Consider the following 57,671-nt stretch of genomic DNA (forward strand, 5'->3'; position numbering starts at 1 on the left):
ACAAGTTGACTGTGGTCGTCGTTGTACTCTCATTGCTCAAGGTAACGTCGAAGCTGGCATTCTGACCTTCATCAACCGTCGTATCAGAAATATCACTAACTTCAGGTCGATCGTCATTACCACCATTTGCACCTTCGTCGGCGATGGTTCCTGTGCCCACTACCGGGGTTGTTTGTACGGAAGTTGAGCCTGATAATGTAAACGACTCATTACCTTCATACACATCGTCATTAAGGGTTGGAACGATCACGCTGAAATCCGTGTGACCAGCAGGAACCTTGACGCTGAAGTTACCGTTTTCATCGACCGTCACTTCTTGCGTTGTATCATCCGCAAACTTAATCGTGACCGTCTCGCTGAAGTCCACGCCCGATGCCGCACTGTCACCTGCCAATGACAAGTTGACTGTGGTCGTCGTTGTACTTTCATTGCTCAAGATAACGTCGAAGCTTGCATTCTGACCTTCATCAACCGTCGTATCAGAAATAGCGCTAACTTCAGGTCGATCGTCATTGCCACCACTTGCACCTTCGTCGGCGATGGTTCCTGTGCCCACTGCCGGGGTTGTTTGTACTGAAGTTGAGCCTGATAATGTAAACGACTCATTACCTTCATACACATCATCATTGAGAGTTGGAACGATCACGCTGAAATCCGTATGACCAGCAGGAACCGTGACGCTGAAGTTACCGTTTTCATCGACCGTCACTTCTTGCGTTGTATCATCCGCAAACATAATCGTGACCGTCTCGCTGAAGTCCACGCCCGATGCCGCACTGTCACCTGCCAATGACAAGTTGACTGTGGTCGTCGTTGTACTCTCATTGCTCAAGGTAACGTCGAAGCTGGCATTCTGACCTTCATCAACCGTCGTATCAGAAATATCACTAACTTCAGGTCGGTCGTCATTGCCACCGTTTACCCCAGAGTCCAGAATTGTTGTTTGGTCCCAAGCAACTCCGTTCGATGTAATGCCGCCAGATTCGGTCACAACCAAGCCAAAAGACTCTGCGCCTTCGTAAACATCGTCTTGTGTCGTTGTTATCGTTACAGTGATATCCGTAACACCGGAAGGAATAGTAACGTCTCCACTTGGACTTACATCCAGAGTCTGCTCTTGGCCTTCTCCGTCAATATAAGTCACCGTCATGTTACCAAGATCTTCATCTTCAGCAGTGTAGTTGCCATCTGTCTTTAGACTTAGATTGACAACAACAGGACTTTGAACTTCATTAGACAGCGACACCGTGAATACTGCGTCAGAACCTTCGCTCACGTCGCCAGCGTTACTCACTGAAAGTGACGTACTATCATTATCTAAAATTGTTGATGAGCCCGACTCGCTACCGATTTCCACTTTCATCTTCTCGTCATTTTCAACAACAAGATCATCAATCGTCGGCACAATGATTTCGAAGCTACTAACACCTGCAGGAACAATCAGGTAGCCCCCTGCAAAAACAACACCGTTCGTGTAGGTCGCATTAGGTAGGTTGACGTCTAAGTCATCTGCCGATGAGCCAGGGGCCAATGTATTTATTGGATACTTAACTGCCGTTTCTGTCGTCTCATCCAATACCACAGAAAACGTAACGTCCTCTCCTTCTGTAACTGTATTACCAGTTAAAGATAGATCTGGACCGTTTTCAGACACGTTGCCGTCTAGAACCTGATTGGCAATTGTAACCGTTGCAGGGTCACTTTCAGCGTTACCAGAATCCACTACAACGTAGTCAAAACTATCTTCAGGTGGGAAGCCCTCTACATAGCGTAACTCCCAATTCCCAGATATTTTTGTCGAGAAGTCTAATTGAGTAATTACCGCCCCTTCAGGTAGAGGGTAATCCTTACCGAAGCCAATACTGGTCTCTTGGAATAGCATGTTGTTGCCTTCTGGCTTCAAGAACTCAATAACTTGAGTTTGCTCTGTGCCGTTAGCATCAAGGTATGTCACCGTGATAAGAGCAGCATTGTTGTCGCCGTGCTCAAACAAACCTCCTAGACCATCCAGACCAAGATTCACGCTGCCTACAGGGTTCTCAGACAAATCAATGCTGATGGTTTCGCCGCGCTGAATGCCTTGGCCATCGTTATCAGCAATACCATGGCCAATATGTGAAACTTCTCGGTTGTATTGAGCTAGCACACCACTATCAGAGGAGATATCAATAGACGCTCCATTTACTAGATATTCGGTTCGACTATGTGACTCACCACCGTCTGCACTTAAACCCCAGTTGTAGAAATCCGTCGTTGACTCTTCTCCATTTGGAGAATTAGGTCTGTCTTTAATACCTAGCAAGAACCCAACATTATCCGCTTCATAGTAGATGCTGTCTTTGTTGTACAACGAGCCATCGGCCGATGTGATTTCTTGAAGATCGCCATTTTCATCTCTGAAATACAAGGTGCCAGATGTAGGTAGCTCTGTTATTAGGATCTGAAGATCATCGCCATTTAAGTCATCCTCAACGTCAGAAATATGATCGCTTTCTGAGCCCTGGTCCAAAGGCTTATCATCAGTATCAAAAATTACGTTAGTAATAAGTTCGTCAGCGCTATGGTCAAAGTCTTCGTTAAGTGGCTTGTCGTTAACTGGTGTGACGTTCAGCGTAACTGTTGTGGTTTCAGTGACGCCGCCAGAGGTGACTGTGTAAGTGAACTCATCCGCACCGTTGTAATCTTGGTTCGGCGTATAAGTGATCGTACCGTCGTTGTTCACAACCACACTACCATTTGCTGGGCCATCACCTGCATCTACTGACACAACTGGTGATTGGCCTTCGAAGCTGTCGTTATCCAACACATCCAAAATTGTTGGTGTGTCTTCAACGATATCTGCACTATCAGCGACAATATCGGCAACGGCGTTAACCGTGAAATCAACCGTCTGACTCACTTCCAAACCACTTAGATCTGTCGCGGTAAACGTTAACTCTTCTGAACCGTTCCAGTCTGCTGTTGGTGTGATCGTCGCAATACCATCAACAATCGAAACTTGAATGTTGCTGTTACCAGAAACAGTAAACGTCAGCTCGCTGTCTGCGTCGTCAACATCGCTAAATGCGTCATTTAAATCGATGGTATAAGGCGTAAAGTCCTCAGATAGAACTTGGTCAGCAATGGTATTCTCAACCACCGGTTTGTCGTTGACTGGCGTTACGTTTAGAGAGACTGTCGTAGTCTCAGTGACGCCGCCAGAGGTGACCGTGTAAGTGAACTCATCCGCACCGTTGTAATCTTGGTTTGGTGTGTAGGTGATTGTTCCGTCGTTGTTAACAACCACACTGCCATTTGCAGGGCCATTGCCCGCTTCTACTGATACAACTGGTGCTTGACCTTCAAAGCTATCGTTGCCCAACACATTCAAAATAGTCGGCGTATCTTCAACGATATCTGCACTATCTGCGACAATATCGGCAACGGCATTAACCGTGAAATCGACCGTCTGGCTCACTTCCAAACCACTTTGATCTGTCGCAGTAAACGTTAGTTCTTCTGAGCCATTCCAGTCTGCTGTTGGGGTGATAGTTGCGATACCATCGACAATCGACACTTGAATATTGCTGTTACCAGAAACAGTAAACGTCAGCTCGCTGTCTGCGTCGTCAACATCGCTAAATGCATCATTTAAGTTAATCGTGTACTCAGCAAAATCTTCCGGTAGAACTTGGGGTGGGATAACATTTTCGGTTGTTGGAGCATCATTAAGTGGATTAACTGTTACCGAGACTTCCGCTTGATCCTCTAACGCACCATCAGAAACTGTGTAGCTAATGGTAGCGTCGCCGTTGAAGTTTTCTGCTGGAGTAAATACAAGCTTACCGTCTACGATCTCAACCGTACCTTGCTCTGCAGGAACAGACGCATTCACTATGGTCAGTGTGTCACCGTCAACATCGATATCGTTTGGTAGCACATCAATGGTGACTGGAGTATCTTCGTCCGTCGTAGTGCTGTCATCATTTGCTACTGGTGCATCATTTACAGGGTTAACAGTAACCGAAGCCGTTGCTTCATCTGTTAGTTCACCATCGGTAACAACATAAGTGATGGTTGCTTCACCGTTGAAATCTTCAGCAGGTGTAAAAACTAACTCACCATCAACGATTACAACGGTTCCCTGTTCTTCAGGTACTGTGGCTGAGTCAATTGTAAGAGAGCCGCTATCTTCATCATCATCATTGGCTAGGACATCAATGGTAATCGAAACGTCTTCGTCTGTTTGAATGTTGTCATCTTCAGCGACCGGAGCAATTGGCGTGACGGCCCGAGAGGTGTTAGGAAGGTTTAAATACAGCTCAGCAAGAGTAAGGCTTTGAGTCTCAGAGAAGCCAAGCGCAGCTAACCCCGTTGTTTCAAACACAGTATCGGCTAGCAATTCTGCTGCCGTTCGCTCTACAGTGCCGCTAGCCTGCAAACTGGAACCATTACTCTCGCCTGCAGCTGGTGCGAATTCTTCGTTGAGCAACGTTGGATCTTGCCCGTCTTGAAGTGCGTCAATAATTTGAGCGACATCGTCAGTGACGTCTAGCCCCCCTTCTTCTCTTGCGACCTGAACTTGAAGCTTTTCTGGTTCAGCTTCAGTTCTAGCAACAATAAGTTCACCCAGTAACGGTTGTTCGTTTTGAGCTAATGTCTTTAACTGCCCATCCAAACCTATTACTACGATCTGACCACCAAGTGAAACTAAGGATGTACGATCCATATAAACCCCTGACCTTTAAATACTGTCAACATTTTGACCAATGATACCAATTCGTTATATATTGCCCGAATATATATCGCAATAACAGCTCATTAACACTAAATTACAACTTCTAAGTCACATATTACTTATACAAATGTATATAACGGCTCAAAGTGATGAGAATCACAAACATATGGGCAACCATACCAAACAAGCGATGAAAAACATGATATTAGTTCAAACTATAATAAGAACGCCATACCAATAGAAAACACATAGTTACACATCACCGAGTATAGCAATCAGTTACATAGTTGATTATTAATAGCTTTGTGCGTTAAATTATTGACGCCAATGAAGGCCAATTAATTTATAAGAACAATTTCTCGCCTCTAAAATTACTTAATTAGGAGAATCACAGTGAAGTGGACTCGTGCCAACGCCTTTTGCTTAGGTGTGCTCGCGACTAGCCCTGCAATTGGGCAAACGCTAGAGCAAGCAGTCGAAAATGCACTTAAGACTAATCCCGATATAAAAAGCGCGTTTAATGAATTCGTAAGTAAGCAGTACGTGAATGAAGCCTCGAGCGGCGCTTACCTCCCTTCGGTAGATCTTGATGCAGGAATTGGATATGAAGGTATCGACCCTGCAGAATCCGGAAGAGAGTCTACAGATCTCACTAGAAAAGAAGCGACCGTCACACTCACTCAGTTGATTTGGGATGGCTCAGCTACGCTCAATGACATAGACAGAACCGCAGCTGACGCTGAGTCTGTTCGATTTCAATTACTTGCAGATGCGCAAGACACCGCACTTGAAGTATCAAAAGTATATCTAGATGCTGTAAAGGCATACGAAATCTTAACGCTTTCAGAAAACAACCTGAAAGTGCATAAGAAAATCTATCAAGACATCAAAAAGCGAGTTGATTCTGGTATTGGCTCAACGGCTGATTTAACACAAGTAGAAGCACGTCTAGCCAAAGCTCATGGAAATCTAGCCGCTGCACAAAACAACTTATTCGACAGCCATACCATGTTTACTCGAATTGTTGGCCAATCACCTCAAGGACTAATATTTCCTCGTGCAGATCAAAACTTCATCCCTTACACGATAGATGATGCGATCGACTTGGCATTTCAAGCCCACCCAGTAATTCAGATTTCAATGGCAGATGTCGATTCAGCGAAGTTCCAGTATAAACAGTCGAAAGGGACTTACTACCCCACACTATCTGTTGAAGCCGCGCAAACCTGGCGAGATGATGCAGGTGGTATTGAGGGGCGTGGTGACGAAACCACTGCGATGCTACGTATGCGTTACAACCTTTTCAATGGTGGTAGTGACGTAGCCAACGCAGAGAGCTTTGCGTACCAGTTAAACAAAGCAAAAGATCTGCGCGAGAGAGCGTATCGAAACGTTGAAGAAGGATTAAGACTCTCTTGGAGTGCTTTAGATCTCACACAGCAGCAAAAACAGTTCTTATCTGATCACGTTGATTCAGCCTCTCAAACCGTCATCGCTTATGAGAAGCAGTATCGAATTGGTAAACGTACTCTACTCGACTTATTGAACACTGAAAACGAGTTGTTTGAAGCTCGTAAAGATTATTTAGATGCGAAATACGCTGAGCAATACGCGAAGTACCGTGTAATGAACGCGACAGGTCAGTTACTCAACGCACTCCGTGTTGACGTTCCAGTCGAGTGGAATCAGAAGGTGGAGTACTAGACCATGAGAGCAACAAAAATTCTTTTCGCGCTAGGTGTATTGTTTACTACCCATTTTGCAGTAGCTGAGGATGAATACGAGTATGTAGAAACGCCTAACGCCGAGCAAATTGCAGACCTTCTGGACGATGATAATGATGGCGTAATCAATGCACGAGATCTGTGTCCTGGAACGCCCGCGACTTCAGAGATCGACAACGACGGTTGTGGTGAGTACATAAAATCGTCTGAAAAAATGCAAGTAAGAGTACTATTCGCAAATGACTCTGATGAAATTAACTCAGTGTTCCGTCGCCAAATTCGTGAATTATCAGAATTCTTAAAAGAGTACCCTAATACATCCATTGAATTGCAAGGTTACGCTAGCAAAGTCGGTGGTTCAGAACATAACTTAGACTTATCAAAGCGCAGAGCGAACAACGTTCGTACAGCGCTGGTTGAGTATGGTATCGATTCAGATAGAGTTCGCATTGTTGGATTTGGTGATACGCACCTAGCTCAACAAGGTACCGATGAAGTGAGCCACGCTCTTAACCGTCGAGTGACTGCTTCAGTCATTGGTTACAAAGGTGAAATCAAGAAAGAATGGACCATTTTCACCACACTTCCAAAAAGTTAATTTAAGGAGCTTCGGCTCCTTTTCTTTTTCAACCTTGCTAAACCGTATTATGCTTTAGGAATCGGCACTTTAGTGGTAATCTACTCGCGTCATAACAATGAGAGTTTTGAAATGAGCAAACTTACATCAGATATCCAAGCAAACCTTGACCTTTTCGTTGCTGAAACCAAAGAAAACCAGTTGGTTTGGGGTCTACGCAATGAAGAAGGTTGGCTATCTTGTGAATCAACTGAATTCGAAAACAGCGAGGTTATGCCTTTCTGGTCTGCTAAGGAAGATGCACAAACACACAACGTTGAAGAATGGGCAGATTTCGAAGTACTAGAAATCCCTCTAGATATCTTTGTTGAAGATTGGCTTCTAACTCTTGCAGAAGATGGCGTGCTTGTTGGTACAAACTGGAACGCTCAGCTAGAAGGTAAAGAGGTTGAACCTCAAGATCTAGCTAAACTGTATGTAGGCTAATTCCTAAAGACCTCAGTCTCGTGCTGGGGTCTGCTTTATTGTTACTTACCTTTTCGATGTAAAGCTCGACCGAGCGCATAATTTTCTTCATTCTATTATCTATACCCTTCGGCTTTTGTCACAATGAACTGTACCTAATTGGTATATCATTCTGAGCAAACAATATAAAAATAACATAAGGTTACATCACTATGCGTACCCTGCTTTCTTTGCTTGCGTCACTCCTAATCGGCGGTCAGGCAAACGCAAGTGACACTCAAAATATCACCCAATGGCATGCTGTCTATCAAGCTACGATGAAAACAAACGCTAAGTCTGCGCTCAGCATGCTGCAAGATCGGTATCATAGCGCCGATTCTAATAGCGAAAAGTTGTACGTTAGCGGCTTGATTTACGAATACATGTCTAACATTGATCAACCGTATTATGGAAGCAGTCAAATATTAGAAAACCGCTTTGCCAAGCTTGAGTCCAAGTACATTCTTGCACTGACAGAACGAAAAAATGGCAACTACGATACGTCGGTAAACGTTTTTACTTCCTTACTACAAAGTGCAAAACAGCGAAGTGATGAAGAGACTAAAGCATTGATGAACTATCAGCTTTGTTACACGTTGAATCAACAGGGCCAGTACCACAAAGCAAGCTTCTTTTGTTCATCATTAAACAATCATTTATCGGGCGATCATCAACAAAATATCCCTTCGGATCTTGCTTTACGTGTTATCGCGAACAACTTTGACTTTCGCGGTGAGTATGAAATTGCACTGAATTTGTACCGTCGATTGCTGACAGAAATGCCGACTCAGAGTGACCCAACTGGTGTCTACAATGACGTTGGTAACTTACTGAGCGAGTTAGGTCAGTTCGAGCAATCCGAACAGTACTTAATACAGGCCTTGTTGGCACGCCAACTTGAATCAACACCGCTAGAAGTCGCACAGGTCGAACATAGCTTGGCGGCGATGTATAGCAAATCTATGGATTATGAAAAAGCCGTCAGCCACTACAAGAACGCATTGACGCTTCTTGAGGATCTTAACTATCCCTACGGTCAAGGGTTAACTTATCTTGGGCTTGGTTCCGCTTATGTTGATTCTGGCGATTTGAAAAGTGCAGTACCTTACATTAAAAGTGCACTTGCATTAGGTGAGCAATACGAAAATAAGCGTTTGCAAACTGAAAGCCATCTTACCGCGGGCTTTGCTTATTTGAAGCACGATTCTCTACGCGAAGCTCTGGAACACGCGCAAGCGGCGTTAGAACTCGCCAATAAAAATTCCACATCAGCGCTACAAGCCAAAGCTCAACTGTTGTTATCGCAGATTTATCAAAAGCAAAATGATTTTTCTAACGCCCTCTCACACTATCAAAAATACGCAAAGCTCGAACTTGCTAGCCGTGATGCCAACAACGTAAAAGCAATTGAGGCGTTGGATCTAACAAAAAGCGAGTACGAATATGAACTGCAGCTGGTCAAAATAGACAACGAGCGAAACCTTAAGCTCTTGGAACTTGAGAAGTTAGGTGAACAGCAACGTGCTTATAACTTTGTGATTTTCTGTTTGCTTACTATTTTACTAGTCGTGCTGTTCGTATTACGCAATACCAAGATCAAATCACGCTTAGATAGACTTACTGGTTCGTTAAACCGAAGCACAATCATAGAAAAAATAAGAAATCAGACCGTCAGCGCCCCAGAAGACATGCGCTATGTATTAGCCCTGATCGACTTGGATAACTTTAAACTGCTCAATGACAAGCACGGACACCCAACTGGCGACTTGGTGTTAAAGCACGTGTGCAAAGCGATTCAAGTTAAATTGAATAAAGGCGAGTACCTTGGGCGCTTGGGGGGAGAAGAGTTTATCTTGCTGTTGAAGAACGTGGATGAGATTGATGTGCCATTCCGTATCCAGAGCCTACACAAAACCATCTCTGAAAAACAAATTAAGAGCACTAACGACGAAACTCTCAATGTGACAGCAAGCTTGGCCTACCTCTCAACGTCTAAGCCACTCAGTAACTTCGATGAGTTGTATTCGATACTAGACCAAGCTTTGTATCAATCTAAAAAGAACGGACATAATGCCGTGATTGATGCGTATAACGAACCTATTGATCTTCCGTCTTCTGCTTTTGAATCAACGACTGCATAACGGCGTCTTTGTTGTTTAGATAGTCATCTAAGCCCGCTTTGCGCAGGTCGCAAGACGGGCAATCACCACAACCATCACCGATGATGCCGTTGTAACACGTTAGCGTGTTTTCACGAACTAGTTGCAGCGCATCATATTGATCAGCCAGTGCCCACGTTTCTGCTTTGTTCAACCACATTAGCGGGGTTTTGATGTCAAACTGACGATCCATACCCTTAACCAAGGCACTGTTCATCGCTTTCACAAAATCATCACGACAATCTGGATAGCCACTAAAGTCTGTTTCACAAACACCGGTAATTACTGTTTCTGCGCCAATTTGGTAAGCGTAGATGCCAGCAAGCGTTAGGAACAAAATGTTGCGACCTGGAACGAATGAATTCGGCAAACCGTTTTCTTGAAGTTCATGAGAAACTGGAATGTCGTCACGCGTCAGAGAGCTAATGGCCAGTTCATTCAGTAGGCCAACATCCATCACTTTGTGTGCAGTGACGCCAAGATCTTTTGCGACTTTCTCAGCCACTTCAATCTCCAACTTATGACGCTGACCGTAATCGAATGTGATGGCATGTACTTCGTCAAACTCTTTTAAAGCTTGAACCAAACATGTTGTAGAGTCCTGTCCACCACTGAAAACAACGACTGCTTTTTTCATCTTTCTCTCCGAGCTTAAGCAATACTTAGGTATTTATGAGTTTGAACCGACAAACGCCAGTTGCGAGCAACACAGGTATCAATACACAGTTGCGTAGCGCGAGGCTTCTGACTGATAGGCTGAAGTGCGATTACTGTCTTCTCAGCGATTTCTGCAGAGGCCAACAATGCATCAAGCTGATCGATGTCTTTTTGGGTGCCCACCGGATGTTTGATCTCATTTGCGCGTTCTAATGCACTTTTGAGTACTGGTAGCTTCCCTTTCATTGCGACCTTAGGTGACACTGTCACCCATGTACTTTCTGAAGTTACAACCTCTGAAGTACCACTGGTTTCGATTTGGCATTGGCAACCCATTTCTTCAAATGCAGCCGTCAACGCACGTAAATCATAGATGCATGGTTCGCCACCAGTGATCACAATATGCTTCGCATTGAAGCCCTGCTTTTTGTATTCAGCTACGATGTCTTCCGCCGATGCGAAACACCACGTTGGAGAATCTTCTGTTTTCACCAAGATATCACCGATCTGGCGCTGGCCTTCCTCTTCTGCGTACCAAGTCTGTTTCGTATCGCACCAAGAACACCCAACCGGACATACTTGTAAACGCACAAAAACCGCTGGCACACCAGTGAAAACCCCTTCCCCTTGGATGGTTTCAAACATCTCATTTAGCTTATACAACGTAGAACTCACTCAACTCATTATACTTCGAGGCGAAGACCTTAATGGAGAGGCGCACTCAGGTCAATTTAAACCAAAAATAAATTGTTAAAATAGGTTGTTTTGTAGTTTCATACGCAGGTTCCCCATTTTTTAAGGTAAGTAAAGATGTACAAGCTGATCGCCCTAGACATGGACGGCACGTTGCTAAACAGCGACAAAGTAATTTCTGAAGAGAACAAGCAAGCCATTGCAAAAGCACGTGAAGCGGGTGTTACCGTTGTCCTTGCTTCTGGCCGCCCTCTTGAGGGAATGCAAGACAAGCTAGACGAGTTAAACATCAACTCTGACAAAGACTTTGTTTTGTACTACAACGGCTCTATGGTGAAAAACATTGGCACCAATGAAATCATCCATCAGCAGATCATTGATGGCAAAGCTGCGAAGAAAATTGCACGTAAAGCACGCGAGCTTGGTGCTTATGTTCACGCGTTCAGCCAAGAGCATGGTCTGATCACAGAAGAAAACAACCCTTACACTGACATCGAAGCAAAAATCAATGGCGTAGCAGTCACTGAGATGAACTTTGATGCTCTAGAAGATGATCACGCGATCATTAAAGCAATGATGGTTGCAGAGCCAAGTAAACTAACTGAAGTTATCTCAGCCCTACCAGCAGAGCTAAAACAAGAGTTTACAGTTGTGCAAAGTGCGCCTTTCTTCTTAGAGTTTTTGAATCCTTCAAGCAACAAAGGCGTCGGTGTTTCGGCAATCGCAGAATACTTAGGCATCAAAGCTGAAGAAGTGATTTGTATGGGTGATGCCGAGAACGACCACCACATGCTTGAATACGCAGGTCTTGGTATCGCAATGGCGAACGCAATGGAAGAAACCAAGCAAATCGCAGACTACATCACGGTAAGCAACGACGAGCACGGTGTAGCAAAATCGATCGAGAAATTTGTGCTTAACGCGTAATCCCCTGAATCGATCTGAATTGATGTAAAAAAGCCTCGCATTTGAGCGAGGCTTTTTGTTATCCATTTTCTAGCTAAGCGCTCTGTTTCGCACGCTTTCCACACGTCAGCTTTCTAGCTAACATAATAAAAGTCAGCATTAGCAACGGATAATGGAACGTATTAAAGACCAGAGACCAGAACCCACTGAACGAAACCGTTGTTCCCAAGTAGAGATAGAGTTGATCAACCAACAACAAGGCCAAAATAACGAACAACATCTGCTGGCGCTCAAATCGAATATCCGACTCTTTAAATGTCATAACCAGTGCAGACGCTGTAATTAAAATCGCTAACCAACTGGTGAACACAGGCAATGGCCAGATAACAGAGATCACTGCCGTAATTGCTGTCATGGTGAACCAAACCCCTTTCGAGGTGAGCAGTCTATCGACATCTATTTCTGGGTTATCTTCCAAACGCAAAACATGCCATGCCACAAGAACGCCCAACAACGCACCTACAGACATATCCAGAATAAACGCAGTCCCTAAGAAGAACTTGCAGAACATTACGGTTAAAGTGACTAAGCCCGTCAACAAAGTGATTCGATTTAAACCAAAGCTCTTCGTCCTTTGGAATAAGAAGGTCATCACACAAAACCAAATCGCGATCGGCAAGCTTGGGAAACTAAAGCCAAAGCTATGGGTTAACTCTGTGATCGGCATATAAACGTGCGGTCTTGGTAGCGAGAACCCCTGCTGCGCAACCAATACCATCAGAGAAGTCGCAGTGATAGAGAAAAATAGACGGTACACGAAACGGCTATCAAACTTCATCATGACAAACGGGAACAAGAACAGCAGGAACGTTGGGTTGCTGATGCTGGTTACCAATTTTGCAACTTCGCAGGTTGTTTCACGGCTTGCTGACGAAAATGACGCAATCGAGCTTTGTAGGTCAACCATCCAAGAAAGCTCAAGTTGACGAAACCCCGGCGCGGAATCTATCAACTGATCAACATAGACGACTGATTGATTTGTCGCTCGTGAATAAAATTCAGCCACCTCTTTCCACTGCGCAGGATAACGGTAAAGAGACGCTGACATGTTGCTCGGGCTTGCAATCATTGCAGAGGCGACTTCTACGCCATAATGCGGCGCAAACCAAATTGGAAGCTCGTACCCATTTAAAGTGTTGGTCATCGAAAACGCAATCACTTCTGAATCAGAGACACAATCATAGAATACGGCTCTATCTGTTCTACCTAGCTCCTCGCCGACAGTGACAACTAAGCCAGTTTCTTCCCAAGTTTCTCGTTGAGCCGCGAGTCTTGGTGACTCACCCTCAATAACAGTGCCACCAGGAAGAGAAATCTTATTGGTTAATATTTCATGGATTAAAACCAGTTTGTCATCTGCGCGCACAATACAAAGCGCCCCTTTTACGTCTTCAGGAAGAGGATTCGCGGCAGATGTAGGAGATACAAACAAAGAAATGGAATACAGGATGAGAAAAAACAGCTGTCTCAGCACAAAATACGACCTTTAACAAAAAAGAAGAATCACTCAGCTATGATGGCAGGATTACCAATATTTTTCGACATAAATTAAGTAACCAGTTGTACATTTAGCACACATGTCAAAAAACGCTTTGCGACACTCTTCAAAATAGTTCTGACAAAAATCAGACATAACTAGAAATATTGGCTGCGATTTTGCCAGTTATATTAAGTTAACGTCAGAGGAATTTACGTGGATTTTGCGCCTTCTCAGAATTGAAACAAGAAAGAGAGCTTATTGTCGACAACAAATAAACTCTCTTTATGGTTCACTTATACTTTTACAGCTTTAACCATGCGTCTGTCCAAGCCGAGCCCAAACCCGGCTCATAAGCACTTGGAGTTGAGCCACACCACAAACTGTTTGGCCAAGGCTTACATTGGTAACTTGCACCGTTATTCGTCACCACGTCCCCTGCAGAATAATTCGTACCCGCTTGGTAAGCATCACCCGAAGTTGGCGGCGTTGGTGGTGTAGGCTCTGTTGGTGGCTCTACCGGAGGATTAGTCCCAGAACAATCTGAGCTGCCAATTGGCTGCCATACTCCCCATGGCCCCGAATCGGAGGGGTTATCACCTTGGGTCCACCATTGTGCTTGCCATAACTGACCAGCCCAAGAAACAGTTTCACCCGTGTTGTATACGCCACTCGCTTGCCATTCATTGTCACAACTTCCTGATGGCGGTGTCGTTGCGCTAGTAGCGGAAGCTGTTGCCACCGCTTGGTATGTAGTACTGGTTTTATCGATGCCAAAAGCCAAGGCGACTCTCGCATCACCTGCTTGAGATGCGCCAAATTCCACATCGACACGACACGAACTCCCTGCATTGAGTGTCGATTGTGCACATTGGTCTCTGGTGATCATCGCAGATTTCGTGACACCAGAGCTCTGCAGTCCCACATTTTCTATAGTAAACGCAACATTACCGGTATTTTGAATGCTGAAACTGTGTTGCTTCAGCTCACCCACTTTAAAAGAACTCAAAGCCTGATTGGCGGTATAACCGACAGAAACATTATCTGTTGGCGGTGTCGTCGTACCTAAAACGCCATCGACAAAACTGCGCAATGCTGCAATGTCGCTGTACACACCGTACTTACCCGGTCGAGCACAACCTATCCCCCAACTGACGATACCTAACTGGGTGACGAGACCGTTATTATTAACGACGATGGGACCGCCGCTGTCTCCCTGGCAAGAGTCTATACCACCTTGCGGCACACCCGCACAGAATGATACTGAGCCAACCGTGGTGTAATTACCGCCAGCTTGTCGACAAGTCGCATCAGAGACCAGCGGAACATCCACTTCTTGTAAAGCGGCTGGCGAGCTGCCCCCCTCCGAAGTTCGGCCCAAACCAGCGACAGTTAACCAATCACCTACACCTGCATATTGCGAAACACTGCCTGCTGCGATATCCACTTTTGCAACACCTTGAGGGATCGAAGTTAGCTTGAGAAGGGCTATGTCATTTGAAAGCGTAGAAGCATTATAAGAAGGATGAACATAGATCTGGCTGACATTGGAGCGTACGCCATCAGTACCGTTATAAATCACGCCACCAATTTTTACCGCGATCTGATTTGGTGCGTCACCGTCCACACAGTGAGCAGCAGTAAGTACAAAACCATCCCCTATATAACTCGCCCCACAAAAAGAACGATTACCATTGCGGCTGACTATCTGTGTATAAAATGTCCAGTCGTTGGGGTTTGCCGTGATGCCACCCACGATATCCGGCTGAATCTCATTGTTTTGTGTTTGCGTGACTTGATCTGCACTTGCCAACATTGGCAATAACGCCGTTGCAAGTAAGGTTTTTGATAGATTCAATGTTATTTTCCTCTTGTTTTATGAGGCACTATTCATGTGCCACTTACAAAACAAGCAAACAAAAACAACATCACCAATTGGAATGAGCATGAGCCTCAAGACGCTGCGACAAAACTATTATTAAAGACCTACTGTCAAACTTATCACTTTCATCCATAGTAAGTACGAATCACTTACTTACCGTCATAATGACGTATTAATTAACGATTGGATAACGACTTTCTTAACCAATGAATATGATGACCAAACCCTTGGCTTTCATAAATAGAGACAGCGGTTTGATTGAAATCCCATACCTCAACGAACATCTGCTTCACACCGTAATCAACGAATGTCGCTTCAATTTTTTCAATCAAGGCTTTTGCAATGCCCTGTTTACGATATTCAGGTAAGACGTAAAGCTCATCAACACTTCCCATCATTACAGGTTTGCTAACCGTAGAAATAAGCTCGCAGAAATGCCCAGACACAAAGCCGATAATCTCATCGCCTACTCTAGCGACATAAACCAAGCATTCCGGGTTATCGAGATAACGAGCGATGCTCTTCTCTTGTTCGATTTCTTCTGCGGTTTTAAAAAACTCCGGAGACTGAATGTGGTGCTCATCATGCAACTCGAACATCAAATCATTGAGTTGTTCAAGATCGTCAAAAAGCGCTGGTTTGATTAAAAAAGTAGACATAAGAAAAGAAGCCAAAAACGGGAATCCATATAGTGTGTGTTTAAACATGCATTTAGGCAAGCAGGAATGCAAAAGCCTCTTGCCGACAAAGCAAGAGGCTTGGATGTTTATGATTGCTCGTAGCTAATCTAAGATCGTGCTTAATTAAAATCGTACTTAACTAGCCACGTTTAAGCACTCGTTCGATTTCGCCAAGACTGGATGGATCATCAATAGTGGATGGCACCACGTATTGCTCGCCATCGGCTATTTGACGAATGGTTCTGCGTAAGATTTTACCTGAGCGAGTCTTTGGCAAACGGTCAACAACCAGCGCATGTTTAAAGCAAGCCACAGCACCAATCTCGTTGCGTACTTTACCCACCAACTCACCCTCTAGCGTTAGGTCATCAATCTTCACACCATCTTTAAGAACCACGAACCCAAGTGGAAGCTGCCCCTTTAACTCATCGTGGATACCAACTACCGCACATTCCGCAATCGCTGGGTGACCACCAACGATTTCTTCCATTTCGCCGGTAGACAGACGGTGACCTGCGACGTTAATTACGTCATCAATACGACCCATGATAAACAGGTAACCATCTTCATCTAGGTAACCGCCATCTCCCGATACGTAGTAACCCGGAAATTGACTTAGATAACCAGTTTCAAAGCGGTCATGGTTGCGCCAGACAGTCGGTAAACAACTTGGTGGTAATGGGCGTTTCAATGCCACAAAACCTTGCTGATTTGCACCTACTGGCATGCCCATTTCGTTGAGAATCTCGACCTGATAGCCAGGAATCGGCTTGGTAGCAGAGCCCGCTTTTACTGGCATTACCTCGATACCAGTCGGATTGCCAGCGATTGCCCATCCAGTCTCTGTTTGCCACCAGTGGTCAATGACCGGCTTATCTGCTTTGCTTTCTACCCATTCTAGTGTTGGTGGGTCAAGACGTTCACCTGCCATGAAAATAGAATCAAGATTGGACAAGTCGTATTGCTTAATGAACTCGCCTTCTGGATCTTCTTTTTTAATTGCACGGAAAGCGGTTGGTGCAGAGAAAAGCACATCCACTTTGTATTCGTCACAAACACGCCAGAATGCACCCGGATCTGGTGTTCTCACCGGTTTGCCTTCAAACAAAATAGTGGTACAGCCATGAATCAGCGGCGCGTACACAATATAAGAATGACCAACGACCCACCCTACATCCGATGCAGCCCAGAACACGCCATCTTGGGGGATGTTATAAATCGACGTCATCGAATATTTCATCGCTACGGCATGACCGCCATTGTCGCGCACCACACCTTTTGGTTTCCCTGTTGTGCCAGAGGTATACAGAATATAAAGAGGATCCGTCGCAAGCACAGGGACACAAGCATGAGGCAAAGCTTGCGCATACTCTTGCTGCCAATCTAAATCACGTTCTAGATTGAGTTCGGCTTCGCACTGCGGGCGTTGAAGAACAAAAACTTTCTCTGGCTTCCAACGACTGTCCATAATGGCTTGATCGACCATTGGTTTGTATGGAATTACCTTATTGATTTCGATGCCACAAGACGCCGTCATGATGACTTTGGGTTCTGCGTCTTCAATTCGAACTGCGAGCTCATTCGGGGCAAAACCGCCAAACACCACCGAGTGAATCGCCCCCAATCGAGCACACGCTAGCATGGCCATTGCCGCCTCTGGGATCATCGGCATGTAGATAACCACACGATCGCCTTTGGTTACGCCTCGGTTGGAAAGCATACCCGCAATTTTTGCTACTTGGTCGCGCAAAGCTTGATAGCTGTAAGTTTGTTTTTGCCCCGTCACTGGCGAATCATAAATCAGTGCGGTTTTATCGCCTCTTCCTTGCTCACAATGATAATCGAGCGCGAGCCATGACGTGTTCATTACGCCATCAGGAAACCAACGTTCAATCCCATGTTCGTCAGCTTGTAAGATGGTATTTGGCGCTTCAAACCAATCGATGTTTTCAGCTTGAGCACGCCAAAAGTTTTCCGGTTCATTTTGTGCCCAAAGGTATTCTTTTTGATATGCAGACATATTGCTTCCTCCAGTATGTCCTGACATTGCTTTTTAATACCAATCGCATTAATTAGATGTTCAGAAGATTGCGTAGGTAAAACCGCTTAGAACAAGGCAAAGATTGCAGCTAGCTAGTTGTTCTACCTACACCTTCTTTTACTAAGAAATAGGTTTAACGAAGTTATCAGCGGTTTTAACAAGCAAGAATCATCAAATAATTGATGTGGTTGGTATAAGTATCACTACTATGCAATTGTGTTATTCAAAGACATTGGAGGGAACACGCACAAAGCCCTCCATCAGTATTCTCGCGCTGCGGCTCATGATGGCTTTCTCAACCACCCAACCTTGTTCTGTTTGTTTGGCTTTTGCCCCCACCTTAAGCGTTCCTGATGGATGCCCAAACGTCACTGATTCTTTCTCTCCGCCACCAGCCGCTAAATTGACCAAAGTACCTGGTACGCATGCTGCCGAGGCAATGGCGACCGCTGCGGTACCCATCATGGCGTGGTGAAGTTTGCCCATAGATAACGCTCGGACGAGAATATCGACCTCACCTGCTTCTACGGTTTTACCACTCGACGATAAGTAGGATTTAGGCTGGGAAACAAACGCAATCTTAGGCGTGTGTTGACGTGTTTGAGCCTCTTCGAGCGAATCAATCAGCCCCATTTTTAGCGCGCCATGAGCACGAATGGACTCAAACCTCGCAAGAGCAGATTCATCGTTATTGATGTCATCTTGAAGCTCAGTGCCTTGGTAGCCAAGTGCTTCTGCATCAATGAAGATCGTCGGTATGCCTGCGTAAATAAAGGTGGCGTTGAACGTCCCAACATCTGGTACGACCAAATCGTCTACTAAATTGCCGGTTGGAAACATGCTGCCTTCACCATCAGCAGGGTCGACAAAATCAACTTGGATTTCAGCGGCAGGGAACGTCACACCATCAAGCTCAAACTCCCCTGTTTCTTGAACTAAACCATTTACGATTGGCACATGAATCAAAATGGTTTTTCCAATATTTACCTGCCATACACGAACGGTGACGATGCCATTTTGGGGAATATGTTCTTCGTCGATCAACCCTGCATGAATGGCGAAAGGTCCGACTGCAGCAGAAAGGTTGCCACAGTTCCCACTCCAATCGACAAACGGCTTATCTATCGATACTTGCCCGAACAGGTAATCAACGTCGTGATCAGCTCGCTCACTGCGCGACACAATCACAGTTTTACTAGTGCTGGAAGTCGCGCCGCCCATACCATCAATTTGTTTGGCATACGGATCCGGACTGCCAATCACACGAAGTAGCAGCTTGTCTCTTGCTTCGCCTGCGACTTGCGCTGGCTGTGGCAAATCATCAAGGTTGAAGAACACACCTTTGCTCGTACCGCCGCGCATGTAAGTCGCCGGGACTTTGATTTGGCTTTGCATCTTGCTATCCATATCTTGCTCCGTTATTGCGCTATCTATTGCGAGAGGAAATCTTGAGCAAAGCGCTGTAACACACCACCCGCTTTGTACACGTGAACTTCATCTTCGGTATCTAGTCGACAAGTCACCGGCACATCAACCTTGTCGCCATTAGTTCGGGTAATCACCAACGCCAAATCCGCACCTGGAGTGATATCGCCGATAACGTCATAAAGTTCAGTGCCATCTAATTCGAGCGTCTTTCGGTTCACGCCATCTTTAAATTGCAGAGGAAGTACGCCCATGCCAACTAAATTGGTACGGTGAATGCGCTCAAAACCTTCCGCGACAATCGCTTCTACACCCGCCAAGCGAACGCCTTTCGCCGCCCAATCTCGCGAAGAGCCTTGACCATAATCCGCACCTGCGACCACGATAAGCGGCTGCTTGCGATTCATGTAAGTCTCAATCGCCTCCCACATGCGTGTCACTTTGCCTTCAGGTTCGACTCTCGCCAGCGATCCTTGCACGACTTCGCCATTTTCCTTGACCATTTCATTGAACAATTTCGGGTTAGCGAAAGTGGCACGCTGCGCGGTTAAGTGATCCCCTCGGTGAGTCGCGTATGAGTTAAAGTCTTCTTCTGGCACGCCCATCTTTGCGAGATACTCACCTGCGGCGCTACTTGCCAAAATTGCATTCGATGGCGACAAATGGTCGGTTGTAATGTTATCGCCTAAAACGGCGAGAGGACGCATTGAAGACAGAGTTCGCTCACCAGCCAGTGCTCCATCCCCCTCTTTTTGCCAGTAAGGAGGTCTTCGGATATACGTACTCATCGGACGCCAATCATAGAGCGGATTCGGGTTACGAGCCTCATCATTCAGTTTGAACATTTGAATGTAGACTTGATTAAATTGCTCTGGCTTAACGTACTCACCCACCACAGCATCAATTTCTTCATCCGTTGGCCACAAGTCGTTGAGATAAACCGGCTTGCCGTCTTTATCTGTACCCAAAGAATCACGTTCGATATCAAAACGAATCGTACCGGCTAACGCGTATGCAACGACCAAAGGTGGCGATGCTAAGAATGCTTGTTTTGCGTAAGGATGAATTCGACCATCAAAGTTGCGGTTCCCAGAAAGTACCGCCGTTGAATACAGATCTCGATCGATGATTTCTTGTTGGATTTTCGGGTCAAGTGCACCACTCATACCGTTACAGGTTGTACACGCATAAGCCACGATACCAAAACCAAGCTTCTCTAATTCAGGGAGTAAACCAGATTCTTCAAGGTAGAGTCGAGCCACTTTAGAACCCGGTGCAAATGAAGACTTCACCCAAGGTTTGCGTACCAATCCAAGCTGATTCGCTTTCTTAGCAACCAAACCGGCCGCCACAACGTTTCTTGGGTTACTGGTGTTGGTACAAGAAGTAATTGCTGCGATGATCACCGCGCCATCTGGAAGCTCGCCTTCTTTCTCTTGCCACTCGCCAGAAACACCACGTTCAACAAGCTCTGAGGTAGGTAAACGACGATGAGGATTTGATGGACCTGCCAGATTGCGGCCGACTTGGGACAAATCGAACTCAAGCACGCGTTCGTAAACCGCCGTGTCTAAATCATCCGCCCATAGACCGGTTTGCTTGGCGTACTTCTCTACCAAGTCGACCTGTTGATCATCGCGCCCTGTCAGTTTGAGGTAATTAATGGTCTGCTCATCAATGTAGAACATCCCGGCGGTTGCGCCGTATTCTGGCGTCATGTTTGAGATGGTCGCGCGGTCGCCGATGGTTAGGTCTCGCGCCCCTTCGCCAAAGAATTCGAGATAGGATGAAACCACACGTTCATTACGTAGAAACTCGGTAATCGCCAACACGATATCGGTGGCGGTAATCCCCGGTTGACGCTTACCAGTCAGCTTCACGCCAACAATGTCTGGCAGACGCATCATCGACGGGCGACCAAGCATAACCGTCTCCGCCTCTAAACCGCCGACACCAATCGCAATCACACCAAGTGAATCAACGTGAGGTGTGTGACTGTCCGTGCCGACACAGGTATCGGGATAAGCAATGCCTTGCTTGGCTTGCACAACCGGAGACATCTTCTCCAAGTTGATTTGGTGCATGATGCCATTACCCGCAGGAATAACACTGACGTTCTCAAACGCCGTTTTACACCATTCAATAAAATGGAATCGGTCTTCGTTTCTGCGCTCTTCTATCGCGCGGTTTTTCTCAAACGCCTCTGGGTCAAAGCCTGCGTGTTCAACTGCCAGTGAATGGTCAACGATCAATTGCGTTTCAACCACAGGGTTTACTTTCGCCGGGTCACCGCCTTGTTCAGCAATCGCATCACGCAGACCAGCAAGGTCGACTAATGCGGTTTGTCCAAGGATGTCATGACAAACCACACGCGCTGGATACCAAGGAAAATCAAGGTCACGCTTGCGTTCTATTAACTGTTTTAGGCTATCAGTGAGCGTATTTGGATCGCAGCGACGAACCAATTGCTCGGCTAAAACGCGCGAGGTGTATGGGAGCTTTTCATAGGCTCCGGGAGAAATATCGTTGACCGCTTCTCGGGTATCAAAATAATCGAGTTGAGTTCCCGGGAGCGGCTTACGATATTGAGTATTTATATTTGTGGTGATGCTCATGGGCTTGCTTCCGCTTTAGTGTACATCTTGTGCCTGAATGCACCGCGATACTGTTTTGAAATGGATTCGCGGGAAAGAGACGCCCCTTGTGAATGCTATCAAGACAAAACTCACAAAGAGGCGTCACGCGCTAGCGTTGTTCGATTGGCACCCAGTCTTGATGATCCGGTCCGGTATAATCCGCACTTGGGCGAATGATTCGGTTGTTCGCGCGTTGTTCATACACGTGCGCCGCCCAACCTGTCAGTCGACTCATCACAAAGATTGGCGTAAACAGTTTGGTTGGAATATCCATGAAGTGGTAAGCCGAAGCATGGAAGAAATCGGCATTACAGAACAGACCTTTCTCACGCTTCATGACGGATTCCACGCGCTCAGAAACTGCGTAAAGATGTGTGTCACCCACTTCTTTCGATAACGCTTCTGACCAACGTTTGATCAGCGCATTGCGAGGGTCACTTTCGCGGTAGATTGCATGACCAAAGCCCATGATTTTGTCTTTGTTCTCTAGCATTTGCAGAATATTGGCTTCTGCTTCATCTGGCGTTTGCCAATCTTGGATCATCTCCATCGCCGCTTCGTTTGCACCGCCATGAAGTGGACCACGCAGCGTGCCGATAGCAGCCGTGATGCAAGAATGAAGATCAGAAAGCGTAGAAGCACACACACGCGCTGCAAACGTTGAGGCATTGAACTCATGCTCTGCATAAAGAATCAAAGAACAGTGCATCACCTTTTTGTGCGTTTCACTTGGTGCTTTATCAGTAAGCAGTTTCAGGAAGTAGCCGCCAATGCAGTCTTCGCTGTTATCGTGAGTTTTGATTCGCACGCCATCGTGGCTGAAGCGATACCAGTAACAGATGATCGCAGGGAAAAGCGCCAGCATTCGCTCAGTAGCATGGAGCTGTTGCTCAAAGTCCATTTCTTGCTCTAAGTTACCCAGCATAGAGCAACCTGTGCGCATAACATCCATCGGATGTGCGTCAGCAGGAATCAGTTCTAACGCCTGTTTAAGCTCCGCGGGTAAGCCACGCAGACTCAATAGATGTGTCTTGTAGGCGTCTAGCTCTTGTTGATCAGGTAAATGACCGCGTAACAGCAAATGCGCCACTTCTTCAAATTGAGCATGATTTGCCAAGTCCGTAATATCGTAACCACGATACGTTAGACCCGTCCCCGTTTTACCGACAGTGCATAAAGCTGTGCTTCCAGCGCTTTGACCGCGTAGACCTGCGCCACCTATCTCAGCTTTCTTTTCTACAGAATGAGGCATTGTTGAACTCCTTTTCTGTCTGATTTGGCTCTCTTAATGGGCTCTTTTGAATCAGACAAGTTTCACGTTATTGGATTAGAGATTCTTTTCTTGGGCTTCCGTTTGTTTCCTTTGTTGACCTTATTTACCCTCCGAGAACAGCTTGTCTAACTTATTCTCGTAGTCGTGGTAATTAAGGTGCTCATACAGCTCTTTTCGTGTCTGCATTGAATCAAGCAACGCTTCTTGGTTGCCAACTTCTAGTAAGTGTTTGTAAACCATCTCAGCCGCTTTGTTCATTGCACGGAATGCGCTCAATGGGTACAAAACCATATCCACTTTGGATTGGGCTAACTCTTCACAGCCGTATAACGGCGTTTGTCCAAATTCAGTAATGTTGGCAAGAATCGGCACGTGCTTCCCTGTTGCTTGCTCTAGCGCTGCCGAGAACTGTTGATATTGGTCTAGCTGATTCATTGCCTCTGGGAAGATCATATCTGCGCCCGCTTCCACACATGCAATCGCTCGTTCAATCGCGCTATCCATGCCTTCCACCGCTAACGCATCAGTACGAGCCATAATGACAAAGCTCTCATCATTACGTGCATCCACCGCCGCTTTCACTCGGTCGACCATTTCTTGTTGGCTAACAATCGCTTTGTTCGGACGATGGCCACAGCGTTTCTGTGCCACTTGGTCTTCCATATGCACGGCCGCCGCGCCCGCTTTTTCCATCGCTTTAATAGTGCGAGCAATATTAAAAGCGCCACCAAAGCCGGTATCGATATCAACCAATAACGGCAAATCACACGCGTTGGTTATACGGTCTACATCGACTAAAACATCGTTCAGTGTCGTAATGCCAAGATCTGGCAAACCGTAAGACGCGTTAGCGATGCCACCACCCGACAAATAGATAGCTTGGTGACCCAAGTTTTTCGCCATCATGGCGCAGTATGGGTTAATGGTGCCGACGATCTGCAGCGGGTTGCTTTGCTCAATGGCGAGTCTGAACTTCGCCCCCGGAGATAAGCTCATGACAATTTCCTTCTAGTCTTGTTCTCTATCTTTACTTTCAGAATGTAGAATCTGTAATTCGATAAGTTTTCGGCTGCCTGAGATGTGCCTTCTCATCAGCATTTCTGCCAACTCTTCATCACGATTTCGAATCGCTTGAAGAATGAACTTGTGTTCATTGAGTGCTTCATTAGGACGAGATTGCGCTCGTGGTGATTGGTAACGATACATGCGCAACAAGTGATACAGCTCGTCGCAAAGCAGAGAGATAAGCTTGCTGTTTCGGCTCGCTTGAATGATTCGATAGTGGAAGTCGAAGTCACCATGCTGGTGGAAGTAAGACGATCCTTCGACTTCATCAATATGTTTGGAATGTGTCGACAATAGCATTTCCAAACTGAGGAGCTCTTCTTGAGTGATATAGCGAGCCGCTAGCCTTGCCGCCATGCCCTCTAATGCTTCGCGGACGGAATACAATTCGATGAGTTTTTCTGGAGAGAAAGTGATCACACGAGCGCCAACATGCGGAATGCGCTCAATCAAACCAAGTCCTTCAAGGCGCATCATGGCTTCACGTAAAGGACCTCTACTCACTTGATATTTCTTGGCTAACTCAGGCTCTGAGATTTTACTGCCCGGTTCAATTTCACCACTGACGATCGCTTCCACTAACGATTCGGTCAGCGATTCAGATTTAGTGTGCTCCTTCTCAGAGACAACAACTTTATGACGAGTTTTCAATTCTGTATTCATATTCAAGGCACTCGTATTTAGAAATCAAAGTGTCAACAATTTGTTAACCTGAATATAAAATAAACGATCAGATTGTCGACAATCAAGTAAATTGTCGACAATTTAGACTAAGGTATAGTGATATTAAGTGATTTATGAGTGGATAAATAGGCAATTTGATGAGAGCAAGTAGAAATTGTCGACAATAAAAACTCAATAAATTCAGTAAGTAAAAAGAATTAGGGAGCACAACAGCTCCCTACTTGGGTTTAATTTGCTAACGAACGGTCGGATTTGCCTAGTTGACCGTTTTGTAGGTTAAGTCTTTTTCATCCAACAAGCCGGATTCAACGAGGTTCAGACTTCAGATACTTCTCAATATCCACCTCATCAACCTGTTCAACTGGCATAAACTTATTGGCATAATCACGATAAACCCCGCTTTCTAAGAACAATAAGAACAAATCCATATCTAAATGCTCGTCCAGTGCCATTTTGTACATGATGTCAACCGCAACACTTACTGGCTTGGCTTTCTTGTAAGGTCGATCCCCTGCGGTTAACGCTTCAAAAATATCCGCAATCACCAAGATGCGTTCTGGGGTGGATAAATCTTCTGCACTCAACCGACGCGGATAACCTGTGCCTTTCAACGTCTCATGGTGAGTCGAAGCGTAACGCGGCACGTTGCTTAACTCCGGAGGGAATGGCAGTGCCCCCAGCATTTTGATGCCACTGATCATGTGCTCGTTAATTTTGAAACGGTCTTCTGGTGTTAACGTCCCACGGGAAATCGTCAGGTTGTACACTTCACCCAAGTTATATTGATGCTCTGGTACTTGCACTTTAATGCCATATTCCGGATCAAATTCTAACGGGCGAACACGTTCAATAATATGGTCAGGCTTATCCGCTAAAAGGTTTTCAACCACGGGTAGCGTCACGTCAGATTTTGGCTTAATCATTTCTTCAAACGGAGAAAGACCAAGATGATCATCATAGTGACGCAACCAAGTTTGTTTGGCGATTTGTTTTATGCGATCAATCTTATCGTCACTCATGAACTCACCACCCACGTTGGCGTTGGCAACAAATCGGAAGTCTTCGTCCAACTGCGCAACTCTTTGGTCGAACTTGGCTTGTGCCTCTTTTTTTGACAGTTCATCAGTGGATATCGACTTCCACATCTCCACTTCAGCGTCTCGTCTTAACACCTCGAAGCGAGTGCGAATTTCATTGATGCGGTTATAGTTGGCTTCTAACTTAGTGCCTTTATCAACGATGTGTTCTGGCGTGGTGATCTTGCCACAGTCATGTAACCAAGCCGCGATACGGAATTCACGTCGTTCATCGTCATTGTTGAATTTAAAGTCTTTGAACTTCCCGGTGTCGCACTTCTCTACTGCCTCTGCCAACATCAAGCCAATTTCTGGAACACGATTACAGTGCCCCGCAGTATAAGGAGACTTGTCATCGATCGCTTGTGCGATAAGGCGAATAAAGGCTTCAACAAACTCTTCTTGCTGTTGCTCGTGATGCTGAATCTCTTGTGTCATTTCAGTGACCGAATCGGACAAATCAGAAACTTCTTTGATACGCGTTTCTACTGGTGCTAACTGGTCAAATTCGCGATTTTTGATTTTGATGGTTTCTTTTCGAAGCGCAACAATTGGGCGCACGATTGGCGAACCAACCTTCCAAGCAAATGGGAAAAGGATCATCATCGCAAAAGCAGTAATGGCTATCGCTTTAGATAATCGACTTGTCACTGCATCAGTTACTACTTGACCAGAAACGATCACAGCAAAGTAATCGCTCGTTCCACGAGTAGAATGCAACTTGGTGATATATAGGAATCGACTCTCACCATCGATGGTCACTTTGTTCATTAAATCTTGTTTGTCTTTCTGAATCGCTGCCTCGTAGACCTCCGGATAAGGGACAAAACTCCCCCTCCATTGATTTGGCTTGAGCCATTTCTCTTGTAACGCTACTGTTTGCTCGGGTGAAATCGCTCTAATAGCTTGGTTGATAAGCTCAAGCACATCTTTATCTTTCTCCTTCATAAACAGAGAAAACTCCAACGGTGGTGCGTCGATCAACCCGACATGAATATCGGTCAGCTTCACCAACCGCTTCATCTCAACCATGGTTAAGTAACTGTCTACAAGGTACTGAATGTCACCCATGTGCAGCGCTCGTTTTGCTAAATCGAGATTCGGCTGTTCAATAATATTCAGTGACGGATAGCGTTCAAGTAGCCATTCTTTCATGCCAAAACCCGCTACCACGCCAATACTGTCACCACCCAACTCCGTCAACGACTTGGGCATTAGATTGGTGGTTTTCGTCGCAATCGCAAGCTGCCCTATGAACAGAGGATCACTTTTAATACCTAACTCTGGCGGTGTGCCAAGCACAGGTTGGAGGATATCAATCTCTCCCTTGCGATATTTCTTTTCCAACTCTCTTGAGCTAAAACCATTAACGAACTCTAACGTCATGCCCGTTTTCTGCGAAACCAGATTGAGTACATCAACAGCATAACCACCTGGTTCGCCGCTCTGGGTGTAGTCGTAAGGTCCCCAGTCGTTTTGATTCGAAACCACAAACTCACGGCCATCTAGCAAGGCTTTTTGCTGTTCGCTTAATGCCAAAAGCGATGAATCAGGAATATCTACTTCGTGAAACACGTTGATGCTGGACGCAACCACTTCACCACGATTGTTGAATATAAACGCTTCGACGCCATCATCCTTCTTCATTCCAAGTTCGGTAGCGCTGATCTTTTCACTCAGTGAAGAAAGCACCGTATCTACGCCAATAACGGCGCCTTTACTGCGCACAGAGTAAGACTGCCCGGTGATTTTCAAGTGCTGAAACAGATAAGGATCGGTTTTGTAAACGCTGTCTCTTGAGGCACCAGCAAACCAAGGTCGGCGAGATGGATAAAAGTTACTTTTCTGTTCTGTTTGGCGGACAACCTCAAACGATTCCGAGTAATACATGGTTTGTCGCATTCGAGCCTCACCGTCACCTTTGATGGTGATGATGACCCAGCGCTCATTGGCGGTTGCACCTATCTTCCCTCTAACTTCTGGGGATGATTCCAAATTGATGACTTGGAAGAAATACTCGTTGTCATTCGCGAAATAGATACTGTAAAAAACCGGGTTATCAATGAGCGCTTGAATGAACACTCGTTGGATTTCATCCACACTGAATTGCGTATCACTAAAGTCCGCTACACTGCGCAAGATACCCGCGCTGCTGGTCGCACTGGTATCTATTTGATGGATATGATTACTGACGTCTTTGGCTGTCATGGTTAAGCGAGTTAGGATATGTTCTTCAGACATCTGTTTACCGAAGTAGTACTGCATCCCGAGCCCAAGCAGCGCCGTCACCGCTGTCGCAATAACAAACAAACTTCCAACGGTGAATTTAATCGAAAATTTACGAGGGGTACCAGATTTAGTGTTCACGCGATAAAGCCCTCCGATGACCTAAAAAACAAACTCAGCAACTCGCTTTATCAAAGCAACCTGAAGCATATACTTTTCAAGTCTAGTACATGTTTTTCATAGACTTGCATAATGCTTCGGCTTAAATCACATTTTCTCGAATATAAAAAGCGATACCGAAGTACCGCTTTTAGTCATACTGTGTTTGAGGTATCGCGTGCTAAGTCAGGTATTTTCCTATATCAACCTGATCAATTTGTTCTTCAGGCATGAATTTCTTAGCGTACTCAAGATAAACCCCACTCTCTAAGAACAGCAAAAACAAATCCATATCCAAGTGCTCATCCAACGCCATTTTGTGCATGATGTCGATTGCCACGCTGACGGGCTTCGCTTTCTTATAAGGGCGGTCACCAGCTGTTAAGGCTTCGAAGATATCTGCGATCACCAAAATACGCTCTGGAACCGACAAATCATCCGCACTCAGTTTACGAGGATACCCCGTCCCTTTCAGCGTCTCGTGGTGAGTAGACGCATAGCGCGGTACATTACTTAGTTCTGGTGGGAACGGCAGTGCCTCAAGCATCTTAATCCCACTGATCATATGCTCATTAATTTTGAATCGATCTTCAGGCGTTAGCGTGCCACGAGAAATGGTTAGGTTATACACTTCCCCCATGTTGTATTGGTGCTCAGGCAGGAACCTGCATCTGAATACCATGTTCGGGGGTAAATTCTACAGGTCGAACACGCTCGATAATGTGTTCTGGTTTGTCATCCAATAACTTCTCTAGCACTGGGAGAGGCACATTTTGAACAGGTTTATTTCCCTCTTCCATCGGTGATAAGCCCAAGCGGTCATCAAAGTAACGCAACCACGTTTGCTCTGCGATTCGCTTAACGCGCGCGATCTTGTCTTCATTCATGAACTCACCACCGATGTTAGCATTGGCAATGAATTCAAAATCATCATTTAAGTCACGTACTTTATCTTCAAACTTGGCTTTTGCTTCGTCATTGCTCACATCGCCACGCAATAAGGTATTGAGGTATTCGATTTCTAGATCTCTGCGTAGCACTTCAAATCGAGTTCGAATTTCATTGATTCGGTTGTAGTTCGCCTCTAGCTTGGTACCTTTGTCAACAATGTGTTCAGGCGTGGTGATCTTGCCGCAATCATGCAACCAAGCCGCAATACGAAACTCCCTTCTTTCTGCGTCGTCTTTAAATTTGAAGTCTTTAAATTTGCCTTTTTGAGATTGCTCAGCCGCCTCCGCTAGCATCATGCCGATTTCTGGCACACGATTACAATGGCCAGCCGTATAAGGTGATTTGTCATCGATCGCTTGTGCTATCAAGCGAATGAAGGCTTCAACAAAATCTTCCTGTTGTTTCTCATGGCGCTGAATTTCTTTCACCATATCGGAAATGGAATCCGATAAATCACTGACCTCTTTAATTCTTGTATTGATGGGTTTCAGCTTGTCGAACTCTCGCGCCTGAATTTTCTTTGTCTTCGCTTTTAATGCATAAATTGAACTTGTCAGAGGCGTACCAAGTCGCCACACCAGTGGAAACAAGCCAATCAAAACCAAAGTCGTTATCGCGAGCGAGTGAAATAAGCGCTCAACAACTCGATCAGTAACCACTTTTTTCGGAATAACCACAGCGAAATAGTCATCGCTGCCATGTGAGCTTGAAATTGGTGTTACGCAGACAAAACTGTCTCTGCCTTCGACTTCATGCTGGACCATCACTTTGTGATTGGGGTTATCCTTTGTAAGCTTGTAAACGGCGGAGTATGGGATAAATGTGCCACGCCAATGCTTGGACTCTAACCATTTTTGGCTTAATGCCGCTCGCTGCTCTGGCGTGATCGCTTTAATCGCCGTATCAATAACATCATACAAATGTGCATGCTCTTGATTTAAATAAAGGTAAAACGGCTTGGGATCCCCTTTCAACTTTTGCACGCTTATCGTTGTAACTTGATCTAAGCTATTCAATTCATCTAACGTTAAATAGGTATCAATGAGGTAAGGCACTTGCTTACTATTTAACGCTTCCTTGGCTTCGCCCAAGCTATCAAACTCAATGACATCTAATGACGGGTATTGATTTATTAACCAGTCTTTCATTCCAAAGCCTACAACAACACCAACTTTTTTAGAAGATAATCCCCCAAAGTAGTGATAGCTGATAGGTCCTCCCAACTCGCTATCGCAAGCTCAGCGTGAAACATTGGTACGCCTTTTTCTCCGTACCTAGGAACTTGCCCAAATACTGAGTGCAATATGTCGATAGTGCCACTTGAGAACTTTCTTGCTAAAGAGGACGATTCAAAGCCATTTATGTAGTCAAAATCTAATCCTGTCTGCTGTGCAACAAGACGCAATACGTCAATCGAATAACCTTACTGACGATAAACTTGATTGAGTATTTACTATTTAGCTCAGCACTTTTACTCATTCGTCGCCCCAATATAATTACAAAGCACTAAAACTTCTGCTTTTACATAACCATTAACTATCAAAATACCAAACAACCTCGTATATAAGCTTAGACTTATCAAACGTAATGTTTGCTATCAATTTTGTGAAATTTACGTTTAAAACGATAAAATCAATAAGACTTTCATTCACAAAATAGGACTAGTTGCTTGTCAAATCTTTAGGATTAATGTCAAAAAACCACTTATTTTCTGATGCAGATAAAAACAAAACTAACAACAAAAACACATTCACCATGCAAGTCAAATTACATTGTACGGCTGTTTATTTTGAAGCTCAGACTTACATTAGATAAGCTAAATAATGAGTGTAATATCTCGGTAACTCCGAACGAAAAAAGTTAATTAACGCCTCTAAAGCTGCCATTCATAGGTTTTACCTGTTAATAAAATCGGCCATCTCAAATTTATCCTTCCTCCTTCAACCATTAACATAACGCTTCTTTTGTGTACCTCCCCATTTTTAAGAAATCTCTATGAAACAAAAAGGATTCTCCCTGACAGAGTTAGTCGTCGCTATTGTTGTGTTGGCAATCATTGGATTATTTGCTGCACCTAAAATCATGCACATGCAACGTGAGGCTCGTATCAATACATTGGAAGCTTTCGTGGGTGCATTTCATGCCACCAATGAGGTTGTGATGACCAAGGCTAAGATTCAGGGAGTCGCCAATGCGCCTTTGGCTAAATTGTCAGATCACGATATTTACGTCCGAATGGGATCATTAGCTTTAGATGACTTCAATGTCGCTAATGCGATGGAAATCGACGGGTTTAATCTTGCCAATACTGGTTCAACTCAGACACCTTCGCTCATCGTTTATCTAGGTAAGGAAAAGTCTCTTCTACAGATAAGGGATTCTGAGTGCTTCATCAGTATTAGTCGCCCTTTCACGGCTTACGATGAAGAAAGGATTGTTTCAATGGATGAGCTGAAGGTGAACAAATTCTATGACAATTGCTAGCTTCTGGCTTCTAAGAAGTGACTTTAGAGAAATTAGAATGAAAAAGCCGAGCTGCACTCGGCTTTTTATGATCAACTTACGCCACTTTGTACTTGCTGATAGACAATCAAAAATAAACCGGCAAATACCGCTACGGTCAGCAAAACCTTTAACCAAAGAAGCTTCATTATTATCTACTCTTCTGGTGCGTACTGCGCAAAAACTTCTTGAGCTGTCATTTTCTTGCTGTGTGGTTGTAGGTCATAGTAAGCGGGCTTCTCATCGGTGAATATTTCTAAGCTTAATTTGAAATCTGGCTCATTAAATAATCCCGCAGAAAGAATGTATTCATCCGTTGCCAATAAGTGGTAATAGATATTCGTACCGCATTCCCCACAAAAACCTCGTACAGCCCACTCCGAAGACTGATAACGCTTCGGTTCAGCGCCATTAAATCTTACTCCTGGTCCGCAATGCACCGCATGTAGAGGACCACTTGACCACTTTCGGCACATATCGCAATGACAAAAGCTCACTTCATTGTGCTGAGGTGCGGTCACTTCAATAGCGCCGCATAAACAGGTTCCTTTCATCGCTGTCACTCCCAATTCAACCTCCATCATTATGGCGGCTTTAGACACTCCATTGATGTGACCAACCTAGTCTTTCACCACATTCTCTGGCCGCATGTTTGCGTGAACTTTATGAACGAAACGTCGTTTATGCTCAATATTCTCTTTATCTACGCATTAGAGACATAACGTTAACACCCTATTAACCTTTAGCTCATCACTAGCGAGTCTCCCTACCTCGTTAGGAGAACAAATAATAAGACTCTTCAAAACAAGAGAGTCACCAACATAAGGAACGTGAAACATGTTAAAGGTACTCAAACCAACGCTCGCCGCATCCATCATTGCAGCCTCATTTTCTTTCCACGCTTTTGCTGCTGATGTTGAAAAAATCCACTTTCTAATCCCTGGTGGTGCTGGTGGTGGCTGGGATATGACGGCTCGTGGTACAGGTGATGTACTGGTTAAATCCGACATCGTTGAAAATGTCTCTTTCCAAAACCTCTCTGGTGGCGGTGGTGGTAAAGCCATTGCGCACCTTATCGAAACCGCTGAGCGTCAACCTGACACGTTGATGGTCAACTCCACCCCAATCGTTGTTCGCTCACTGACGGGTATCTTCCCTCAATCTTTCCGAGATCTCACGCCAGTAGCCGCAACGATTGCTGACTACGGCGCTATCGTGACTTCCGCAGATTCGAAATACAACACATGGGAGGATGTGGTCAAAGATTTCGAATCTAACCCACGTAAAGTAAAAATCGCTGGCGGTTCTGCTCGAGGCTCGATGGATCACCTAGTTGTCGCAGCCGCATTTAAAGGCGAAGGTTTTGATGCACGTAAAGTTCGCTACATCGCGTATGATGCTGGCGGCAAAGCAATGGCAGCGCTTCTATCTGGCGAAACACAATTGCTTTCAACCGGTCTTGGCGAAGTATTAGAGATGTCGAAATCTGGTCAGGTAAAAGTACTGGCGATTACGGCACCAAAACGTCTAGACGCTGCACCAAACATCCCTACCCTGAAAGAATACGGCAATGAGACTGTGTTCGCGAACTGGCGTGGCTTCTTTGCCGCTCCTGGCACAAGCCAAGCCAAGCTCGACGAATGGAACGCAGCTCTGACCAAAATGTACAAAACGGACGAATGGCAAGTTGTTCGTGACCGCAATGGTTGGATTGACAACTACAAAGCGGATAAAGAGTTCTTCGCGTTCCTAGAAGAGCAAGAGCAGCAAATGGGCGATCTAATGCGCGAATTAGGTTTCCTTAAAAAGTAATAACTCCCATCCGAGTTTGTGGGGTTAGCTATCCCTAGCCCCGTTGTATTTGCACTCTAATTTCACCGTATATGGGCATTGTCGATATTCGACAAGTAAAAACTCCTTTGTTTATTGATTGGTAAACACTAAGTAACTCGACTAGCAGCGATGCGCTTAATTGTTAATGACTTGACCCTTCCTCATTAACGCCCATATACGGTCTTTTCCTGTTGTTCTAGGAGTTGGATATGTCTCATTCAACCAATATTTTTACCAAAGAGAACTTGCTGTGCCGCGATCGTGTTGGCGCGATGATCTTTTTGTTGTTTTGCCTATGCTATGGCTACCAAACTACGCAAATCCCTCTCTTTCCCGGGGATGAATACGAACCCTTCACGGCTCGCACTTTACCGACCATTCTGACCTACGTCGGGATTGGTTTAGCGCTAATGCTATTGGTCACTGGTCAGCCCGATAAACAAAGCGGCGCTGTGATGTCATTCAACTGGAAATTGCTTATCGCCTTTTTAGTTTTGATGGCGCTTTATGGCCTGGGTTTGACTTACATCGGCTTTGTATTAGCGACAGGGTTCTTCCTGCTTGCGGGCTTTTACCTTCTTGGCGAACGACGTAAATCGGTGTTGTTTGGCGCCTCATTCCCGTTCGTTATCGCGTTTTACTTGTTGCTCACTCAAGGTCTGGATATCTACCTTGAGCCTGGTCTGATTTTCACCATCTGGTAGTCAAAAGAAAGGACTGAATTATGTTAGATGGAATTCTACAAGGTTTATCCACCGCCGTGATGCCAATGAACATCATGATGGTGATTGTTGGCTGTTTTGTTGGTACGTTTATCGGCATGCTACCGGGGCTTGGTCCTATTTCTGCCATCGCTCTGATGATCCCTATCACCTATGGTTTGGATCCGTCGTCAGGTCTGATTCTGATGGCAGGTGTTTACTATGGCGCGGTATTTGGTGGTTCAACTTCTTCTATTCTTATCAACGCGCCGGGTTGTTCATCAACCGTAGTCACCGCGTTTGATGGCTACCCAATGGCACAGAAAGGACAAGCAGGTAAAGCACTTGCACTGGCGGCTTACTCTTCTTTCACTGGTGGCACGCTTTCTGCAATCATGCTGCTTGTGGCGGCACCAGCATTGGCTAACGTCTCGTTAAGCTTCCAATCTTCTGACTACTTTGCGCTAATGCTTCTAGGCTTATCCGCAGTGGCTGCTTTCGCTGGCAAAGGACAAGTAATAAAAGCATGGATGATGACTATCCTGGGTTTGATGCTATCTACCGTCGGTATTGATAAAGGCGTCGGTGTTGAGCGCTTCACCTTTGGTCTGACAGATTTGATGGATGGTTTCAGCTTCCTATTGTTGGCGATGGCGACCTTCGCGCTGGGTGAAACTTTGATGGGTATTTTGAAGCCTTCCGAGGACACGCGAGATGAAGAGCAAGATAAGCTGAGCAACATTGGCTCGATGAAAGTCACCAAGGAAGAAATCAAAGAAGTGGCGCCAGTTTCTATTCGCTCTTCAATCCTTGGCTTCTTTACTGGTGTTCTTCCGGGCGCAGGTGCAACCATCGCCGCCTTCTTAAGCTACGGCATGGAACGTAATCTTGCTCCAAAGGATAAAAAAGAACAGTTTGGTAAAGGTAGCATCCGAGGTTTGGTGGCTCCGGAGTCGGCGAACAACGCGGCATCAAGTGGTTCTTTCGTTCCTCTATTGACCCTGGGTATTCCTGGCTCCGGTACAACCGCAATCATGCTAGGAGCGCTAATCGCTTACGGTATTCAGCCGGGTCCTCGTCTGTTTGTTGAACATCCAGATGTGTTCTGGTCGGTGATTATCTCCATGTACTTCGGCAACATTGTGTTGGTGATTCTTAACCTACCGCTGATCCCATACATCTCAAAGCTGTTGGCAGTACCAAGAACCGTGTTGTTGCCGATGATTCTGTTCTTCTCCATTACGGGTGTGTATCTGGTTTCTTTCAACACCATGGACGTGTTTGTGATGTTACTTGTGGCAATGGCTGCCATCGCACTAAGGTTAGCAAACTTCCCTCTCGCACCGCTGTTGCTTGGCTTTATCCTTGGTGGATTAATGGAAGAGAACCTGCGTCGTGCATTGATGATTTCCGACGGTGAACTGAGCTTCTTATGGGAACGCCCAATCACACTGACATTCACAGTGCTTGCAGTATTGGTACTTGGCAGCCCACTGTTTGTAAAACTCTTTCAAAAGCTTAAAGCGCAACCAGTGAAAGTTGAGCAATAAGCATTCTATCTCTCCCTCAAGGTAGACCTTTGAAACCAAGCCACCCTCTGCGGTGGCTTTTTCTTGGACTAATCGCTACTTTATTTCTTTGGGTGAGTTGCGTAGTGTTAATCGTTCAGAAACAAAACTATAAGAACAAAAAAGGACTTTTTATGCTGCTGGAATTTGCTCTCTTGTTTGCTGCGGGCATCATTGGTGGGATCATGAACTCCGTCGCCGGTGGTGGTAGCTTCATTACCTTCCCTGCATTAATGGCGGTTGGCGTGCCTCCCATCATGGCGAACGCGACGAATACTTATGCTTCTTGCGCAGGTTACATCAGTGGTGCAATCGGTTTTCGCGAAGAAATCATGAAGAACAAGCAAGAACTCGCTTTCACTATCTCTTTCAGTTTGATTGGTGGCGCAGTCGGTGCTTACCTTCTGCTAAATACGCCAGAATCTGTTTTTCTTGAAGCGATTCCATGGCTATTGTTATTCGCAACCGTGCTGTTTTTAACTGGCTCACGCATGACTGCGTTAATTAAGTCTCTGACCAAAGAAACCAAACACGCTGGCATTTTAGGCGTAATCGCTTTGAGCCTGCTTTTAGTTGGAGTTTCTGCTTACGGTGGTTTCTTTAACGCGGGGCTAGGCGTGATCGTATTAAGTTATTTAGTGGTTGCAGGGCACCAAGACATCAACTTAATGAACGGGCTTAAGCTGCTGGTTTCGACCTGTGTTTCTCTGATTGCCATCGTAATTTTTGTTGCTAACGGTTCGATCGATTGGACCAAAGGCAGCGTTGTAATGGTTGGCACATTAGTTGGCGGCTACTTGGCAGCGCGAGTATCTCGCCAGTTGAATCCTAGTCATGTAAAAGGCTTCGTTGCCCTCTCTTCTATCGCCATCACTATCTACTTTTTTATCGATGTATATATGTAAAAAGAACATGGCTATTGCTAACATTTTAATACGCAATCAATTGCTATTTCTTTAGAAAATATTAGAAACAAGTTAATTATGTAAACATTAACTACTCATTAAATTAAAGTTGTTCATACTAAAAAACACCAACTAAAGCATTATAAGTTAAAAAATCTAGATAGAAACTCCTTGCATAATCACGGATTTATTATGTGAACGTATATAACATTTTCCCAGTATATACATTAACAACCTCACAATTATTGCACGTTTACATTTTTAATTTATATTAGTTATGTAAGCATAATAATGTGTCTAACCACTATAACTCACAGGATTAAATATGAAGTATATTCAGATCCAAGAAAAGTTATGGTCAAGCTCAATAGCTTGGTACACCAACGACTTTAAACTATCTGTCCTACCTCTTTTTTCTATTCTCTAGTCTCATCTTACTAACCATCGGTAAGAAGGTTAGTCGATCCTTATTACATTTATTTTCTTAGCACTTCCTTTATTAAATATAAAAATATTAAAGGCTAGCTTCGCACGTCTATATAAAATAAGAGACTTAATTATGGAAAACTTTAAACATTTGCCAGAACCATTCCGCATTCGCGTCGTAGAACCAGTAAAAACCACCACACGTGAATACCGAGAACAAGCCATTCAAAAAGCAGGCATGAACCCATTCCTGCTCGATAGTGAAGATGTGTTTATCGACCTACTCACCGACAGTGGTACTGGTGCTATTACCCAACAAATGCAAGCTGCAATGTTGATGGGTGATGAGGCGTATAGCGGAAGTCGTAGTTACTATGCCCTAGCCAACGCGGTTAAAGACATTTTCGGCTATGAACTGACCATCCCGACCCACCAGGGCCGCGGTGCAGAGCAGATTTACATCCCAATACTCATCAAAAAGCGTGAGCAGGAAAAAGGCTTAGATCGCTCAAAAATGGTGGCCCTATCCAATTACTTCTTTGATACAACGCAAGGCCATACGCAAGTGAATTGCTGCGTTGCCAAAAACGTTTATACCGAAGAGGCGTTCGATACGTCCGTCACTGCTGACTTCAAAGGTAACTTTGATCTAGAGAAATTAGAACACGCAATATTAGAGGCGGGAGCAGAAAACGTCCCTTACATTGTCAGCACTATCACTTGTAACTCAGCCGGTGGTCAACCTGTTTCTATCGCCAACCTAAAAGCCGTTTATGAGATAGCTCAGCGCTACGACATCCCTGTCATTATGGATTCAGCACGTTACGCCGAGAATGCGTACTTTGTACAACAACGTGAGCCTGAATATAAAGACTGGACCATCGCAGAGATCACCAAAGAGACTTACAAATACGCTGATGCCCTTGCGATGTCTGCGAAAAAAGACGCAATGGTTCAAATGGGCGGCTTATTGTGTTTCAAAGATGATTCGATGATGGATGTCTATACGGAATGTCGCACACTGTGTGTTGTTCAAGAAGGTTTTCCTACTTACGGTGGCTTAGAAGGTGGAGCCATGGAACGCCTTGCTGTTGGATTGTATGATGGCATGCGCTCTGAATGGTTAGAATACCGCATTGGACAAGTCCAATATTTGGTGGATGGCTTAGAAGCCATTGGCGTAGTCTGCCAACAAGCGGGCGGTCATGCAGCATTTGTCGACGCCGGAAAATTACTCCCACACATTCCTTCAGAGCAATTCCCCGCTCATGCGCTCGCCTGCGAACTGTATAAAGTCGCGGGTATCCGTGCTGTTGAAATCGGTTCTTTGTTGCTTGGCAGAGATCCCGCTACCGGCATACAACATCCGTGTCCCGCAGAACTGTTACGTCTTACCATTCCTCGCGCTACTTACACGCAAACTCATATGGACTTTGTCATAGAAGCCTTCCAAAAAGTGAAAGAGAACGCTCAAAACGTAAAAGGCTTGGAATTCACTTATGAACCCAAAGTACTACGTCACTTTACCGCTCGCTTAAAAGAGGTCTAAAAGACACTCGCGCATCGATAATTAGATGCGCGAGATTCCTTTCTCACACGTTATTTGGTTTGAGTTTATTCATTTCATTTACAGGAAAATAAACATGGAAAAGAAACCGTCCTTATTTGGCGGCGCTTGTATAATTGCAAGTGTTTGCGTAGGTGCAGGAATGCTCGGATTACCAAGTGCTGGAGCTGGCGCTTGGACAACCTGGAGTATAATTGCCATTTTAGTAACCATGATCATGATGACAATATCAGGATGGATGCTTTTAGAGTCTTTTAAACGATATGATTTAAAAGTATCTTTTAATACTGTCACGCAAGACGTTCTTGGTAATAAATTAAACATTCTAAATAATATCGCAGTTTACTTTGTTGGAGGAATATTAATTTATGCTTATATCACGTCATCAGGTCTCATCATTGAAGGCATTACTGGTATTAACAATAAAGTTTCCTCAGTTTTATTTGTCGCTGTATTTTCTTTATTTGTTTGGCATTCAACAAAAGCGGTAGACAGAATTTCAGTCATTCTGATTATCTTCATGATATTGAGTTTTATATTTGGTGTATCAGGTTTGGCCATCAATGTTGATTCCAACATATTGTTTGACCATATCAGTACAGAGACAAATTACGCGCCTTTTGCTTTAGCGATGCTACCCGTAGCGTTAACCTCCTTCGGGTACCATCACTCGGTAGCGACTATGCGTGCTTATTACAAATGTGAGTACGACGCTAAGTTGGCGATCCTCGGCGGTACCAGCATCGCCTTCACACTCTACGTACTTTGGCTCGTGAGTATTAATGGCAACTTACCTCGCTCTGAGTTTATTCCAGTAATTGAGCAAGGCGGAAACGTCGAAACACTACTTGCCGCGTTAGATTCCGTCATTGACTCAGATAAAGTGTCCAACGCGATTAACGCCTTTTCAATGGCAGCGATTCTTTCTTCTTTCATTGGTGTGGGACTAGGTCTGTTTGATTACCTTGCTGACTTTTTCAAGTTTTCAGATACGCGACAAGGACGCACCAAAACATGTCTCGTAACCTTTCTTCCACCACTCATCTTATCCCTCTTATTCCCATTTGGATTCGTCATAGCAATTGGATACGCAGGCGCTGCCGCAACCATATGGACTTGTTTTATCCCGGCTTTACTTGTTTATAAAACTCGTCAACTCGAAGGTGGACAAGAAGGATTTAAAACCCCGTTTGGCAACACAATGATCGTTATGGTGCTTTTGTTTGGTTTGCTCACTGCCACCTTCCACTTCATGTCGATGATGGACCTTCTACCCACCCTTATTAATCAATAAACAGAAATTTTGAAATGGAGTTTAAGATGAAAACTAAGTTACTTATTGCCGCTTCCACCGTTCTACTTTCTAACAATGCTTATTCAGTAACTGTTTATGAAGACGAAGTAAACAAAGTCGATATTGGTGGTGCATTTCTCATGGACTACTTCCAACCAGTTCATTTTCTTGACCACTTCTTTAACACGAGTCGCAGTACATTGAACATTGGTGTAGCACGTGCCCTCAATGACAAGTGGTCTACGGACGTTAAGTTTGAATGGGACACGATTCTCAATCCACCATCAAATGAGTTTGGAAACAAAAATGGAGATAAATTCCGTAGTCGTTTGGGTTACATTTCCGTCAACCACACTGAGTTAGGTAGCTTGCGAATTGGTAAGCAATATTCTGCTTATTACGATGTAGCGGGATACATGGACAACCTCATCGTTTTTGATCCAGACGCAACACCACTATTCAGTGATGGAAAAGACGGTGGATTTTTAGCGACGGCACGCGGTGATAATCTTGTCGTTTATCGCAACAGCTTTGATGCATTGAACCTATCAGCTCAATACGGCTTCAATAACGTGAGCAATCAAATGGGTGGGCTGACTAGGGATAACAACCTAGCACTCGCGCTAAGTTACGATTTTGATTCCGGTTTGAGCCTTGGAACTACCTATATGCGCAACAAAGTGGAAGGTAGCTCTGGTGGTTTAAATGATGGTGATTTGCAAGAGCTGACGACTGTTGCCGCAAAGTACGTAAACCAAGGCTTCCAAATATCGGCAGCCTATACGATCGGGGAAAATGCACACGAAACCGATTTGTTTGGTTACGGATTTGATGGTACAGCGCCAACAGGTAAACCCAACCTTTACGCTGATGCAAATGCCTATGACGTATACGCACACTACTACTTCGCCATGGGTATTCGTCCTTACATTTACCTATCTAACGTAGATTTCGATGACTCAACGCTACAGGTAAACGGCAATCGCAATGTCTACTCATTCGGCATCAGCTACCACGCGACACCGCAATTCATCATTTCAGGGGAAGTGAGAACAACAGAAGAAGATGGATTAGGAGCAGGAAAAAGAGATGACACGCTTAGCGGAATGACGATCATTTACGCATTCTAAATAGCGGTCGACCACCCACCTCTAAAGGTATTGAATGTTAGCCTCTGCTTTATACTTCAATAACAAGAAGTTCAGATAGCACACAAACAAAAACGCCATCGAAAATTACGATGGCGTTTTTATTGGTTCTGAGTGAGATTACTTAATCAAGCCCACTTCTTTGTAGTACTTCTCAGCACCTGGGTGAAGCGGCGCAGATAGACCATCTTTCACCATTTCTTCTTTCTTCAAGTTTGCAAATGCTGGGTGTAGACGGCGGAAGTCGTCAAAGTTTTCGAATACCGCTTTCACTACATTGTAAACTACTTCATCTGGCACTGCCGTTGAAGAAACAAACGTTGCACCTACACCAAAGGTTTGTACATCGCTTTCTGAACCGCGGTACATACCACCCGGTACGTTTGCGATACGGTAGAAGCTGTTATCAGAAACCAACTTCTCAACTTGTGGGCCGGCTACCGTTACGATGTTGCTGTCACATGAGGTAGTCGCTTCTTTAATCGCACCACTTGGGTGACCTACTGTGTAGATCATCGCATCGATCTTGTTGTCACACAGTGCTTTAGACTGCTCTGATGCTTTCAACTCAGACACCAGTTTGAAATCGTCATTCGTCCAGCCGTACTCTTTCATCAGCACTTCCATCGTACCGCGCTGACCGGAGCCAGGGTTACCGATGTTAACGCGTTTACCTTTCAAATCATCAAACGATTTAATGTTTGCGTCTTTACGAGCCACAACGGTGAATGGTTCTGGGTGTACAGAAAACACTGCACGAAGCTCTTTGAATGGTCCTTTATCTTCAAACTTGCTCGTACCGTTATAAGCATGGTACTGCCAATCTGACTGAGCGATACCTAAATCCAACTCTCCTGCACGAATGGTATTGATGTTGTAGATAGAACCACCGGTACTTTCTACTGAACAACGAATGCCATGATCAGCACGTGACTTGTTCACCAATCGACAAATAGCACCACCCGTTGGGTAGTACACGCCAGTTACACCGCCCGTACCAATGGTTACGAACGTATCTTTAGCAGAAACTGAAAAACTTGCACTTAGGGCAGCCAGAGAAGCCGCGACAGCAATTTGCTTGAGCTTTAACATTGAACGTCCTTATTTTTTCCTTTGTTTATGGCCAGATAAGTATAGCAACCGTTAACAAGTTGATAACGTCCGAGTTCACATCCTGAGAAGAAGAATCCGAGGCTAGAAGGCATTGATCAGTAAGAAAATATGAATGCTCCTTTACCCCACCACAAAAAGTAAAGCCTCGAAGAGTTCGAGGCTTTGTTCATCACTGCTTTTCTTGTTGCCTTAAAAGGCGATTTATTTAGAAGAAGCCTAGCGGATTGACGTCGTAGCTAATGAGTAGGTTTTTCGTATTCTGGTAGTGATCAAGCATCATCTTATGCGTCTCACGGCCGATACCTGATTTCTTGTAGCCACCAAACGCAGCATGTGCTGGGTAAGCGTGATAGCAGTTAATCCAAATGCGCCCTGCTTCGATGTTTCGCCCCATACGATAAGCAAGGTTTTGATCTCGCGTCCACACACCCGCACCCAAGCCATATTCTGTGTCATTGGCAATCGCTAGTGCTTCCGCTTCATCTTTAAAGGTGGTCACTGCGATGACCGGGCCAAAGATCTCTTCTTGGAATACGCGCATCTTGTTGTGACCCTGTAACAAGGTCGGTTGAATGTAGTAGCCCTGCTCCAAGTCGTTTTCTTGTTTCGCTACATCGCCACCAAACACGACTTTCGCGCCTTCTTGACGACCGATTTCTAGATAACTCAGGATCTTATCGAACTGCTCTTGCGAGGCTTGAGCGCCAACCTGAGTATCGGTATCAAGTGGATTACCCTGCTTGATTGTCTGCGCGCGCTCTGCAACTTTAGCGATAAACTTGTCGTACACAGACTCATGAACTAACACACGTGATGGACAGGTACACACTTCCCCTTGGTTGAAGAACGCAAGTAAAGTGCCTTCAATGCACTTATCTAGGTATTCGTCTTCGTGGTCAAACACATCTGGGAAGTAGATATTTGGAGATTTACCACCAAGCTCAACCGTTGATGGAATAAGGTTCTCTGCGGCGCATTTCAAAATATGGTTACCGACTTCTGTTGAACCCGTAAATGCCAACTTAGCGATTCGGTTACTCGTCGCCAGTGCTTGCCCTGCTTCTGAGCCAAAGCCATTGACTACATTCACCACGCCAGCAGGCAGAAGGTCACCAATTTTTTCCATCAGAACGAGAATCGAAGTTGGCGTTTGTTCGGCAGGTTTTAGCACAACACAACAGCCCGCAGCCAATGCAGGAGCAAGTTTCCAAGCCGCCATCAACATAGGGAAGTTCCAAGGGATGATCTGCCCAACAACCCCAATCGGCTCAGGGAAGTGATAACTTGCGGTGTGCTCATCTAACTCAGCCGCACTGCCTTCTTGAGCACGGATACAACCTGCAAAATAGCGGAAGTGGTCGACAACCAAAGGCAAGTCTGCTGCTAGTGTTTCACGTACAGGTTTGCCGTTTTCCCAGGTTTCTGCCACAGCCAGCTCTTCAAGATGTTGTTCAATGCGATCTGCAATCTTCAATAGGATGTTCGAACGTTCAGTCACACTGGTTTTCGCCCATTGCGCTCTTACGCCATGTGCAGCATCCAGTGCAAGATTGATGTCTGCTTCTCCAGAACGAGCCACCTTACAATACGCTTGACCATTGATTGGCGATGTATTGTCGAAGTATTCACCACCCGTTGGTTTTACCCATTCGCCACCGATGTAGTTGTCGTAATGCGATTTGAAATTAACGATGGCATTTTCACTACCTGGCTGTGCATAAATCATAACTCTTCCTTTTGTTCTCGTTCAGTTTTTTGTTTTAAACAACCGAGTGTTCAACTCAGTTGTGTTGTTCGCTTCATTACTCAAATCACATGCCAACAACGCGCGTCTTGTTGTTAATTAAATGTAAAACTATGATTACCAAGCGATAACAAACCAAGTGAGTGGCGTTTGAGCGGATGTATGGTGTGAACACCAGTGTTCAAGTGTTCCAAAATGGCACACCCTCACTGTGACAAAATGGTACAGTCATGGAACTTCAACACATTACCAACAGCAATTGGCTTTCCACTTCATGGGACAGAAGTGAGCAAGCCGGTTTAAAACAGCGACGTCGGCCAGACGATATTCGCGTAACTTCCGCGTTTCTTGAAGACAGACGCCACCAGCTCAATTTCTTGATCGATGCGGTAAAACAATTCGCTCTGCCTCTGTTTAACCAGTTATTTACGCACAGCGACAGTCGCCTAATATTGACTGATGCGGAAGGCGTGATCATTGGAAGCTGGGGACAGCCCAAATTCCGTGAAAAGTTGACCGAGATTGCACTCAGCTCTGGTGCATGCTGGCAAGAAAAGCTCAAAGGGACGAATGCCATTGGTACAGCATTAATAGAAGCAAAACCGGTCTCTGTGATTGGTGACCAGCACTTTATACAACATCATCGTTTCATCAGTTGTTCAGCAAGCCCTATCTTTGATCATTTGGGTAATTTGATTGGTGTATTGGACATCACCAGTGAACAAAAGAAGCATGACTTTTCAACGCAGGTCTTAGTGCAAAACATGGTTCAACAGGTGGAGAATCAACTGCTCAACCAAATCCCTCAAGGCCACATTCGAGTTGATTTAGCTTGTGAGCAAGGTCTACTGAATAGCGGTTGGCAAGGCATCATCATTGCCAATGAAGAGGGTCAGATTCTGGCTCATAACCAAGTTGCCTCACAACTGCTGGATCAAACTAACGTTGTTGGACAGCAACTCGCCTCCATACTCGACTGCTCTGCCAGTAATCAATCTTTAGTGTTTAAAACTCAGCCACTATCGGAGCGTAAAACATCATCTCGTGCCATTTCTGCCTCTAATGACCTGCATTACGGCGATACCACCGTCGAGCACTGCTGGCAGCAAGCCAATCGTGTAATCGACAAAGACATTAGCTTATTGATCCTTGGCGAAACCGGCGTAGGTAAAAATGAGTTTGTTAAAGCTCTGCACAAAAACAGCCAGAGAAAAAACGGCCCCTTGGTTTCCGTGAACTGCGGTGCGCTGCCGAAAGACTTGGTCGAATCCGAACTGTTTGGTTATGTTGCAGGCGCCTTCACCGGAGCAAACAGCAAAGGCTATCAAGGCAAGATCCGTCAAGCACACAAAGGTATCTTGTTCTTAGATGAAATTGCAGACTTACCATTAGAAGCGCAAAGCCGGCTGCTGCACGTGCTCCAAGACAAAACCGTGTTGCCTGTCGGCTCAAACCAAACCATTCAAGTGGATACACAAATCATCGCCGCAACACACAAAGACTTAGAGCGATTGGTTGAACAAGGTGCATTTCGTCAGGATCTTTATTACCGCCTAAACGGACTCATCGTCGAATTGCCTCGTTTCCAAGAGCGTAGCGACAAACAAGCACTGATTGAAAACATTCATCGTCGTCACGCCGAGTCTGAACAAAGCATTTGCCCTCACCTACTGTCATTAATGTTGGGCTATGGTTGGCCGGGGAATCTTCGTGAGCTCGACAGCTTAATAAAAGTATCAGCCCTCATGGCGCAAGGAGAAACGCAACTCGAGCTTAGCCACGTACCGAATCATCTTGCCAAAAAGCTAAGCCAAACAAGTGTTATCGGAGAAGTGGGGACGTCAAAAACCAGAGACATGCGTACGACTGTGGAAGATAAGCTGCTGAAAACCTACCAAGCAAACCAAGGCAATATCAGCAAAACCTCACGCATGTTGGGTCTGAGCCGCAATACCATTTATCGCAAACTCAAGAGTCTTGGTATGCTGAAATGATGAAGTGTGAGAGATAAAAAAAGAGCACCTCTTTGGGTGCTCTTCTTATTTTGAAACCTAGCCTTACAGTCCGCCTTCTTGCTGCGCCTGTTTTACTAATGCCTGACGTTGAGTTTCCGTTTCAGAGTTCACTTTCTGTTCCTTGTGCGTTTCCTGATCCATATCTGCCGGAATGAAAACAAAGTACTTGTTAAGAGTCATCGTAAGAACCTCAATTAATAGTGTTAAATCACCTTCTTGGTAAATGTAAACAACACCAGCAAAAACGACTTATGCCGGTTCCTTGTTGTAGGTTTCAAAAAATAAAGGATGTTCGACCATCAAACATCCTCCATATGCAACCTAATTATAGGAGGAGTTCAAAGGCTTACCTAGCACTCTTTATCACCTTTTTACGCAATCTTAGATTTGATATCGGTATTGGTAAAACTCTTACTTTGAGCTAACCCCATGTCACAAAAGAGAAATTTGTTGGCGATTTTGTTGGAACAGAGGATGAGACACGTTGATACTTAAAGCTCAATGTTTTGAGGCGCTAACTTCGTGAAAAATACCATTGATTTAAATCTGTATCGCTTTCTTTATCTGCTCAGTCAGCAAAAGTCACAGGCAAAAGTGTGCCATACACTCGACATCAGCAAGGCCACGTTCACCCGGCAACTGGCTGAATGCCGCCAGCGATTTGATAACGAACTGTTCAATGCAGAGAAAGGCATTTATACCCCAACCCTGCTTTGCCAACAGTTATGTGAAGCGATAAGCGAGCCGTTAGAGCAACTTGAGCAATTACCACAGTTGGCAAAGACCTTTAATGCGAACCAACATTCTAATGAGTACGTCTTCAGCATCATCAACCCTCTTTCTGGCATGTTAACGATTCCCTTGGTTACCGCCCTTACCACAGATGAACAAAAGCCTAAGATTTCCTTTATCGATTGGTCGATTGAAAGCATAGAGAACCCTAAACGCGGCGCTGTCGCGATTGGGATTGGTGGTTTTCCTAATGAACTCAACGAGAGAATGGTAGAACGTAAGGTGGCTTCCGTTCCCATCTTTGCGTATGTGAACGCTCAACACCCTCTTCACCAACAAACCGAACTTGAACTCAGTGACATTGAAAACCTTGAAACGGTGCGAGTCTCCATGGGTTCGCTCGATGTGAGCGCTTATTACGAACGAATGCGTAAATTAACGGGAGTGAATCTAGAGCAGAAGCTGACCGTCTCCTCAATGACTGCCGCACTCGATTGTGTCAAAGTCAGCCCGTACGTGTTTGTCGGTATGTATATTGACGATCAAGAGCTACCCGCGGGAATTTGTCGATTACCGTTAAAACTAGAGGGAACACAAATGTTGTTTGATGTCGGGATTCAGTACCATCGCGCCTTCTACCAACACCCGATCATCGCGCAGGTAGAAACCTTTATTAAAGGAGCACTTAGCTAAGCCACTAAATTAAATTGCCGTATAGCCAATGCATACAAAAAAGCCGACCCATTAACAGGTCGGTTTTCATCTTCAATTTGTCGTATCTTGTGATGGTCTTATTTCACTTCAGTGATATCACTTGGCTTCCAAGAACCGTCGTACCATGGTTCTAAAGGACCGTACATACGTAAGATACTGAACCACCCCTTGTTAGGAACCGTTTGAATCCAGTTTGCTTCTTTATCCTTCGGAGCGGTTGGACCGAAGTACAAGTCTACTGAGCCGTCTGGGTTTTCAACCATCTGGTCACGTTTATCGTTCTTACTTGGGAACGGTTGACTCGTTTGTAGCTCTGAACGTGTTTGCGTATCGTAAGCCACCACAGACCAGAAGTTCTTCGCTGGCGCATTCGCAGGAATCGTCAGCTTGTAATTCTTACCACCATCAAAGAACTCACCCTCTGCCGTTTTATCAACAATGGCGTACTGAGAGCCTTTGCCAATCATTTTAAGCGCCATCGCTGGCGTGTTTACCGTTGCCATGTAGAAGAAATAAGTACGCGCATCTAGATTACGTCCACCTTTACCTTCATCAATCAGCCACTGATAATCTTTGCCGATAAAAGCAGTTTTCCAGTTACGATCGTCCCAAATGTACGCGTTTTCTGTACGTGGGTTAAACATCAGTGCACGAGCCGTTGCGTTACCAATTGCAGCACCATCTTTCAGGATCTTCTGCATACGCGCATCAGGTTCGAACGGCTTACCTTTTTGAATGCCAATTGTCGCAATCAAACCGCGCATTTCTGGGTCAATAAACTCAACCGGCTCCTTATCAAGAACAGTTTTAAGCTCATCGTAAAAGTGCTCGTCATTGGCGTGAATAGTATTGAATGCCTTACCGCTACCAGAGATGAATTCCATCTTCGGCTGTTCACCTTTCTTCGCCAATGGGTAAATCTTCAAACCTGTGCGGTATGAGTTCACAGCAGCATCGGTTTTACCATCTTTCAGGAACCCACGCGCAATAAACCAGTTGGTGTAACTTGTCGACTTCGAAACATGGTAGCCCTCAGGCACTGGACCCTCGTAATTTGGTGGCAAGATGAGGTATTTGCCGCCCTGACCTTTATCTGGCCCCACTACGCCCATATCAGTCACGAAACGGAAGAAGGCATCATTGACCGTAGTAGGCCCCATGCCCGGTGGAATTTCCACAACCGTTGGCCCGTCACGTTCTAAGTCAAGGAAAGCAGAGGCATACACGGTATCCGTGTTACCGGTTAGGAACAAAGGATTTGAATCCATCAAATTATCAAATAGCATCACCTGATTGGATTTCGTCAATCCCATCTTTTCATGTCCAATTCGTAACGCTTCTAACGACGCCATAGGGATGGCATTCATGAATACTTCTGTCGCTCGCATAGTATCGAGATTGTTATAAAGCGTATCCATGGTTTGTTGACTTGGCACACCATCCTTGAAATTCAAAGTACCGATGCTTGTTTCCACCGTATTCGGCGTCATGATGCTTGTTGGAATATCTGTGTTGTAGTTACTGGTATTTGCCAGAACAGAAGATGAAACCAGTAAGCCAGTCAGCACAGCGATACGTTTAAGTTGAGTCTTTAGCATAAGAATTTCCTGCGTTATCAGTTGCGATACATTCACTCTACTTAAAGTTAGGAATCAATTCTGATGCTCGCCACAATCAAAATTGCCGACACACGTTTTTATGCAATGAAACTCACAATAAATCTCTATTAAAAACTGTCTACCAGGTCAATTTTTAATCTTTTTTGAGAAATCTTTAGCCTACTTTTTGGGTATATTTCGAGCAAAATAGAGACAATATAAATGCGGAGTGAAAACACTCTGACTCTACCCACTAAGCTCTGGGAGGCGTTATGAAAAGTAAAAAATTAGGTCATGTGATGTCATTCAGCAGAATGTTTTCCTTCATTGCCTTTCTGACAGCCACATTCGCTTGGGTATTAAGTATGTATGCCCTCTTTACGGTATCTGTTGTGGCGCTCTTCGTCAGCGGACTACTCTATTTGAATGACAAATTCGGTCCCCACCATAAAGGCAATACAAAAGAAAAGAGCGCGTAAGCGCTCTTTGAGTTTCTGAAGAATAAGAATTAAAAAAGGATGCCACTTGGGCATCCTTTTGCTTTTATCCGTTTACTGACTGCGGATTAAACGTCGTAAGTTGTAGACGCTGTGTCGCCACCTGTACCAGTCCAGTTTGTGTGGAAGAATTCACCACGTGGACGGTCAGTACGCTCGTAAGTGTGAGCACCGAAGTAGTCACGTTGAGCTTGAAGCAGGTTCGCTGGTAGACGAGCTGTTGTGTAACCGTCTAGGAAAGATAGCGCAGAAATCGTACATGGCATTGGGATACCAGACTCTAGAGATTTCGCTGCTACTTTACGCCACGCCGCTAGGCTGCCTTGTAGGATGTTTTTGAAGTACTCATCAGAACCTAGGAACGCGATGTCTGGGTTCGCTTCGTACGCATCACGGATGTTGCCTAGGAACGCAGAACGAATGATACAACCACCACGCCACATTAGAGCTACGTTACCGTAGTTTAGGTCCCAACCGTTCTCGTTAGACGCTTCGCGCATTAGCATGAAGCCTTGAGCGTAAGAGATGATCTTAGAAGCTAGTAGCGCTTGACGTAGTGCATCAACCCACTCTTGCTTGTCGCCTTCAACCGGAGTGATTGTCTTACCGAATAGAGATTCAGCTTCAACACGTTGGTCTTTCAGTGCAGATAGACAACGAGAGAATACAGACTCAGAGATAAGCGTTAGTGGAATACCTAGGTCTAGTGCGTTGATACCTGTCCACTTACCAGTACCTTTTTGGCCTGCTGTATCTAGGATCTTCTCAACTAGAGGCTCACCGTCTTCATCTTTGTAGCCAAGGATGTCAGCCGTGATTTCAACAAGGTAGCTGTCTAGCTCAGTCTTGTTCCAATCAGCGAATACTGCTTGCATCTCGTCAGCAGACATACCAAGACCGTCTTTCATGAACTGGTAAGCTTCAGTGATTAGCTGCATGTCACCGTATTCGATGCCATTGTGAACCATCTTAACGAAGTGACCAGCACCATCGTTACCAACCCAGTCACAACATGGCTCACCAGCGTCAGTTTTTGCAGAGATACCTTGGAAGATTGGCTTAACCGCTTCCCAAGCTTCAGCAGCGCCGCCAGGCATGATTGAAGGACCAAAACGTGCACCTTCTTCACCACCAGATACACCAGTACCGATGAAGTGAATGCCTTTCTCACGGCAGTGTGCTACGCGACGGTTTGTGTCTGGGTAGTTAGTGTTACCACCGTCAATGATGATGTCGCCTTCGTCTAGAAGCGGGATTAGGTTGTCGATGAACGTGTCAACAACGTCACCTGCACGAACCATAAGCATCACTTTACGTGGCGTTTCTAGCTTCTCTACTAGTTCTTCTAGAGAGTATGCACCGATGATGTTTGTGCCTTTCGCTGGACCTTCCAGGAACTCGTCTACTTTTGCAGCAGTACGGTTGTGAGCCACAACTTTAAAGCCGTGGTCGTTCATGTTAAGGATAAGGTTTTGCCCCATTACAGCAAGGCCGATTACACCGATATCACCTTTCATTGTTTCTCTCCAATTGTCTTTTATTCGACCAGCGGCCGTATTAAACGATTTTTGCCGCTGCGTCTAAATCTAAATACCATTCCGTCAGACCCGCTTTCGCTTGGATCTTCGCTGCCGGATATGGAAGTACGCGTGCTGGTGAGCTGTTAATCTCTTCGATAATGTCTGCTTTACCAGCGCCAAGTACCAAGTAACTGATTCGCTTCGCTGCTTCTAGTACGCGTGCCGTTTTCGATACACGAATTTGACCAGACTCAGGATGAGAAGCCAATACTGATAGGTTCTCATCATCGTAGTTTGTCTGACCAGGGAACAGTGATGCGGTATGACCATCTGCGCCAACACCAAGCAAGATCCAATCAAACACAGGAGTGCCATTTTCAGTTGGAATCACTTCTGCCATCTCTTTCGCAAAGCGCTGTGCTTCTGCTTCTGGCTCTTCTTCACCACGGATGCGGTGGATGTTCTCAGCAGGAATATTTACCTGTGTAAATAGTAGAGCATTCGCTTCGCCATAGTTACTTTCTGCATCATCAGGCGCAACACAGCGCTCATCACCCCACCAGAAGTGTAGGTTTTGCCATTGAATTGAAGTCGCGTAAGCTTCTGTTGCTAGTAGCTTAAACAGCATTTTTGGTGTGCTGCCGCCAGAAAGAGAGATGTGAACAGGTCGGCCCATTTCGCTAAACGCTTTCATGTCGTTAGCAAGGCTTTCTACTACCTGCTCTGCTGTTTGGTAGATCTTGTGGTTGATCATAGTTCGCAGTAGTCCGTATCTGTTAGGTTTTTACAAGGGAAACGCCATGCGCGGTTAGCTCGCTGTAGCAAGTCGTCCGCTTCTTTTGGTCCCCATGTACCACACGCGTATCCGAATAGCGCTTGTGGGTCTTGCTTGAAATCTAGAATCGGTTGCACGTATTTCCAACACGCTTCAACCGCATCGCTACGAGCAAATAGCGTTGCATCACCGTTTAGGGCATCAAGAAGTAGACGCTCATAAGCAGTTAGCATTTGGGTTTCTTGCAGATCAGCGTAGTGGAAGTTCATTTTCACTTCCTTCGCTTTAAAGCCTGCGCCCGGCTCTTTCAGACCAAAGCTCATTTGGATGCCTTCGTCTGGCTGAATACGAATAATCAGCTTGTTCTCTGGTGCGTTTTGACCAAACACTGGGTGTGGTGTCTGTTTAAAGTGGATAACCACTTCTGTCACGCGGGTCGGTAGACGCTTACCTGTACGTACGTAGAAAGGCACGCCATTCCAACGCCAGTTGTTGATGTAAGCTTTCAGGCCGATGTAAGTCTCAGTACGAGAATCGTCTGCTACGCCGTTCTCTTCACGGTAACCAGGAAGTTGTTGACCACGAACTTCAGACGCCGTGTACTGACCCAATACAAGGTCGTTGCGAAGTGCGTCTTCATCCAGTGGTTTAAGACACTGCAGCACTTTCACGACTTCATCACGCATCGCGTCAGCATTGATTTGTGCAGGTGGCTCCATACCGACCATTGCTAGTACTTGTAGCAAGTGGTTTTGGAACATGTCGCGCACCGCACCTGAACCATCGTAGTAACCGCCACGCTCTTCTACGCCTAAGAATTCTGCGCCTGTGATTTCCACGTAATCAATGAAGTTACGGTTCCACAATGGCTCAAACATAGCGTTAGAGAAACGAAGTACAAGAAGGTTTTGAACCGTTTCTTTACCTAGGTAGTGGTCGATACGGTAGATTTGGTGTTCTTGGAAGTGCTCGTGGATTTCTTTATCCAACGTACGCGCTGATTCAAGATCGTAACCAAAAGGTTTCTCGATGATCAGACGTTTCCAACCATCTTCCTCGTTGTTCAGACCGTGTGCTGCAAGGCTTGCAGGAATCACGCTGTATAGGCTTGGTGGCGTCGCAAGATAGAAAAGCGTATTACGTTGTTCGAATTGGTATTCGTCTGCCAGTTGATCTAAACGAGTCGCCAACTTGCTGTAATCTTGTGTGTCAGAAGTATTGATTGCTTGGTAATGCAGGTGGTTGATAAATGCATCAAGCGTTTCTGGCTCAGTTTTCTCCATTTCCTGAAGCGATTTCTTCAGCTTTTCTCGGTAAGAATCGTCGCTGTATTCAGTACGACTAACGCCAAGAATGGCAAAATTCTCTGGAAGCTGTTTGTTCGCATAGAGGTGGTATAGAGCAGGAATCAACTTACGATATGTAAGATCACCTGAAGCACCAAAAATAACGATGCTGCTGTTTTCTGGTATTACCATCATCTTTCCCTTAAAAACGAGGTACTTATTGTGTGCCCGGATACGGCTAAAGGATTGAGCCAACCCTATCAATGGCACCCCAAAATAGAAAATTGGTCTTACCTATTACGTTGATAGGTAAAGCCTATAGACCTAAATCTCTGCAACAACTGAGCACCTTAACCATAGTCAGGATTTCACCAATTACAGCGCATTTAGGACGCTTATGTCTCTAGAGTACAACCTTGCACTCTCTGGAGGAGATTTCCGACACGGGGGCGTATTGTCTACGACTATTTGATTTACATCAACACTTGCTGGTGCAAACGTTTAAATAATTTACACAAATGACAGTAAAGCACTGAATATTAACAAGTAATCATCATTAGATTGAAAGTTATAAAATTTAAGCAAAAACTCTAAATTGGAGAATAGTTGTTCAAACTTGCAATCCATTACATAAGTAGTGTGCGTTACGTGGAGTTTACCGTTCAATCGCTATATTGCTGAGAGTGAAACTTGAGAAGGCTGAACCGAGCTTTCTATCGGTTTGAAGATAAAGAATGAGCAGTATGTGCTAGAAAACAAAACGGTGGCTGAATAATCGCCACCGCCTAATCACCCATTTACACAATTAATATTCGCTGCTTTTACAAACAACACATGTTACCGTGTCACTTTTTTGTAACAACGCTCAGGTCGCCCTACTGTTCCATAGTTTAAGTCGGCTTCCAGTTCACCTGAACTAATCAGGTATTCCAAATAGCGTCTCGCAGTCGTGCGGCTAGCACCAATCTTTTCCCCCGCTTCGTCAGCGGTAAACATCATTTCCCCACCAAACAAAGCGCGAATCTTATCCAGTGTCACACCATCAATGCCCTTGGGTAATCGCTGCGGAGAGTTCTCTGCTGAAACACTCGATTGCAGCATCTTATCCACCAGATTCTGGTCCAAGCTTTCTGCCACATCCAATTGTTGGCGCTGAGAAATGTATTTCTGCAATGCTGCTTCTAACCGAGGGAACATCACCGGTTTGAGCAAGTAATCGACCACCCCACCCCGCATCGCTTGTTGTAGCGTATCCACATCTCGAGCGGCAGTAATCAAAATCACATCACAGGTTTGATTATTCGTACGTAGCGTATTGAGGATTTCTAATCCCGTTCCATCAGGTAAATACACGTCCATTAGCAGCAAGTCCGGCTTAAGCACTTCAAGCTGCATTTCCGCTTCCATGCGGGTTGTGGCAATGCCCACTACTTCTAAACCAGGGAGTTGGCTTAGGTATTTATGGTGAAGCTCTGCAATGGCAATGTCATCCTCAATGATCATGACTCGCGTTGCCGTATTCATACTTGTTCTTCCTTAGGCAAATACACGGTAATTCTCGTTCCATGTTCTGTATTTGGTAGCATCTCAACATAACCGTGATAACGCGTCGCCAGTTGGCTCACAAGATGTAATCCGACGCCTCGGCCTTGGCGAGACTTGGTTGAGATGCCCTTTTTCATGAGCTCTTGAGGCTCAATACTTTCTGGTAGCCCACACCCTTGGTCGACCACCTCTAAAATCACTTCGTTGCCATAGTCACTGATGGACACATCAATGCCGCGTCGCTCAAATGCAAAGGCCGATTCCTCACGAATAGCAGACAAAGTTGCGTCAAATGCGTTATCGACAAGGTTGCCAAGAATGGTTACCAAATCTTCAGCGTTTAGCCATTCCGGTAGCGGTTCTAAGCGGCTGCCTTCTTCTACCATCAGCTGTAAACCGAGCTCCCGTGCACGCTCTGTTTTGCCCAAAAGCATGCCAGCAATAAGCGGGTCTTTAATGGTGTCCCGCAAGAACTCAATCATCGCTTGGTAATGCGCGGTTTCTTGTCCAATCAGCTGCTGCACCGCCTCTAGCTCACCCATTTGAACCAAGCCACTGATAGTATTGAGCTTGTTTCTGTGTTCATGAGTCTGAGAGCGAAGTAAATCGGCATACTCTTTGGTTTGTGAAAGTTGCTCGGTCAGCTCATTGATTTCATCGCGCAGACGAAAGCTCGATACCGCACCGACAATTTTGCCATCCACAAAGATCGGCGAACGGTTCGCAATAAGGCGCTTATGATTAAGGAATATTTCGATGTCGTGATCTTCTTGCCCGGTTTCCAACACCGTATACAAATCGCTATCTCGAAGCGTATCGGTCAACGGTTTGTTGAGCGCAGCTTCTCGGTTAATACCTAGAATTTGGCATGCGCTACGGTTGATCGAGCGTAATACACCTTGCGCATCAACACTGAGCACCCCTTCTTTAATGGTGCTCATAGTCACATCCAATTCACCGTATAAGCGACCAATCTCTTCCGGCTCAAAGCCCATGATCGCTCGTTGGAACTTACGTGACGCATAGTTAGAAACCACGGCATTGGCTGCAACCACAACCAGTGCCATTACAATCAGAAAGGCCAGAAACGGCTCGATTCGATCTTGCAGACGCTCCAAGAGATAACCGACAGAAACCACCCCAATAATGTTGCCTTGCTGGTCAAAAATCGCCGCTTTACCACGAACGGAATAGCCTAGAGAACCTTGAGCAGTAGAAATATAGGACTTCCCTTCCACCAGCGCTCTTTGGTTATCACCGCCTTTCATCGGCTTACCAATACGTTCGTCGACGGGGTGAATCAGACGCACGCCATTTTTATCGCCAATCACAATAAACGCAGCACCTAACGCATCGGTCATTTCACGAAATCGCTGTTGGTATGGCTCTGGATTTTGAGATTCGATCATCTCGATGACGATGTGGGATGTCGATAAGAAACGAGCTACACCCAGTGCTTTCTCACCCATCTCTTGTTCTTGATCGAACTTAAGGTAAGTAAAGCCAGCAGCCACAAGAATAAGAAGTTCAATCAAACCCGATAGCGTCATAATAATAAGCATGCGCTTACGAAAGCTGATCCGACTCCAACTCATTGATATTTCCTTTATCTTCGCCAGTTTTCCACGTCACTGTGGCACACTTTCCTAAGTTAACACTGAGTTAACATGCTCGCTCTAATCAAATGACAAATCTGTGAACAGACGAAACGTTCTGAACGGTTTACGGTTAATTTATAGGCGCGCCGTGCTTTCTTCAGTTCGAACAGCCCCGTTCCAACACTTAGCTTTGTCACTCATGGCTCATTTAGCGCATTTATAGCCGCCGTGAATATCAAAATTCAATCATAATGCTAACGAAATAATGTTGTTATTTATTCAACATCATACATAAATTGCCATCTAAATCTTGAACGCGATCACACCAAATTTAGCGGTTTTTGAGGCGTTTTTAGACTTTCCGTCGTATAATTTTTAGTCAAGAAGCCTACTAGAGTTTCGGACAAAGAAAGCAGCCAACTGGAAGTCTATTTAACGCTCAACACTTGCGTCAGAAAATTTGAAGATACATTGATAAAAATACAAATACTGACCGTAGGACAAACACTTAGACACCATCTGCACTGCAATAACTATAAACAGAGGTGCTTTTATAGTTAGAAGGAACACCAAAACATGGAACGCGATACATTTGGAATTTGCCTGAATAAGGCCATGCTGTCAGAGAATATGTATTCAACGTTTACACACGTCAGAGCTTATGAAAAGAGTGATGCTAGCTCCGCTGATCTTAAGGTGCTGCTGTCATTCCCACAGATGAGTGGCAAAGACTTGCTGAATACAATGCGAGGTTCTCGTCAGCTTGAGTGGAGAGCAGAATTTCACTGCCCTTCCATGAAGTGAAACAGTAGAAAACACGTAATAACGCTGCGCCCAACTAAGCCCCACTTAATTGGGCGCAACATTTCTCCAACAATTCTTTTGTCCAATCACTTAACACTTTCTAATGAATACTTTATATTAGAGCTAATACTCTAAAGCAAAGTAGCCACTATGAAACAAACCGGAAAGTTCTGGATTTTGGGCCTTCTCAGCAGCTCGATTTCTCTTGCCTGTC

General features: G+C 45.1%; 41 protein-coding genes and 1 pseudogene (1 of these 42 running past the window's edge). 18 read left to right on the top strand and 24 right to left on the bottom strand.

What is annotated here, in order from left to right; all coding sequences use genetic code 11:
* A partial coding sequence (locus tag QTO06_RS10445; RefSeq protein WP_331407883.1) for a tandem-95 repeat protein occupies nucleotides 1-4,708 on the bottom strand: 4,708 nt, incomplete at its 3' end.
* A 402-nt stretch (nucleotides 4,709-5,110) separates the two neighbouring features.
* Here QTO06_RS10445 and QTO06_RS10450 point away from each other — a divergent pair.
* From QTO06_RS10450 to QTO06_RS10465, 4 genes are all read left to right on the top strand, one after another.
* Nucleotides 5,111-6,421, top strand: coding sequence for a TolC family outer membrane protein (locus tag QTO06_RS10450; protein ID WP_009704414.1), 1,311 nt, complete (start codon nucleotides 5,111-5,113; stop codon nucleotides 6,419-6,421).
* A 3-nt stretch (nucleotides 6,422-6,424) separates the two neighbouring features.
* The gene (locus QTO06_RS10455) at nucleotides 6,425-7,039 is read left to right on the top strand and encodes an OmpA family protein (RefSeq protein ID WP_331407885.1); all 615 of its coding nucleotides are present in this window, start codon (nucleotides 6,425-6,427) and stop codon (nucleotides 7,037-7,039) included.
* Nucleotides 7,040-7,150: 111 nt separating this feature from the next.
* Nucleotides 7,151-7,504, top strand: coding sequence for a DUF2750 domain-containing protein (locus tag QTO06_RS10460; protein ID WP_331407888.1), 354 nt, complete (start codon nucleotides 7,151-7,153; stop codon nucleotides 7,502-7,504).
* A gap of 191 nt (nucleotides 7,505-7,695) precedes the next feature.
* A complete protein-coding gene (locus QTO06_RS10465) occupies nucleotides 7,696-9,663 on the top strand; it encodes a tetratricopeptide repeat-containing diguanylate cyclase (protein ID WP_258491636.1) in 1,968 nt (655 codons plus the stop codon).
* Here QTO06_RS10465 and queC read toward each other — a convergent pair.
* Both queC and queE read right to left on the bottom strand, forming a co-directional pair.
* Nucleotides 9,620-10,318: a 7-cyano-7-deazaguanine synthase QueC gene (gene queC, locus QTO06_RS10470; RefSeq protein WP_331407894.1), complete on the bottom strand. Its 699-nt coding sequence runs from the start codon at nucleotides 10,316-10,318 to the stop codon at nucleotides 9,620-9,622. The genes QTO06_RS10465 and queC overlap by 44 nt on opposite strands.
* A 14-nt stretch (nucleotides 10,319-10,332) precedes the next feature.
* Nucleotides 10,333-10,983, bottom strand: a complete 651-nt coding sequence (queE, locus tag QTO06_RS10475; RefSeq protein ID WP_331407897.1) for a 7-carboxy-7-deazaguanine synthase QueE — start codon at nucleotides 10,981-10,983, stop codon at nucleotides 10,333-10,335.
* A gap of 165 nt (nucleotides 10,984-11,148) precedes the next feature.
* Between queE and QTO06_RS10480 the strand changes: the two genes are divergently transcribed.
* The gene (locus QTO06_RS10480) at nucleotides 11,149-11,958 is read left to right on the top strand and encodes a Cof-type HAD-IIB family hydrolase (protein WP_331407899.1); all 810 of its coding nucleotides are present in this window, start codon (nucleotides 11,149-11,151) and stop codon (nucleotides 11,956-11,958) included.
* 73 nt (nucleotides 11,959-12,031) lie between these two features.
* Here QTO06_RS10480 and QTO06_RS10485 read toward each other — a convergent pair whose 3' ends face one another.
* From QTO06_RS10485 to QTO06_RS10535, 11 genes and pseudogenes are all read right to left on the bottom strand, one after another.
* Nucleotides 12,032-13,471, bottom strand: a complete 1,440-nt coding sequence (locus QTO06_RS10485) for a bifunctional NUDIX hydrolase/phosphatase PAP2 family protein (RefSeq protein ID WP_331407901.1) — start codon at nucleotides 13,469-13,471, stop codon at nucleotides 12,032-12,034.
* A gap of 307 nt (nucleotides 13,472-13,778) precedes the next feature.
* Nucleotides 13,779-15,332, bottom strand: a complete 1,554-nt coding sequence (locus QTO06_RS10490; protein WP_331407903.1) for a trypsin-like serine protease — start codon at nucleotides 15,330-15,332, stop codon at nucleotides 13,779-13,781.
* A 200-nt stretch (nucleotides 15,333-15,532) separates the two neighbouring features.
* Nucleotides 15,533-16,015 carry a GNAT family N-acetyltransferase gene (locus tag QTO06_RS10495; protein ID WP_331407906.1) on the bottom strand — a complete coding sequence of 161 codons (483 nt, stop codon included), beginning with the start codon at nucleotides 16,013-16,015 and terminating at the stop codon, nucleotides 15,533-15,535.
* A 160-nt stretch (nucleotides 16,016-16,175) separates the two neighbouring features.
* Nucleotides 16,176-18,056 carry a propionyl-CoA synthetase gene (locus QTO06_RS10500; RefSeq protein ID WP_331407909.1) on the bottom strand — a complete coding sequence of 627 codons (1,881 nt, stop codon included), beginning with the start codon at nucleotides 18,054-18,056 and terminating at the stop codon, nucleotides 16,176-16,178.
* A 240-nt stretch (nucleotides 18,057-18,296) separates the two neighbouring features.
* Nucleotides 18,297-19,484 (bottom strand): 2-methylaconitate cis-trans isomerase PrpF, encoded by a 1,188-nt coding sequence (prpF, locus tag QTO06_RS10505; RefSeq protein ID WP_331407912.1) that lies wholly within the window; start codon nucleotides 19,482-19,484, stop codon nucleotides 18,297-18,299.
* 23 nt (nucleotides 19,485-19,507) lie between these two features.
* On the bottom strand, nucleotides 19,508-22,117 hold the full coding sequence (gene acnD / locus QTO06_RS10510) for a Fe/S-dependent 2-methylisocitrate dehydratase AcnD (RefSeq protein ID WP_331407915.1): 2,610 nt from the start codon (nucleotides 22,115-22,117) through the stop codon (nucleotides 19,508-19,510).
* Nucleotides 22,118-22,247: 130 nt separating this feature from the next.
* On the bottom strand, nucleotides 22,248-23,390 hold the full coding sequence (gene prpC, locus QTO06_RS10515; RefSeq protein ID WP_020197565.1) for a bifunctional 2-methylcitrate synthase/citrate synthase: 1,143 nt from the start codon (nucleotides 23,388-23,390) through the stop codon (nucleotides 22,248-22,250).
* Nucleotides 23,391-23,510: 120 nt separating this feature from the next.
* On the bottom strand, nucleotides 23,511-24,407 hold the full coding sequence (gene prpB, locus QTO06_RS10520) for a methylisocitrate lyase (protein ID WP_331407917.1): 897 nt from the start codon (nucleotides 24,405-24,407) through the stop codon (nucleotides 23,511-23,513).
* 12 nt (nucleotides 24,408-24,419) lie between these two features.
* Nucleotides 24,420-25,139 carry a GntR family transcriptional regulator gene (locus QTO06_RS10525; protein WP_331407919.1) on the bottom strand — a complete coding sequence of 240 codons (720 nt, stop codon included), beginning with the start codon at nucleotides 25,137-25,139 and terminating at the stop codon, nucleotides 24,420-24,422.
* 326 nt (nucleotides 25,140-25,465) lie between these two features.
* The gene (locus QTO06_RS10530; RefSeq protein ID WP_331407921.1) at nucleotides 25,466-28,603 is read right to left on the bottom strand and encodes an HD domain-containing phosphohydrolase; all 3,138 of its coding nucleotides are present in this window, start codon (nucleotides 28,601-28,603) and stop codon (nucleotides 25,466-25,468) included.
* Between the two features lie 199 nt (nucleotides 28,604-28,802).
* A pseudogene (locus QTO06_RS10535) lies at nucleotides 28,803-30,995 on the bottom strand (HD domain-containing phosphohydrolase); the annotation flags it as partial.
* Between the two features lie 572 nt (nucleotides 30,996-31,567).
* Between QTO06_RS10535 and QTO06_RS10540 the strand changes: the two are divergent.
* A complete protein-coding gene (locus QTO06_RS10540; protein ID WP_331407923.1) occupies nucleotides 31,568-32,056 on the top strand; it encodes a type II secretion system protein in 489 nt (162 codons plus the stop codon).
* Nucleotides 32,057-32,229: 173 nt separating this feature from the next.
* Here QTO06_RS10540 and QTO06_RS10545 read toward each other — a convergent pair whose 3' ends face one another.
* Complete coding sequence (locus QTO06_RS10545) at nucleotides 32,230-32,628, bottom strand: GFA family protein (protein WP_005426570.1); 399 nt, start codon at nucleotides 32,626-32,628, stop codon at nucleotides 32,230-32,232.
* 283 nt (nucleotides 32,629-32,911) lie between these two features.
* On the opposite strand from QTO06_RS10545, the gene QTO06_RS10550 reads away from it, so the two are divergent.
* From QTO06_RS10550 to QTO06_RS10580, 7 genes are all read left to right on the top strand, one after another.
* A complete protein-coding gene (locus QTO06_RS10550; protein WP_009696966.1) occupies nucleotides 32,912-33,886 on the top strand; it encodes a tripartite tricarboxylate transporter substrate binding protein in 975 nt (324 codons plus the stop codon).
* Between the two features lie 230 nt (nucleotides 33,887-34,116).
* On the top strand, nucleotides 34,117-34,611 hold the full coding sequence (locus tag QTO06_RS10555) for a tripartite tricarboxylate transporter TctB family protein (protein WP_005451900.1): 495 nt from the start codon (nucleotides 34,117-34,119) through the stop codon (nucleotides 34,609-34,611).
* A gap of 20 nt (nucleotides 34,612-34,631) precedes the next feature.
* Complete coding sequence (locus tag QTO06_RS10560; RefSeq protein ID WP_005451899.1) at nucleotides 34,632-36,158, top strand: tripartite tricarboxylate transporter permease; 1,527 nt, start codon at nucleotides 34,632-34,634, stop codon at nucleotides 36,156-36,158.
* A gap of 152 nt (nucleotides 36,159-36,310) precedes the next feature.
* The gene (locus QTO06_RS10565; RefSeq protein ID WP_331407926.1) at nucleotides 36,311-37,081 is read left to right on the top strand and encodes a sulfite exporter TauE/SafE family protein; all 771 of its coding nucleotides are present in this window, start codon (nucleotides 36,311-36,313) and stop codon (nucleotides 37,079-37,081) included.
* Nucleotides 37,082-37,640: 559 nt separating this feature from the next.
* Entirely contained in the window at nucleotides 37,641-39,056 is a 1,416-nt protein-coding gene (gene tnaA / locus QTO06_RS10570; protein ID WP_331407928.1) for a tryptophanase, read from the top strand.
* 94 nt (nucleotides 39,057-39,150) lie between these two features.
* Nucleotides 39,151-40,368 carry an aromatic amino acid transporter gene (locus QTO06_RS10575; RefSeq protein WP_331407929.1) on the top strand — a complete coding sequence of 406 codons (1,218 nt, stop codon included), beginning with the start codon at nucleotides 39,151-39,153 and terminating at the stop codon, nucleotides 40,366-40,368.
* A 26-nt stretch (nucleotides 40,369-40,394) separates the two neighbouring features.
* A complete protein-coding gene (locus QTO06_RS10580) occupies nucleotides 40,395-41,498 on the top strand; it encodes a porin (protein WP_331407930.1) in 1,104 nt (367 codons plus the stop codon).
* A 138-nt stretch (nucleotides 41,499-41,636) separates the two neighbouring features.
* Here QTO06_RS10580 and QTO06_RS10585 read toward each other — a convergent pair whose 3' ends face one another.
* Both QTO06_RS10585 and exaC read right to left on the bottom strand, forming a co-directional pair.
* Nucleotides 41,637-42,608 (bottom strand): TAXI family TRAP transporter solute-binding subunit, encoded by a 972-nt coding sequence (locus tag QTO06_RS10585; RefSeq protein ID WP_208445484.1) that lies wholly within the window; start codon nucleotides 42,606-42,608, stop codon nucleotides 41,637-41,639.
* A 226-nt stretch (nucleotides 42,609-42,834) separates the two neighbouring features.
* The gene (exaC, locus tag QTO06_RS10590; protein ID WP_038881709.1) at nucleotides 42,835-44,355 is read right to left on the bottom strand and encodes an acetaldehyde dehydrogenase ExaC; all 1,521 of its coding nucleotides are present in this window, start codon (nucleotides 44,353-44,355) and stop codon (nucleotides 42,835-42,837) included.
* 248 nt (nucleotides 44,356-44,603) lie between these two features.
* On the opposite strand from exaC, the gene QTO06_RS10595 reads away from it, so the two are divergent.
* Complete coding sequence (locus tag QTO06_RS10595; RefSeq protein ID WP_331407932.1) at nucleotides 44,604-46,367, top strand: sigma-54-dependent Fis family transcriptional regulator; 1,764 nt, start codon at nucleotides 44,604-44,606, stop codon at nucleotides 46,365-46,367.
* A gap of 63 nt (nucleotides 46,368-46,430) precedes the next feature.
* Here QTO06_RS10595 and QTO06_RS10600 read toward each other — a convergent pair whose 3' ends face one another.
* Nucleotides 46,431-46,568: a hypothetical protein gene (locus QTO06_RS10600; RefSeq protein ID WP_009704374.1), complete on the bottom strand. Its 138-nt coding sequence runs from the start codon at nucleotides 46,566-46,568 to the stop codon at nucleotides 46,431-46,433.
* Nucleotides 46,569-46,910: 342 nt separating this feature from the next.
* Between QTO06_RS10600 and QTO06_RS10605 the strand changes: the two genes are divergently transcribed.
* On the top strand, nucleotides 46,911-47,813 hold the full coding sequence (locus QTO06_RS10605; protein ID WP_212581388.1) for a LysR family transcriptional regulator: 903 nt from the start codon (nucleotides 46,911-46,913) through the stop codon (nucleotides 47,811-47,813).
* A 98-nt stretch (nucleotides 47,814-47,911) separates the two neighbouring features.
* Here QTO06_RS10605 and QTO06_RS10610 read toward each other — a convergent pair whose 3' ends face one another.
* The gene (locus tag QTO06_RS10610; RefSeq protein WP_331407936.1) at nucleotides 47,912-49,432 is read right to left on the bottom strand and encodes a DUF1254 domain-containing protein; all 1,521 of its coding nucleotides are present in this window, start codon (nucleotides 49,430-49,432) and stop codon (nucleotides 47,912-47,914) included.
* Between the two features lie 272 nt (nucleotides 49,433-49,704).
* Here QTO06_RS10610 and QTO06_RS10615 point away from each other — a divergent pair, with 272 nt between their 5' ends.
* Nucleotides 49,705-49,911 carry a hypothetical protein gene (locus tag QTO06_RS10615; protein ID WP_010448329.1) on the top strand — a complete coding sequence of 69 codons (207 nt, stop codon included), beginning with the start codon at nucleotides 49,705-49,707 and terminating at the stop codon, nucleotides 49,909-49,911.
* Between the two features lie 86 nt (nucleotides 49,912-49,997).
* Here QTO06_RS10615 and gnd read toward each other — a convergent pair whose 3' ends face one another.
* The 5 genes from gnd to QTO06_RS10640 all read right to left on the bottom strand — a co-directional run bounded on the left by gnd (nucleotide 49,998) and on the right by QTO06_RS10640 (nucleotide 56,650).
* Nucleotides 49,998-51,446, bottom strand: coding sequence for a decarboxylating NADP(+)-dependent phosphogluconate dehydrogenase (gene gnd, locus QTO06_RS10620; RefSeq protein ID WP_005531010.1), 1,449 nt, complete (start codon nucleotides 51,444-51,446; stop codon nucleotides 49,998-50,000).
* Nucleotides 51,447-51,486: 40 nt separating this feature from the next.
* Nucleotides 51,487-52,203 carry a 6-phosphogluconolactonase gene (pgl, locus tag QTO06_RS10625; protein ID WP_005426562.1) on the bottom strand — a complete coding sequence of 239 codons (717 nt, stop codon included), beginning with the start codon at nucleotides 52,201-52,203 and terminating at the stop codon, nucleotides 51,487-51,489.
* Entirely contained in the window at nucleotides 52,200-53,702 is a 1,503-nt protein-coding gene (gene zwf, locus QTO06_RS10630) for a glucose-6-phosphate dehydrogenase (protein ID WP_331407995.1), read from the bottom strand. The genes pgl and zwf overlap by 4 nt, the downstream gene beginning before the upstream one ends.
* A gap of 645 nt (nucleotides 53,703-54,347) precedes the next feature.
* A complete protein-coding gene (locus QTO06_RS10635; protein ID WP_233969434.1) occupies nucleotides 54,348-55,034 on the bottom strand; it encodes a response regulator in 687 nt (228 codons plus the stop codon).
* Nucleotides 55,031-56,650 (bottom strand): sensor histidine kinase, encoded by a 1,620-nt coding sequence (locus tag QTO06_RS10640; protein WP_331407939.1) that lies wholly within the window; start codon nucleotides 56,648-56,650, stop codon nucleotides 55,031-55,033. Before QTO06_RS10640 ends, QTO06_RS10635 begins: the two co-directional genes overlap by 4 nt.
* Nucleotides 56,651-57,229: 579 nt before the next feature.
* Here QTO06_RS10640 and QTO06_RS10645 point away from each other — a divergent pair.
* Nucleotides 57,230-57,457, top strand: coding sequence for a hypothetical protein (locus tag QTO06_RS10645; RefSeq protein WP_010648656.1), 228 nt, complete (start codon nucleotides 57,230-57,232; stop codon nucleotides 57,455-57,457).
* 150 nt (nucleotides 57,458-57,607) lie between these two features.
* Nucleotides 57,608-57,671, top strand: the 5' portion of a protein-coding gene (locus tag QTO06_RS10650) for a TolC family protein (RefSeq protein ID WP_331407943.1). 1,352 nt of this gene lie beyond the right edge of the window; only the first 64 of its 1,416 coding nucleotides appear in the window; it begins with the start codon at nucleotides 57,608-57,610; its stop codon lies off the right edge, out of view.

Source organism: Vibrio sp. M260121 (assembly GCF_036533715.1).
GTDB lineage: Bacteria > Pseudomonadota > Gammaproteobacteria > Enterobacterales > Vibrionaceae > Vibrio.

What these genes read in the sequence shown, in the direction of transcription:
- QTO06_RS10600 (WP_009704374.1), bottom strand. Translation starts at nt 46,568, where the DNA reads ATGACTCTTAACAAGTACTTTGTTTTCATTCCGGCAGATATGGATCAG.
- queC (WP_331407894.1), bottom strand. Translation starts at nt 10,318, where the DNA reads ATGAAAAAAGCAGTCGTTGTTTTCAGTGGTGGACAGGACTCTACAACA.
- QTO06_RS10595 (WP_331407932.1), top strand. Translation starts at nt 44,604, where the DNA reads ATGGAACTTCAACACATTACCAACAGCAATTGGCTTTCCACTTCATGG.
- QTO06_RS10545 (WP_005426570.1), bottom strand. Translation starts at nt 32,628, where the DNA reads ATGAAAGGAACCTGTTTATGCGGCGCTATTGAAGTGACCGCACCTCAG.
- queE (WP_331407897.1), bottom strand. Translation starts at nt 10,983, where the DNA reads ATGTTTGAAACCATCCAAGGGGAAGGGGTTTTCACTGGTGTGCCAGCG.
- tnaA (WP_331407928.1), top strand. Translation starts at nt 37,641, where the DNA reads ATGGAAAACTTTAAACATTTGCCAGAACCATTCCGCATTCGCGTCGTA.
- QTO06_RS10645 (WP_010648656.1), top strand. Translation starts at nt 57,230, where the DNA reads ATGGAACGCGATACATTTGGAATTTGCCTGAATAAGGCCATGCTGTCA.
- prpC (WP_020197565.1), bottom strand. Translation starts at nt 23,390, where the DNA reads ATGCCTCATTCTGTAGAAAAGAAAGCTGAGATAGGTGGCGCAGGTCTA.
- QTO06_RS10540 (WP_331407923.1), top strand. Translation starts at nt 31,568, where the DNA reads ATGAAACAAAAAGGATTCTCCCTGACAGAGTTAGTCGTCGCTATTGTT.
- prpF (WP_331407912.1), bottom strand. Translation starts at nt 19,484, where the DNA reads ATGGATAGCAAGATGCAAAGCCAAATCAAAGTCCCGGCGACTTACATG.
- QTO06_RS10610 (WP_331407936.1), bottom strand. Translation starts at nt 49,432, where the DNA reads ATGCTAAAGACTCAACTTAAACGTATCGCTGTGCTGACTGGCTTACTG.
- QTO06_RS10640 (WP_331407939.1), bottom strand. Translation starts at nt 56,650, where the DNA reads ATGAGTTGGAGTCGGATCAGCTTTCGTAAGCGCATGCTTATTATTATG.
- QTO06_RS10465 (WP_258491636.1), top strand. Translation starts at nt 7,696, where the DNA reads ATGCGTACCCTGCTTTCTTTGCTTGCGTCACTCCTAATCGGCGGTCAG.
- QTO06_RS10565 (WP_331407926.1), top strand. Translation starts at nt 36,311, where the DNA reads ATGCTGCTGGAATTTGCTCTCTTGTTTGCTGCGGGCATCATTGGTGGG.
- QTO06_RS10495 (WP_331407906.1), bottom strand. Translation starts at nt 16,015, where the DNA reads ATGTCTACTTTTTTAATCAAACCAGCGCTTTTTGACGATCTTGAACAA.
- QTO06_RS10560 (WP_005451899.1), top strand. Translation starts at nt 34,632, where the DNA reads ATGTTAGATGGAATTCTACAAGGTTTATCCACCGCCGTGATGCCAATG.
- QTO06_RS10585 (WP_208445484.1), bottom strand. Translation starts at nt 42,608, where the DNA reads ATGTTAAAGCTCAAGCAAATTGCTGTCGCGGCTTCTCTGGCTGCCCTA.
- exaC (WP_038881709.1), bottom strand. Translation starts at nt 44,355, where the DNA reads ATGATTTATGCACAGCCAGGTAGTGAAAATGCCATCGTTAATTTCAAA.
- QTO06_RS10500 (WP_331407909.1), bottom strand. Translation starts at nt 18,056, where the DNA reads ATGTCTGCATATCAAAAAGAATACCTTTGGGCACAAAATGAACCGGAA.
- QTO06_RS10550 (WP_009696966.1), top strand. Translation starts at nt 32,912, where the DNA reads ATGTTAAAGGTACTCAAACCAACGCTCGCCGCATCCATCATTGCAGCC.
- gnd (WP_005531010.1), bottom strand. Translation starts at nt 51,446, where the DNA reads ATGAAAGGTGATATCGGTGTAATCGGCCTTGCTGTAATGGGGCAAAAC.
- pgl (WP_005426562.1), bottom strand. Translation starts at nt 52,203, where the DNA reads ATGATCAACCACAAGATCTACCAAACAGCAGAGCAGGTAGTAGAAAGC.
- QTO06_RS10575 (WP_331407929.1), top strand. Translation starts at nt 39,151, where the DNA reads ATGGAAAAGAAACCGTCCTTATTTGGCGGCGCTTGTATAATTGCAAGT.
- QTO06_RS10615 (WP_010448329.1), top strand. Translation starts at nt 49,705, where the DNA reads ATGAAAAGTAAAAAATTAGGTCATGTGATGTCATTCAGCAGAATGTTT.
- prpB (WP_331407917.1), bottom strand. Translation starts at nt 24,407, where the DNA reads ATGAGCTTATCTCCGGGGGCGAAGTTCAGACTCGCCATTGAGCAAAGC.
- zwf (WP_331407995.1), bottom strand. Translation starts at nt 53,702, where the DNA reads ATGGTAATACCAGAAAACAGCAGCATCGTTATTTTTGGTGCTTCAGGT.
- acnD (WP_331407915.1), bottom strand. Translation starts at nt 22,117, where the DNA reads ATGAGCATCACCACAAATATAAATACTCAATATCGTAAGCCGCTCCCG.
- QTO06_RS10635 (WP_233969434.1), bottom strand. Translation starts at nt 55,034, where the DNA reads ATGAATACGGCAACGCGAGTCATGATCATTGAGGATGACATTGCCATT.
- QTO06_RS10555 (WP_005451900.1), top strand. Translation starts at nt 34,117, where the DNA reads ATGTCTCATTCAACCAATATTTTTACCAAAGAGAACTTGCTGTGCCGC.
- QTO06_RS10480 (WP_331407899.1), top strand. Translation starts at nt 11,149, where the DNA reads ATGTACAAGCTGATCGCCCTAGACATGGACGGCACGTTGCTAAACAGC.
- QTO06_RS10455 (WP_331407885.1), top strand. Translation starts at nt 6,425, where the DNA reads ATGAGAGCAACAAAAATTCTTTTCGCGCTAGGTGTATTGTTTACTACC.
- QTO06_RS10580 (WP_331407930.1), top strand. Translation starts at nt 40,395, where the DNA reads ATGAAAACTAAGTTACTTATTGCCGCTTCCACCGTTCTACTTTCTAAC.
- QTO06_RS10460 (WP_331407888.1), top strand. Translation starts at nt 7,151, where the DNA reads ATGAGCAAACTTACATCAGATATCCAAGCAAACCTTGACCTTTTCGTT.
- QTO06_RS10525 (WP_331407919.1), bottom strand. Translation starts at nt 25,139, where the DNA reads ATGAATACAGAATTGAAAACTCGTCATAAAGTTGTTGTCTCTGAGAAG.